56 protein-coding genes, 6 pseudogenes and 1 riboswitch (1 of these 63 running past the window's edge) are annotated in these 57,509 nt (G+C 55.3%); of the genes and pseudogenes, 56 read left to right on the forward strand and 6 right to left on the reverse strand.

Going from position 1 to position 57,509, the window contains the following annotated elements:
- Both D3H35_RS03605 and D3H35_RS03610 read right to left on the reverse strand, forming a co-directional pair.
- Positions 1 to 1,090: pseudogene (locus D3H35_RS03605) on the reverse strand (aminotransferase class I/II-fold pyridoxal phosphate-dependent enzyme); the annotation flags it as partial.
- A gap of 137 nt (positions 1,091 to 1,227) precedes the next feature.
- Positions 1,228 to 1,854: a pyridoxamine 5'-phosphate oxidase family protein gene (locus tag D3H35_RS03610; protein WP_119148086.1), complete on the reverse strand. Its 627-nt coding sequence runs from the start codon at positions 1,852 to 1,854 to the stop codon at positions 1,228 to 1,230.
- 120 nt (positions 1,855 to 1,974) lie between these two features.
- Between D3H35_RS03610 and D3H35_RS03615 the strand changes: the two genes are divergently transcribed.
- From D3H35_RS03615 to D3H35_RS03690, 19 genes and pseudogenes are all read left to right on the forward strand, one after another.
- On the forward strand, positions 1,975 to 2,820 hold the full coding sequence (locus D3H35_RS03615) for an aminotransferase class I/II-fold pyridoxal phosphate-dependent enzyme (RefSeq protein ID WP_119147795.1): 846 nt from the start codon (positions 1,975 to 1,977) through the stop codon (positions 2,818 to 2,820).
- 102 nt (positions 2,821 to 2,922) lie between these two features.
- Complete coding sequence (locus D3H35_RS03620; RefSeq protein WP_147355734.1) at positions 2,923 to 3,486, forward strand: aminotransferase-like domain-containing protein; 564 nt, start codon at positions 2,923 to 2,925, stop codon at positions 3,484 to 3,486.
- A 3-nt stretch (positions 3,487 to 3,489) separates the two neighbouring features.
- A pseudogene (locus D3H35_RS03625) lies at positions 3,490 to 4,276 on the forward strand (helix-turn-helix domain-containing protein).
- A gap of 604 nt (positions 4,277 to 4,880) precedes the next feature.
- Positions 4,881 to 5,172: pseudogene (locus D3H35_RS03630) on the forward strand (MarR family winged helix-turn-helix transcriptional regulator); the annotation flags it as partial.
- Between the two features lie 606 nt (positions 5,173 to 5,778).
- Positions 5,779 to 7,113 carry a DEAD/DEAH box helicase gene (locus D3H35_RS32015; RefSeq protein WP_233567747.1) on the forward strand — a complete coding sequence of 445 codons (1,335 nt, stop codon included), beginning with the start codon at positions 5,779 to 5,781 and terminating at the stop codon, positions 7,111 to 7,113.
- Complete coding sequence (locus D3H35_RS32020) at positions 7,110 to 9,182, forward strand: DEAD/DEAH box helicase family protein (protein ID WP_233567748.1); 2,073 nt, start codon at positions 7,110 to 7,112, stop codon at positions 9,180 to 9,182. The genes D3H35_RS32015 and D3H35_RS32020 overlap by 4 nt, the downstream gene beginning before the upstream one ends.
- Complete coding sequence (locus D3H35_RS32025; protein WP_233567749.1) at positions 9,158 to 9,631, forward strand: hypothetical protein; 474 nt, start codon at positions 9,158 to 9,160, stop codon at positions 9,629 to 9,631. Before D3H35_RS32020 ends, D3H35_RS32025 begins: the two co-directional genes overlap by 25 nt.
- Complete coding sequence (locus tag D3H35_RS32030) at positions 9,628 to 10,212, forward strand: Lhr family helicase (RefSeq protein ID WP_233567750.1); 585 nt, start codon at positions 9,628 to 9,630, stop codon at positions 10,210 to 10,212. The genes D3H35_RS32025 and D3H35_RS32030 overlap by 4 nt, the downstream gene beginning before the upstream one ends.
- Before the next feature lie 58 nt (positions 10,213 to 10,270).
- Positions 10,271 to 10,454: riboswitch (FMN riboswitch) on the forward strand.
- 278 nt (positions 10,455 to 10,732) lie between these two features.
- Positions 10,733 to 11,860: a bifunctional diaminohydroxyphosphoribosylaminopyrimidine deaminase/5-amino-6-(5-phosphoribosylamino)uracil reductase RibD gene (gene ribD, locus D3H35_RS03640; RefSeq protein ID WP_119147797.1), complete on the forward strand. Its 1,128-nt coding sequence runs from the start codon at positions 10,733 to 10,735 to the stop codon at positions 11,858 to 11,860.
- Positions 11,861 to 11,886: 26 nt separating this feature from the next.
- Positions 11,887 to 12,558 carry a riboflavin synthase gene (locus tag D3H35_RS03645; RefSeq protein ID WP_119147798.1) on the forward strand — a complete coding sequence of 224 codons (672 nt, stop codon included), beginning with the start codon at positions 11,887 to 11,889 and terminating at the stop codon, positions 12,556 to 12,558.
- 30 nt (positions 12,559 to 12,588) lie between these two features.
- Positions 12,589 to 13,848, forward strand: a complete 1,260-nt coding sequence (locus D3H35_RS03650; RefSeq protein ID WP_119147799.1) for a bifunctional 3,4-dihydroxy-2-butanone-4-phosphate synthase/GTP cyclohydrolase II — start codon at positions 12,589 to 12,591, stop codon at positions 13,846 to 13,848.
- Positions 13,849 to 13,889: 41 nt separating this feature from the next.
- On the forward strand, positions 13,890 to 14,360 hold the full coding sequence (ribH, locus tag D3H35_RS03655; protein ID WP_119147800.1) for a 6,7-dimethyl-8-ribityllumazine synthase: 471 nt from the start codon (positions 13,890 to 13,892) through the stop codon (positions 14,358 to 14,360).
- Between the two features lie 91 nt (positions 14,361 to 14,451).
- A complete protein-coding gene (locus D3H35_RS03660) occupies positions 14,452 to 15,246 on the forward strand; it encodes a segregation and condensation protein A (RefSeq protein WP_119147801.1) in 795 nt (264 codons plus the stop codon).
- Positions 15,215 to 15,832, forward strand: a complete 618-nt coding sequence (scpB, locus tag D3H35_RS03665) for an SMC-Scp complex subunit ScpB (RefSeq protein ID WP_119147802.1) — start codon at positions 15,215 to 15,217, stop codon at positions 15,830 to 15,832. The genes D3H35_RS03660 and scpB overlap by 32 nt, the downstream gene beginning before the upstream one ends.
- Before the next feature lie 68 nt (positions 15,833 to 15,900).
- Positions 15,901 to 16,590 carry a DUF2953 domain-containing protein gene (locus D3H35_RS03670; RefSeq protein ID WP_158593935.1) on the forward strand — a complete coding sequence of 230 codons (690 nt, stop codon included), beginning with the start codon at positions 15,901 to 15,903 and terminating at the stop codon, positions 16,588 to 16,590.
- Between the two features lie 108 nt (positions 16,591 to 16,698).
- Positions 16,699 to 17,199, forward strand: coding sequence for a GerW family sporulation protein (ytfJ, locus tag D3H35_RS03675; RefSeq protein ID WP_119147804.1), 501 nt, complete (start codon positions 16,699 to 16,701; stop codon positions 17,197 to 17,199).
- Positions 17,200 to 17,288: 89 nt separating this feature from the next.
- On the forward strand, positions 17,289 to 18,476 hold the full coding sequence (locus D3H35_RS03680) for a D-alanyl-D-alanine carboxypeptidase family protein (protein ID WP_119147805.1): 1,188 nt from the start codon (positions 17,289 to 17,291) through the stop codon (positions 18,474 to 18,476).
- A gap of 18 nt (positions 18,477 to 18,494) precedes the next feature.
- Complete coding sequence (locus tag D3H35_RS03685; protein WP_119147806.1) at positions 18,495 to 19,190, forward strand: nucleoside recognition domain-containing protein; 696 nt, start codon at positions 18,495 to 18,497, stop codon at positions 19,188 to 19,190.
- Positions 19,191 to 19,196: 6 nt separating this feature from the next.
- Positions 19,197 to 19,730, forward strand: coding sequence for a spore maturation protein (locus D3H35_RS03690; RefSeq protein ID WP_119147807.1), 534 nt, complete (start codon positions 19,197 to 19,199; stop codon positions 19,728 to 19,730).
- Between the two features lie 34 nt (positions 19,731 to 19,764).
- Here the strand turns inward: D3H35_RS03690 and D3H35_RS03695 are convergent, their stop codons facing one another.
- Positions 19,765 to 20,784 (reverse strand): HoxN/HupN/NixA family nickel/cobalt transporter, encoded by a 1,020-nt coding sequence (locus D3H35_RS03695; protein ID WP_119147808.1) that lies wholly within the window; start codon positions 20,782 to 20,784, stop codon positions 19,765 to 19,767.
- Positions 20,785 to 21,058: 274 nt separating this feature from the next.
- On the opposite strand from D3H35_RS03695, the gene D3H35_RS03700 reads away from it, so the two are divergent.
- The 6 genes and pseudogenes from D3H35_RS03700 (at position 21,059) to D3H35_RS03725 (ending at position 27,650) form a co-directional block, all read left to right on the forward strand.
- Positions 21,059 to 21,811 carry a pseudouridine synthase gene (locus D3H35_RS03700; RefSeq protein WP_119147809.1) on the forward strand — a complete coding sequence of 251 codons (753 nt, stop codon included), beginning with the start codon at positions 21,059 to 21,061 and terminating at the stop codon, positions 21,809 to 21,811.
- A gap of 124 nt (positions 21,812 to 21,935) precedes the next feature.
- The gene (locus D3H35_RS03705) at positions 21,936 to 22,466 is read left to right on the forward strand and encodes a redoxin domain-containing protein (RefSeq protein WP_119147810.1); all 531 of its coding nucleotides are present in this window, start codon (positions 21,936 to 21,938) and stop codon (positions 22,464 to 22,466) included.
- A gap of 279 nt (positions 22,467 to 22,745) precedes the next feature.
- A pseudogene (gene resB, locus D3H35_RS03710) lies at positions 22,746 to 24,193 on the forward strand (cytochrome c biogenesis protein ResB).
- Positions 24,190 to 25,454 (forward strand): annotated as a pseudogene (gene ccsA / locus D3H35_RS03715) (cytochrome c biogenesis protein CcsA). Before resB ends, ccsA begins: the two co-directional pseudogenes overlap by 4 nt.
- A gap of 24 nt (positions 25,455 to 25,478) precedes the next feature.
- Entirely contained in the window at positions 25,479 to 26,192 is a 714-nt protein-coding gene (locus tag D3H35_RS03720) for a response regulator transcription factor (protein ID WP_119147811.1), read from the forward strand.
- Between the two features lie 3 nt (positions 26,193 to 26,195).
- Entirely contained in the window at positions 26,196 to 27,650 is a 1,455-nt protein-coding gene (locus D3H35_RS03725) for an ATP-binding protein (RefSeq protein WP_119147812.1), read from the forward strand.
- Positions 27,651 to 28,885: 1,235 nt separating this feature from the next.
- Here D3H35_RS03725 and serA read toward each other — a convergent pair.
- Entirely contained in the window at positions 28,886 to 30,478 is a 1,593-nt protein-coding gene (gene serA / locus D3H35_RS03730; protein WP_119147813.1) for a phosphoglycerate dehydrogenase, read from the reverse strand.
- A gap of 202 nt (positions 30,479 to 30,680) precedes the next feature.
- Positions 30,681 to 31,592 carry a hypothetical protein gene (locus tag D3H35_RS03735; RefSeq protein ID WP_233567751.1) on the reverse strand — a complete coding sequence of 304 codons (912 nt, stop codon included), beginning with the start codon at positions 31,590 to 31,592 and terminating at the stop codon, positions 30,681 to 30,683.
- A 119-nt stretch (positions 31,593 to 31,711) separates the two neighbouring features.
- On the opposite strand from D3H35_RS03735, the gene D3H35_RS03740 reads away from it, so the two are divergent.
- Both D3H35_RS03740 and D3H35_RS03745 read left to right on the forward strand, forming a co-directional pair.
- Positions 31,712 to 32,308, forward strand: coding sequence for a type II CAAX endopeptidase family protein (locus D3H35_RS03740; protein ID WP_119147815.1), 597 nt, complete (start codon positions 31,712 to 31,714; stop codon positions 32,306 to 32,308).
- Positions 32,305 to 32,601: a hypothetical protein gene (locus D3H35_RS03745; RefSeq protein WP_119147816.1), complete on the forward strand. Its 297-nt coding sequence runs from the start codon at positions 32,305 to 32,307 to the stop codon at positions 32,599 to 32,601. Before D3H35_RS03740 ends, D3H35_RS03745 begins: the two co-directional genes overlap by 4 nt.
- Positions 32,602 to 32,784: 183 nt before the next feature.
- Here D3H35_RS03745 and D3H35_RS03750 read toward each other — a convergent pair whose 3' ends face one another.
- Entirely contained in the window at positions 32,785 to 33,669 is an 885-nt protein-coding gene (locus D3H35_RS03750; protein ID WP_119147817.1) for a polysaccharide deacetylase family protein, read from the reverse strand.
- 180 nt (positions 33,670 to 33,849) lie between these two features.
- Here D3H35_RS03750 and D3H35_RS03755 point away from each other — a divergent pair, with 180 nt between their 5' ends.
- The 29 genes and pseudogenes from D3H35_RS03755 to D3H35_RS03890 all read left to right on the forward strand — a co-directional run.
- Positions 33,850 to 34,191, forward strand: coding sequence for a hypothetical protein (locus tag D3H35_RS03755; RefSeq protein ID WP_119147818.1), 342 nt, complete (start codon positions 33,850 to 33,852; stop codon positions 34,189 to 34,191).
- Between the two features lie 202 nt (positions 34,192 to 34,393).
- Positions 34,394 to 34,999, forward strand: a complete 606-nt coding sequence (locus D3H35_RS03760; RefSeq protein WP_119147819.1) for a genetic competence negative regulator — start codon at positions 34,394 to 34,396, stop codon at positions 34,997 to 34,999.
- A gap of 140 nt (positions 35,000 to 35,139) precedes the next feature.
- A complete protein-coding gene (prsW, locus tag D3H35_RS03765; RefSeq protein WP_119147820.1) occupies positions 35,140 to 35,835 on the forward strand; it encodes a glutamic-type intramembrane protease PrsW in 696 nt (231 codons plus the stop codon).
- Between the two features lie 53 nt (positions 35,836 to 35,888).
- Positions 35,889 to 36,047: a hypothetical protein gene (locus D3H35_RS31235; protein WP_199728456.1), complete on the forward strand. Its 159-nt coding sequence runs from the start codon at positions 35,889 to 35,891 to the stop codon at positions 36,045 to 36,047.
- A gap of 96 nt (positions 36,048 to 36,143) precedes the next feature.
- Positions 36,144 to 37,286: a germination protein YpeB gene (gene ypeB, locus D3H35_RS03770; protein WP_325049996.1), complete on the forward strand. Its 1,143-nt coding sequence runs from the start codon at positions 36,144 to 36,146 to the stop codon at positions 37,284 to 37,286.
- Positions 37,283 to 37,498 (forward strand): hypothetical protein, encoded by a 216-nt coding sequence (locus D3H35_RS35345; RefSeq protein ID WP_325049997.1) that lies wholly within the window; start codon positions 37,283 to 37,285, stop codon positions 37,496 to 37,498. Before ypeB ends, D3H35_RS35345 begins: the two co-directional genes overlap by 4 nt.
- Before the next feature lie 87 nt (positions 37,499 to 37,585).
- The gene (locus D3H35_RS03775; protein ID WP_119147821.1) at positions 37,586 to 38,239 is read left to right on the forward strand and encodes a flagellar brake protein; all 654 of its coding nucleotides are present in this window, start codon (positions 37,586 to 37,588) and stop codon (positions 38,237 to 38,239) included.
- Positions 38,240 to 38,245: 6 nt separating this feature from the next.
- Positions 38,246 to 38,497 carry a hypothetical protein gene (locus tag D3H35_RS03780; protein WP_119147822.1) on the forward strand — a complete coding sequence of 84 codons (252 nt, stop codon included), beginning with the start codon at positions 38,246 to 38,248 and terminating at the stop codon, positions 38,495 to 38,497.
- Between the two features lie 146 nt (positions 38,498 to 38,643).
- Positions 38,644 to 39,347: pseudogene (gene cmk, locus D3H35_RS03785) on the forward strand ((d)CMP kinase).
- A gap of 3 nt (positions 39,348 to 39,350) precedes the next feature.
- Positions 39,351 to 39,938, forward strand: coding sequence for a lysophospholipid acyltransferase family protein (locus D3H35_RS03790; RefSeq protein ID WP_119147823.1), 588 nt, complete (start codon positions 39,351 to 39,353; stop codon positions 39,936 to 39,938).
- Positions 39,939 to 40,077: 139 nt separating this feature from the next.
- Positions 40,078 to 41,289, forward strand: a complete 1,212-nt coding sequence (gene rpsA / locus D3H35_RS03795) for a 30S ribosomal protein S1 (RefSeq protein WP_119147824.1) — start codon at positions 40,078 to 40,080, stop codon at positions 41,287 to 41,289.
- A gap of 281 nt (positions 41,290 to 41,570) precedes the next feature.
- Positions 41,571 to 42,929, forward strand: coding sequence for an Nramp family divalent metal transporter (locus tag D3H35_RS03800; RefSeq protein ID WP_119147825.1), 1,359 nt, complete (start codon positions 41,571 to 41,573; stop codon positions 42,927 to 42,929).
- A 118-nt stretch (positions 42,930 to 43,047) separates the two neighbouring features.
- On the forward strand, positions 43,048 to 43,665 hold the full coding sequence (locus D3H35_RS03805; protein ID WP_119147826.1) for a YphA family membrane protein: 618 nt from the start codon (positions 43,048 to 43,050) through the stop codon (positions 43,663 to 43,665).
- A gap of 185 nt (positions 43,666 to 43,850) precedes the next feature.
- Positions 43,851 to 45,173 (forward strand): ribosome biogenesis GTPase Der, encoded by a 1,323-nt coding sequence (der, locus tag D3H35_RS03810; RefSeq protein ID WP_119147827.1) that lies wholly within the window; start codon positions 43,851 to 43,853, stop codon positions 45,171 to 45,173.
- Positions 45,174 to 45,184: 11 nt separating this feature from the next.
- Positions 45,185 to 45,802, forward strand: coding sequence for a glycerol-3-phosphate 1-O-acyltransferase PlsY (gene plsY / locus D3H35_RS03815; protein WP_119147828.1), 618 nt, complete (start codon positions 45,185 to 45,187; stop codon positions 45,800 to 45,802).
- On the forward strand, positions 45,792 to 46,859 hold the full coding sequence (locus D3H35_RS03820) for an NAD(P)H-dependent glycerol-3-phosphate dehydrogenase (RefSeq protein WP_119147829.1): 1,068 nt from the start codon (positions 45,792 to 45,794) through the stop codon (positions 46,857 to 46,859). Before plsY ends, D3H35_RS03820 begins: the two co-directional genes overlap by 11 nt.
- 82 nt (positions 46,860 to 46,941) lie before the next feature.
- Positions 46,942 to 47,217, forward strand: coding sequence for a stage VI sporulation protein F (locus tag D3H35_RS03825; RefSeq protein ID WP_119147830.1), 276 nt, complete (start codon positions 46,942 to 46,944; stop codon positions 47,215 to 47,217).
- 141 nt (positions 47,218 to 47,358) lie between these two features.
- Entirely contained in the window at positions 47,359 to 47,529 is a 171-nt protein-coding gene (locus tag D3H35_RS03830) for a DUF2768 family protein (RefSeq protein WP_325050005.1), read from the forward strand.
- 24 nt (positions 47,530 to 47,553) lie between these two features.
- Entirely contained in the window at positions 47,554 to 47,847 is a 294-nt protein-coding gene (locus D3H35_RS03835; protein WP_119147832.1) for a 2Fe-2S iron-sulfur cluster-binding protein, read from the forward strand.
- Between the two features lie 30 nt (positions 47,848 to 47,877).
- A complete protein-coding gene (locus D3H35_RS03840; protein WP_147355736.1) occupies positions 47,878 to 48,468 on the forward strand; it encodes a nucleotidyltransferase domain-containing protein in 591 nt (196 codons plus the stop codon).
- Positions 48,465 to 48,818: a 2Fe-2S iron-sulfur cluster-binding protein gene (locus D3H35_RS03845; protein ID WP_119147834.1), complete on the forward strand. Its 354-nt coding sequence runs from the start codon at positions 48,465 to 48,467 to the stop codon at positions 48,816 to 48,818. The genes D3H35_RS03840 and D3H35_RS03845 overlap by 4 nt, the downstream gene beginning before the upstream one ends.
- A 1-nt stretch (position 48,819) precedes the next feature.
- Complete coding sequence (locus tag D3H35_RS03850) at positions 48,820 to 49,572, forward strand: hypothetical protein (protein ID WP_119147835.1); 753 nt, start codon at positions 48,820 to 48,822, stop codon at positions 49,570 to 49,572.
- Between the two features lie 163 nt (positions 49,573 to 49,735).
- On the forward strand, positions 49,736 to 50,176 hold the full coding sequence (locus tag D3H35_RS03855; RefSeq protein ID WP_119147836.1) for a MarR family winged helix-turn-helix transcriptional regulator: 441 nt from the start codon (positions 49,736 to 49,738) through the stop codon (positions 50,174 to 50,176).
- A gap of 21 nt (positions 50,177 to 50,197) precedes the next feature.
- Complete coding sequence (locus D3H35_RS32035; RefSeq protein ID WP_233567752.1) at positions 50,198 to 50,959, forward strand: MFS transporter; 762 nt, start codon at positions 50,198 to 50,200, stop codon at positions 50,957 to 50,959.
- Positions 50,902 to 51,387, forward strand: a complete 486-nt coding sequence (locus D3H35_RS32040) for an MFS transporter (RefSeq protein ID WP_325049998.1) — start codon at positions 50,902 to 50,904, stop codon at positions 51,385 to 51,387. The genes D3H35_RS32035 and D3H35_RS32040 overlap by 58 nt, the downstream gene beginning before the upstream one ends.
- Before the next feature lie 391 nt (positions 51,388 to 51,778).
- A complete protein-coding gene (gene spoIVA, locus D3H35_RS03870) occupies positions 51,779 to 53,257 on the forward strand; it encodes a stage IV sporulation protein A (RefSeq protein WP_119147838.1) in 1,479 nt (492 codons plus the stop codon).
- Between the two features lie 757 nt (positions 53,258 to 54,014).
- Positions 54,015 to 55,148 (forward strand): sugar ABC transporter substrate-binding protein, encoded by a 1,134-nt coding sequence (locus D3H35_RS03880; protein ID WP_119147840.1) that lies wholly within the window; start codon positions 54,015 to 54,017, stop codon positions 55,146 to 55,148.
- Between the two features lie 116 nt (positions 55,149 to 55,264).
- The gene (locus D3H35_RS03885; protein ID WP_233567754.1) at positions 55,265 to 56,788 is read left to right on the forward strand and encodes a sugar ABC transporter ATP-binding protein; all 1,524 of its coding nucleotides are present in this window, start codon (positions 55,265 to 55,267) and stop codon (positions 56,786 to 56,788) included.
- Positions 56,785 to 57,509, forward strand: partial view of an ABC transporter permease gene (locus D3H35_RS03890; protein WP_119147841.1) — the 5' portion only. The gene runs 262 nt beyond the window's last position; only the first 725 of its 987 coding nucleotides appear in the window; its start codon is at positions 56,785 to 56,787; its stop codon lies beyond the right edge, outside the window. Before D3H35_RS03885 ends, D3H35_RS03890 begins: the two co-directional genes overlap by 4 nt.

Here is a 57,509-nt window from a genome sequence, read left to right on the forward strand (position 1 = left end):
AACGGATAGTATGTCCATTCGTTGCCGTATTTGCCGCTGTCCAGAAGCTGCTTCACTTTGTTGGCGCGATTTTTCATAACGTGAACTTCTCTTCCTTCTGCTTCGCGAACTCCGGCGATTTCAACGCGGCGGAGGACGATACGTCTGCGAAGGATGAGGTCCGCTGGAGATGGTGGCGCGAATAATTCCGAGCGTTTTTTGCTCCAGTGCGGACAGAGACGCTTCGGACAAGCCGCCGTAAGTGATGAAGCCGACGCGGAAGCCCCATACGTATTCTTCCTTGGTCGCTCCGTCGACCTTGATCGGCAGAATGCGCTCGTGCAAGCCGCACAGCTGTCCGAACAGCGACTCCTGCAAAGAATCTTCGAAGAAAAGGCCGAAGTAAGCGTCGTCGGTAACGGCCACGACGTTGATGCCGGCGTCCGCCGCATCTTTGAGAGGCGCGATAGCGCGTCCTTCTTCCGCCCCCGGCGTGTAGCCGGTCGGGTTGTTCGGGAAGTTGAGCACGACGATCGCTTTGCCGCGCTCCTTCTGGGCGAGCAGAGCGTCCCGAAGTCCGGCCGCGTTGAACTTGTTGTCGCCGTCGTAGAGCGGAAATTCCACGATGCGGGCGCCGCGGCGAATGCCGAACGTCAGCTCGTAGTTTTCCGTTTTTGTCGGGAATAATAACGGCGTCGCCCGCTTCCGCGAACAGATCGGCCACGATGCTGAGGCCGTGCGTCAAAGCGTTCGTGACGATGGGCAGGCTGATCGCTTTGTCTGCGATCGTCGGATTTTCCAGCAGCATCTTGTCGCGCCATACGGTGCGAAGCTCCGGCTTGCCCGCCGGAGGAGCGTATTCGTAAATGTCCTTAGGTTCATACGCGGACAAAGTATCTTGAATGACGGACAGATGCATCGGTTGACCGTTCTCCAGAGCGATGCCGATGGTCGCGTTATACGTTTTGGCCTTCTGCTTCGCTTCGGCGGATTGGCTTAGAATCCCCAGTTTTGGCATATAAATCGCTTTTCCGAGCGTGGAAAGCATCTCGGCTGCACGGGGATTTTCCTTGGCGAGCGTCTCGTTCAACTGCTGGGCGAGGGGGTTCATACGTTCCATCCTTCCAAAATCGTTCATTCTCGCGTCCGATTGGGCTCACGAGTCATTAGGTGATATTATACACCAACCGAGAGGCGACCGTCATCGAAAATGGCTCGTTTTGAGAGGAATTTTGCAAATGGGAGCGATCAGGTGCTCCGATCGATTTCCGGCGCATGCTCCCGCACTCTGTTCGCGGTGTCCGCATCTCCCGGACGATCGCGATTCGCCAAGCCGTGCAGCACTTGCTCCCGCCGTTTGGCGCTAAGGTTTTGGCCGAATTTGAATTTGCCGGTCATTTTCGCCGCGTCCAGCCGCAGGACGGATACGCCGCGCAAGGAAGACGTATATTTGGGGTCTGCCGCGTCGATCGGGGCATGTCCGCCTTCCGGCTGCATGTTGGCCATCAGCGCGCCGAGAGCCGCCGCTTTCTCCGCCGCATCCTCGACCTGCTCGACGGTTCCGCGAATGCGAACCGAGCGGAAAAAGACGGTTGCCGGGCAAGCCAGATAAGGATCGGAAAAATGGGAGGGAATGAACGCGTGCGCCTCGTAAGCGACGAATTCCGCGCGGGGATCGGCGGCGAGTCCGTTCATTTTTTCCCCCTGCTTGCTTCCGTGAAAATAGACCGCGTCGTCCAAATAAACGTAATTGAGAGGCACCGCCCTCGGCCATCCGTCTTCTCCTCCGATGAACGTCAGCACCCCGTCATTTTTCTCTCTCAGAAAAGCTTCGCATTCCGCTTTCTCCGATACTTCGAACTCTTGTCTGCGCATGTTCGCGCCCATCCGTATTGGTATTGAAATCGAGTGTAATCCTTTCATTGACAGGCGAAAAGATCCAATTTACATTAAAATGACTGGTCCAATTAGACGGTTACATAAGGGGGAGGCGCTTTGCTTCCGATTGATTACTCGGGACAGCTGGCCCGATTCGGCATTAAGCATGTCGCTTTGTATGAAGCGATCCGCGAAGCTATCGCCGACGGAACGCTCGCTCCCGGCGAACGGCTGCCGTCGACCCGGACGTTCGCTGCCGAATACGGTTTGTCGCGTGGCAGCGTCAGCTTGGCTTACGATATGCTGGCTTCGGGAGGCTACTTGCGCGCGGGAATCGGACAAGGTACGTTCGTGGCGGGCAGCCCGGGCACGAAGCGCCCGGACAATAACCGTTGCGAAGACGGAGATAGAGCGGCGCCGGCCGCTCCGCGCTTGTCGTCGTGGGGGAAACGAATTGCGGCTATGTACGAGGAGGAACGACTGACCGAACGGGGTGCGAACGAGGCTGGGAGTGCCGACATTCGCGTGTCGTTCGTTCCCCAAGGCATCGGCTCGCGGTGGTTCCCTTGGGCGGAATGGCGAGCGGTAACGGCCGCGCGGTGGAAGAAGCTCGGCGCGAGCGGGGAGGACGGTTCCTCCGATCCGGCCGGGAGCATGGGGCTGCGCCGCTCCATCGCGGACCGGTTAAGGCGCGAACGGGGCATAACGTGCGATCCCGGTGATATCGTGCTAACTAGCGGCTCCATGCAGGCGATTGCCCTTGTGAGCCAAATTCTTCTCGAAGAAGGCACGAACGCTGTCGTAGAAAATCCGGGCTATTCGGGCATCCGGCGAGCCGTGAGAATGTCGGGAGCGCGGTGCGTGGAAGGGAACGTCGACGAATGCGGCATTGTTCCTGAGGATTGGGACGCGGACCTGTTGTTCGTCACCCGACGCGGCAGTTTCCGACGGGCGCCGTCCTAACCTACGATCGCAGACTTTCGCTGCTGTCCTGGGCGTCCCGGCGCGGCGCATGGATCGTGGAAGACGACTTTGACAGCGATTTTCGGTGGGGCGGCCGTCCCGTTGAGCCGCTCAAAGCTCTGGACACGGAAGAGAGAGTCGTCTATATCGGAACGTTCTCCCGTTCGATGCGCAGGGAGGTGCGGATCGGTTACGGTCGTGCCGTCGAAGCAGCTGCGGGAACCGATGCTCGCGGCCAAGAAGCTGTACGATCCTTATCCGGTTGGAGTTGCCGAGCAGGAGGCTTTGGCCGACTGGATGGCCGATGGAGGCTACGACCGTTACATGAAGAGGCTGAGGCGTTCGTACGGGCGGCTGGAAAGCATGCTCCGCCAACGGCTGGAAGCCGATCTTCCGGGACTGTTCCGAATCGCGCCTTCCGATGCGGGCCTTCATTTGTACGCGATTTGGCTCAGAGATTCGGAGAGTTACGGCGAGTTCAAGAGGGAATGCCGCTTAAGAGGTGTTGCATGGAAGGACGGAACGGGCTATGATGCCCATAGCGGAAGCTCTTCGACCGCAGGAGCTCCAGCGGCGCTGTTCGGCTTCTCTCATCTGGAAGAGAGAGAGATCGAGGAAGGAATCTCCGTCATGCGAGAAGCGGCGGAAACGATTCGGGAGGGATAACGGATGCTGGAAGCGTCGCCTTCGGCTTTCTTGCTGAAGCCCGCGTTTGCGAAAATCGTCTGCGAACCGGGATGGAAATGGCAAAAACGGGAAAAGCCGTTAGCTAACTACGACTTGTTTTACGTTTGGAGCGGAGAAGGAGAGGTCATTCTGAACGATGTGCCCTATGCAGTGGGCAAGGGCAGCTGCTTTTTGTTTTCGTCCGGGAGACCATACGAGCGCCACTCACAATCCTCAAAAGCCGCTAGTGCTTACTTACATTCATTTCGACATCGCGGAGCCGGTCTCCATGGTGCCGGAGCCATATCGGGCGCTCGGCGATACGTTCGATTTCGAGCAGCTGCTGGCGCGGTATGTCCGGCTGTTTCTCGTGCGCACCTTCGCGGCAGAGGAAGAGGCGAGGCTGATTCTGAAGCAGCTCGTCATTCACCTGCTTCGTCACGACCGAGAAGAGCCGGTGGAAAAAAAGGCGAGCAACCAATTGACCGAGAGCATCCACGAGATCGCCAACTATATTCAGCAGCATCCGGGAGTTCCGCACAGGGTGGACGATTTGGCTGCGCGCGCCGGGCTGTCGTCCAGGTATTTTTCGATCAAGTTCAAGGAGCTGATCGGAATGTCGGTGCAAACCTTCCTGATCCGCAGCCGTATCGACCGCGCACACCACCTGCTCATCCATGCGGGCATGAACGTGACGGAAGTGGCGGACGCGCTCGGCTACAGGGACATCTTTTTCTTCAGCCGCCAGTTCAAGCAATATACGGGAAAGAGTCCTTCGGAAATCCGTTAAGGGGGCGAAGGGATAGCCAGGCCCCCAGTTAAGTTAAGAAGGTTGCCAAGCAGCCGGCAAAAGGGTGATTCCTGTACGTAACAGGAGTCCTCTTTTTTTATTCTCATAAAGCTAGGGCTCTACCTCAAAATCAGTGCTTGGCGTGATTTGTACTATTTTTCACACAAGTTGCCCCCAAATCTGCTCCACTCGATGCATGTTGTACGAAAAATCACACAAAATCGTGGATGGCATCCAAAAAAGCGAAAAGTTGTACGATCTTTCATATAAAACACCTGTCATCGCCTGAAAAAAGACCGTTCCTTGTATGAAAAATCGTACAAAACGGCCTTCCACTCTTACGCGCTCCAGCCAACATCATCATGGGTCAAGCACTGATTCCGGTTTTGGGCCAAGCTAGGATTGCTTTTTTAATTCCGACTTGACATATGTGAATTATGGATTTAATATTAGCTCACAGTATTACAACGCTCATTAAATGAGCGTTAAAATAATTTCATATGCCGATTGGACCGCCAAAGGCCGCAACGCACTCCTGATAGGGGAGGAAGTTGGGGTCTTTTTTGTCGATTAAGGGGTCGGGCGCCAAGAAGGAAAGGAGCGTATGGTGGACAACGAGTGGTCACGACTTGAAGAGATCGACTGGCTTTTTCGCCGAATGGTCAGAAAGTTCGTTAAGGAACGCGACAAAATCGCGATTGAAGGGGTGGCGTTGCCGGCATGCTCGTGCTGAGCAAGATTGTGCGAGACGGAGAACAGAAGCTGGGCGATCTGGCGGAACAGCTTGATCTGACCTCGGGAGCGGATCACCCGCATTGTGCGATAAGCTGGAGGAAAAAGGGTTCGCGACGCGACGCCGAATGGCGGAGGATCGAAGAACGGTGCTGCTCGATATTAGGAAAAGGGCGCAGCTTGTTGGCATCCTGTCTGGGAAACACATGCTTCGCGGAAAAAGGGATCGGAGTAGAAATACGTGGTGATGAGTATGCCTTGCAAGCCTGAAAAGAGAATCGGACGGTAATTCATGTAGCGTCATGACGGCGAGGTTCATGTACACGAGAAAATAAGTGCCGGGAACGGGATCGGTGTCTCCGTTAATGAGCAGAAAGGTGACAACCGAGATAATGGTCGCACGACGTACATGACGTACCCGCTGCCGATTTCCTTGTACGCCATGATTGTCGCGATCGCGCAGGTGACGGCTCCGACGACGGCAACGTCATAATAATGTTGAAGCTTGCTCCGATCATCAGGTCGGACGCGATGCCGAGCGCGAGCATCGCCCACAAAATGCGGGCAAACAATTTGTTACGCTTGACGAGGACGGCGGTTGATTCGTTCATAGTTCGTCATTAGTCCACCTTTCGGCGTTAGGGATATTTTCTTTATCATATATGATTATCGGTAAGTTGACGATAAAAAAAGAGACCGTTTTACTCGGATTGGGGCAAAAGTCAAGTTGTGGTATGCTTTAGGCATCAAAACGAGAGGGAGCCGGTGCTTTGACGACGTTGAAGAGCCTGTCGTTTCATCCCGTTGTAAGCGAATGGTTCTCGGAATCGTTCGGAGAACCGACGGACGTTCAGCTTCAAGCCTGGAGTGCGGCCATGGACGGACGGCATACGCTCATTGCCGCACCGACGGGGTCGGGCAAGACGCTCGCCGCGCTTCTTCCGTGTCTGGACAAGCTTGTACGGGCGAAGCTGGAGAAGTCCGATGAAGCGGGAGCTGCCGCAGGATGGCATCCGGGCGTTCGAATTTTATATATTACGCCTCTTAGAGCTCTAAACAACGACATTCTCCACCATGTTGCCCGCTTTACCGAAGAGCTGGACGGCAGGGCGGCGAGAAGCGGCCGGCCTTGGCCGGGCGTTCGCTGCGCCGTGCGGACGGGCGACACGAGCTCCGCCGCTCGCGCTTCGATGCTGAAGCGGCCGCCGGACGTGCTCGTGACGACCCCCGAGTCGTTGTATATTTTGCTGACGTCGCAAAAAGGGAGCGCCATGCTCGGCACCGTCCGGCATGTAATCGTCGATGAAATTCACGACATGGCTGCGGATAAGCGCGGCTCCCATCTCACGCTGTCGCTCGAGAGGCTCGAATGGGTGTGCAGGCGGCCTGTTCAAAGAATCGGCGTGTCTGCGACGCAAAAGCCCTTGGAACGAGTCGCCCGATTTCTGGGAGGCTGGGAGCCTTCCGGCGAGCGGGGAGGCACGGAACACCCGCTCGGTTATTTTCCGCGTGCGGTAACCGTTGTCGAGAGCGCGATGGAAAAGGCGCTGAGCGTATCCGTAACGATGCCCGACCCGAGCAGAGTCGCATCGTCCCGCGAGCAAGTGTGGCTCCCGCTGCTTGACCGAATCGTGGAGCTTATGGAGGGATGCCGTTCCGTTCTGTTGTTCGTAGGCAGCCGCAGGCTTTGCGAGCGGCTTTGCTTGCGGCTGAACGATCATGTCGGCTACGAGATGTCCCGCACCCATCACGGCAGCATGTCCCGGGAAAGACGGCTGGAGGTCGAACGGCTGCTGAAAGCCGGAGAGCTGCGCTGCATTGTCGCCACCTCGTCGCTGGAGCTCGGCATCGATGTCGGACACGTCGATCTCGTCATTCAGATCGATTCCCCGATTTCGGCCGCTTCCGGCATTCAGCGAATCGGCCGCGCCGGTCACGCGGTCGGGGAAACGAGCCGAGGCGTTATTTTGTCGCGGCAAAAAGGAAACTTGCCGGAAATCGCCGTGCTAAGCCGGCAAATCGCCGCGCGGGATATCGAGGAAATACGCGTCCCTCGCCAGGCGATGGACGTGCTCTCCAGCAAATCGTGGCGATGGCGGCAATGAACGATTGGAGCCTTGCCGAGCTGTATGGTCTGATTGTGCGGAGCGACAGCTATTTCGACTTGCCTCGCGAAAGGCTGGAAGAGCTTCTGCAAGTGCTGTCCGGCTTTTATCCGTTTGCGCGCCCGCTGCTCGAATGGGATCGAGAGGATGGGACGGTCCGCAGGAAAGGCGGCGCTTCCGCGATGGCTGCGATCGTGGGCGCGGGTACGATTCCGCAAAGCGGCGGCTATCCGGTACATCATCTTGACAGCCGAGTCCACCTCGGAGAGCTCGACGAAGAGTTTATTCAGGAGAGCCGGGTTGGCGATGTGTTCCAGCTTGGGACGAGCTCATGGATAATTCGCGACATCCGAAAGGACCGCGTCTACGTCAGCGAAGCGGCGAACCGGTTCAGCGAGGTTCCTTTTTGGCGCAATGAATCGGGATCGCGTTCTTATGAATTGGGCGCAAGGATCGGCGCATTTTTACGGGAAATGACGGATCGGCTGGCGTCCGGCCATTCGGTGACGGAGGATAATACCCGCTCTGTCGAAGAGGAGATCATGAGCTTTCTTGCGGAACGGTACGGGATGGACGCCGACTCCGCGGATCTGCTCATCGGGACGATCCGTTCGCAGAGTCAAGCCAGCGAGCTGCCGACGGACCGTCGCATCGTAATCGAGACGTACAAGGACTTGACGAACCAGACGCACGTTATCGTGCTGAATCATTTTGGCCGCCGGGTCAATCGGGCTTGGCAGCTTGCGATCGAGCGCCAGTTCGAGCAGCTGCTGCCGTACCGGATGTATGGGAACGCCAAGGACGACGGCATCGAATTCGTGCTGCCGGAATGGGATGCGTCGTGGCTGCGGACGATCAGCCAGGTGACGCCTTCGAACGTGGAGAGTCTGCTGACGGAGGCGATCGCAGGTTCCCCGTTTCTCGCGGTCGCGTTCCGACGAATCGCCGAGACGGCGCTGCTCCTTTCTCGCAGCTTTACTCGAACTCCTCTCTGGCAGCAGCGCCTTCGAAGCGAAGAGCTGCTGCGCGACGCGATGCCGTACGCGGAACGGTTCCCCTATTTGCGGGAAGCGATGAAGGTATGTCTGTACGAATATTTGGACTGCGATCGTCTCAAGCGAGTGCTGGAAAACATTCGCGACGGCGAGATAGAGGTCGTCGTGCGGGAAACCGGACATCCTTCTCCGTTCGCATCCAAATTTTTGGCGGATTACGTGAATATGCGGATTTACGAGGGAGACGGCATCGACGAAACGCTCAAGCTTCAATTGATGAGCGTCAGCAAGGAGCTGGCACAGCAGCTTTTCGGGGCCGACTCCGCCCGGAGCGCCGTGCCGTCGACGATCGTCGACGAGGAAAGCCGCCGGCTCGCCGAGCCGGATAGGGCGCTTGAGCGCGCGGAAGATTTGGTGCCGCTGCTGAAAGGTCGTGGCGACATGACCGCAGCCGAAATAAGCAAGCTGGCGGGAGCCGGCGCTCTGGAATGGCTGGAGCTTATGCATGAACGAGGCCGCCTCACTCCTCTCGATATTGCGGGAGATGGCGAGCTTCGCTGGATTTGCGCCGATGAAAGAGAGCTTTACGAGCATTTTCCGAGTTCGGCGGACTCCGTATCGTTCATCGTCGGCCGCTACGCGGACAATCGTCTCTCTTTTACCGAACCTGAGCTGTGCGAACGTTATCCGGTCTTAACCTTGGCCGAGGCCACTCGGATAGCCAACGAGCTGATTTCGCAGGATCGGCTGCAAAGATCGCCTCACGCCGCCGACGATCAAGAGCGCATCTGGACGAGCTCGAAGGTAGCATCGCGGTTGATTCGGCTCTCCGTCGGACAAGCCCGGCGGCAGACCGAGCCGGTCGATCCGGTACGATGGTGCGGCCATATCGCTCTGTTGCAGCACGCGCTGCAAGGCAGCCAGCAGCAAGGCTATGACGGACTGCGCACGGTTATCGCTGCGCTGCAGGGGTTGTTCGCACCATTGTCCCAGTGGGAGACGATTCTGTTTCCTTCCGTTTATCCGCCTATCGCAAAGAGGATCTGGACTTGCTGTGCGGTTCCGGAGAAGTGATCTGGATCGGTCGCAAGGAAGATGGCGACAAGGAAGGGAAAGTCGCCTTTTTCCTGGCGGAGTCCAAGGAACTGCTCGCTCCGTTCATTCAAGCGATTCATAAGGCGGATACTCCGACCAAGCATCCGGGCTTGCTGCGCAAGCTGAAGGAAGAGGGAGCGAGCTTCCTCACCAAGCTTAGCAGGGAAGAAGGCAAGCCTCCTTCCGAGGTTCTGGCCGATTTGCTCGATCTCGTATGGGAAGGAAGAGCGTCCAACGATCAATTCGCGCCTCTTCGTCTCTCGTTGCATGCCAAAGGCGGCAAGAGCTCCTCGAAATTCGGGTCGGGCTTCGGAAGATGGTACTGGATCGGCGAGCTTGACGAGCCGTCGTTCCATCCGGATCCGGTGGAGGAAAGCAAGAGGACGTACTTGGCCGGTCGGCCGTTCAATGGGCGGGCCATCTTATGAAAAGCTTCGGCATGATCAATAAAGAGCTCGTCAAGCTGACTCCGTTCTCATGGGATGCGATATACCCCGTTCTCATCAGGCTGGAGGAGTGGGGGACATTAACCCGAGGCGCCTATTTGCGCGGAGAAGCGTCCCTTCAATTCTCGACGAAGGAATCGGCGGATTCGATGCGGCAGCCGCTGCCGGAACTTGGGCAGGTGGCGCTTACCGTCTTGAGCTCGGTCGATCCTGCGAATCCCTATGGATTGGCAGCCGACTGGCCTCATTCCGCACACAAGGAAAAGTATTCGAGAAAACCAGGCAACTATTTGGTTTTGTACGGCGGACGATGGCTTTACTGGATCGAAAATAACGGAAAAAGGATTTTTCGGGCAGCCGCCGACGATGCGGAGAATGCCGAAGACTCGGGAGCGGCATTATTGAAAAATGTGCTCTACGTCATGCTTCGCAGGCAAAAAAAGGCCAAAATCGTCATCGACGAATGGAACGGTTCTCCCGTGCTTGAGACCGATACAGGGAATCGGCTGCTAGAGCTTGGCGCCGAACGCGACATGAAATCGCTCGTTTTCTGGGCCCATTGATTCGACGGTCGGAATTGCAATTTTCCTCGTCGGGTGGTAAACTAACTTTCAATTAGCAGCTTACCTTCGGGGCGGGGTGTAATTCCCCACCGGCGGTGATCGGCGCGGCGCGGACGACAATCGTTCGCGTGCCGCCGTCAGTCCGTGACCCGTCTGTCTCCTTCGATCGAATCGCGGAGACGGCGGTGGACCCGGTGCAATTCCGGGACCGACAGTGACAGTCTGGATGGGAGAAGGAAGCGCAGCGCGGCCTTGCCGCGTCACGTACGCATCTTGGCGCATACCCTAGACGAGAAGTAGAACGCTTTGATTTGTTCTTTTTTTCACAACGTCGGATTGCGCCCAGGACTCGGCTGTTCGGTCGATTTACGACTAGACTCCGGTTCTGTTAGCGATGCCGTTCGTGCCGCGAATGTAGAGGCTTTTTTATCGCTGTGCCTACATGTCCCGTTAGCGTCTTGCGCTTGCGGGGACTTTTTGTTGTTTTCCGAAGAGTCGATAAGAAGGAAGGAGGCGAAGCATGGAACTGCTAAACGATGAGTATTACATGCGTCTCGCCTTGCAGTTGGCGAATGGGGCTTCCGGTCAAACCGGCGTCAACCCCGTCGTCGGGTGCGTCGTCGTCAAAGACGGCCGCATTCTAGGCATGGGGGCGCATCTGAAAAGAGGTGAGGCGCATGCCGAAGTCCATGCGCTTAATATGGCAGGCAAGGATGCCGAAGGCGCGACAGCCTATGTGACGCTTGAGCCGTGCAGCCATCACGGCAGGACGCCGCCTTGCTGCGACAGGCTTATCGCCGAGAAGGTGGCAAGAGTCGTCGTGGCGACGACGGACCCGAATCGTCTCGTGGCCGGTCAAGGAATCGAGCGTCTTCGGGCGAACGGCATCGAGGTGACCGTAGGGCTGCTGCAAGACGAAGCGCGGCTCCAGAACGAGAAGTTCAACCACCACATCGTGACGGGGCTGCCGTTCGTTACGCTCAAGACGGCGCTGACGCTGGACGGGCGGATTGCAACTCGGACCGGCCACAGCCGATGGATTACCGGTCCCGAGGCGAGAGAAGCGGTTCATACGCTGCGCCATCGCAATCAAGGAATTATGGTCGGGATTGGCACGGTGCTTGCCGACGATCCGGAGCTGACGACGAGACTGACGGTTCCGGGCGTTCATCCCGTTCGGATTGTCGTCGATTCATCGTTGCGCATTCCGCCAGGCGCCCGTGTTCTGAACGATGCGTCGCCGACGATTCTATTGACGACTGAGCGCGCGGATCCCGCGAAGGAACGCGCTTGCATTCAAAACCCGGGCGTCACCGTCATTCGCTGCGGCGACGGACCGTCCGTCGACTTGAAGCTGGCTGTCAGCGAGCTTGGGAAGAGAGAGATCGGCTCCATCCTTCTCGAAGGAGGAGGCGCTTTGAACGGCGCAATGCTTCAAGCCGGGCTCGTAAACAAGCTTATGCTGTTCTATGCCGCCAAAATCGTCGGAGGGGAAGGCTCTCCGTCCGCATTCGCATTCGAGGGTCCCGCCGAGATGTCTTCGGCGCTTGAGCTTGAGCGGATAGCGATTGAAAGATACGGCGACGACTGGTGCGTAACGGGTTATCCCAAGCCGTCTGCGAATAAAGCGACGGATGACGGGATATGAACTCGTTTCAAGGGAGCTGATCATGGATGTTTACCGGATTGATTGAAGAAATAGGGACGCTGCGCTCTGTGCAGAGACGGGGCGAAGCGATGATCGTTACCGTTGCCGCTTCGAAGGTGCTGGAGGGCGTGAAGCTGGGAGACAGCATTTCGGTCAACGGCGTGTGCCTTACCGTTGTCGGCTTTGACGGCTCGACGTTTTCGGCCGATGTGATGCCCGAGACGTTCCGCCATACGAATTTGCAGGAATTGAAGCCGGGCAGCCCTCTTAATTTGGAGCGGGCCATGATGGCTGGAGGAAGATTCGGCGGACATATCGTTCAGGGGCACGTCGACGGAACCGGCACGATCGTCTCGCGGAAGGCGGAGTCGAACGCGGTTTACTTCGAGGTCGAGCCGAACCGGGCCGAGCTGTTCCGCACGATCGTCCCGCAAGGCTCGGTTACGCTGGACGGCATTAGCCTGACCGTCGCTTCCGTCGAGAGCGAGAAGGGCACGTTCACCGTCTCCGTCATTCCGGTCACCCTTAAGGACACCGTCCTCCAGTTCAAGTCGGCGGGTGCTTCCGTCAATATCGAATGCGATATTTTGGGAAAGTACGTCGATCATTGGCTTACCTTAAGAGAATCGCCGCGGGCGGCGGCCCGCGCAGGCGGATTAACGGCGGCGGTATTGCGCGATAACGGCTTTATACTTTAACGGGTCCAGAAAGAACGGGGAGTGATAGAGATGAAAACCATCACATTCGATTCGATCGAAGATGCGATAAAAGATTTAATGTTAGGGAAGGCGGTCGTCGTCGTCGATGACGAAGATCGGGAAAATGAAGGCGATCTGATCGCCCTTGCGGAGAAAGCGACTCCCGAAGTGATCAACTTCATGATTACGGAAGCGAGAGGTCTCGTGTGCGTTCCGATTATGCCGGAACGCGCGGAAGAGCTTGACCTTCCGCCGATGGTCGGTCACAATACGGATTATCATGGCACGGCGTTCACCATCTCGGTCGACCACGTATCGACAACGACGGGGATATCCGCTCCCGAGAGAGCGGCTACCGTCAGAGCGCTGATCGATCCGAGCGTCAAAGCGGTCGATTTTCGCAGGCCGGGACATATTTTCCCGCTAATTGCGAAGAATGGCGGCGTTCTTCGGAGAGCGGGCCATACGGAAGCGGCCGTCGATCTGGCGCGCATGTGCGGCTCGGCTCCCGGAGCGGTCATTTGCGAAGTAATCAAGGAAGACGGAACGATGGCGCGTCTTCCCGATCTGGCGGAATTCAGCCGGAAGCACGATTTGAAGCTGATCACGATCGAAGCTCTCATTCGTTACCGGAACGAAACCGAAAATCTCGTTCATCGCGAAGTAGAAGTGCGGATGCCGACCGATTACGGCACGTTCAGCGCAATCGCTTATACGAACGACGTCGATTCGAAGGAACATATCGCGATGGTGAAAGGGACGATCGACGGCAGCAAGCCTGTTCTCGTGCGCGTCCATTCGGAGTGCATGACGGGAGACGTCTTCCATTCCCATCGCTGCGATTGCGGTCCCCAGCTTGAAGCCGCGCTGCGGCAGATCGACGAAGCCGGGGCGGGAGTTCTTCTCTATATGAGACAAGAAGGCCGAGGCATCGGCTTGATCAATAAGCTGCGGGCCTACCAGCTGCAGGAGCAGGGGTTGGATACGGTCGAGGCGAATAAGAAATTGGGCTTCCCGGCCGATTTGCGCGATTACGGCATCGGAGCCCAAATATTGAAAGATATCGGCGTTCGCGACATTCGTCTTCTGACGAACAACCCGCGTAAAATCAAGGGCTTGGAAGGCTACGGCCTGAACGTCGTGGAGCGGGTGCCGCTGCAAATGGAAGAGAACGAGGACAACACGGGCTACTTGCATACCAAAAAGAAAAAGCTCGGGCATTTGCTCTCTTTCGCGGATGACGGGCTGGACGAGTACGAGCAGGGCGAATATCCGGAATACAATATCTAAAATAGCGCACTAGCGAACGATAAATCGAGAGGATGATTGAAATGGCAGTTATTTACGAAGGACATTTGGTATCCAAAGGGTTAAAATACGGCATCGTCGTCGGGCGGTTCAACGAATTCATCTCTTCCCGCTTGCTGAGCGGAGCGCTTGACGCGCTGAAGCGGCACGGAGCGGAAGAGGATGAGGTTGAAGTCGCTTGGGTACCCGGCGCTTTCGAAATTCCTCTCATCGCCCAGAAGATGGCCGAGAGCGGCAAGTACGACGCCGTTATTACGCTTGGCGCCGTTATTCGCGGCTCGACGCCGCACTTTGACTTCGTCTGCAACGAGACGGCCAAAGGCGTAGCCGCTATCGGATTGAAGACGGGCGTTCCGACGATTTTCGGCGTGCTGACGACCGACAGCATCGAGCAAGCCGTCGAACGCGCCGGCACGAAAGCGGGCAACAAAGGCTGGGAAGCGGCGGCATCGGCCATCGAGATGGCCAACCTGTCCCGCCAGTTGAAAGGCTGATTCCGGATAACGGATTTCGGCAACGGACGCGTTCCGCGCCGCTGACGGCAATCGATCAAGCGCATTAGCCAAGGAAAGGTGAGACGTCGGCGTGAAGGTTCTGTATAAGCTGGAGACGTTCGAGGGTCCCCTCGATTTGTTGCTTCATTTGATCGACAAAGCGGAAATCGACATTCAAGACATCTCGATCAACGAGATTACGGATCAATATATGGCTTACCTCGGCGCCATGCAGGAGCTGGAGCTCGATATTACGAGCGAGTTTCTCGTCATGGCGGCGACGCTGCTCTCGATGAAGAGCCGCCAGCTTCTTCCGAAGCCTCCGGCGACGGACGAGCCTTGGCTGACGATGGACGACGATGACGGTCTCGATCCGCGCGAGGAGCTGATCCGCAAGCTGATCGAATACCGCAAAATCAAATCGGTAGCGACGCAGCTTCGCGATCACGAATGGGAGCGCAGCCAGGTGTTTACGCGAGAGCCTGTCGATTTGTCCCCGTTCGCCGTGCGCAAGCCGACGAACCCGGTCGAGGGGTTGCATGTCGACGATCTCGTGCGCGCTTTCCAGAAGGCGCTGCGGCGGGCCGCCGGACGGAATCGGATATCGACGATTCGCAGAGATGAAATTTCCGTCAAGGACCGGATACGCGACGTCGTCGAGACGTTGAAGCTTCGGGCGAAGGACGGCAAAATGCTGTTTTCTCAGCTATTGGGCGACGAAACGGACCGGCAGGAAATTGTCGTAACGTTTCTCGCCTTGCTGGAGCTCATGAAGCGCCGCTGGGTGACCTGCAATCAGAACACGATTCGCGACGAAATCGTCGTGTCGTGGACGGGGAGAGAGGAGGACGAAAATGGATTACTCGACGCTGAAATCAGTTATTGAAGGCTTGCTGTTCGTATCCGGCGACGAGGGGCTGAGCTCCAAGGGGATCGCCGAAGTCGTGGAGATGAATCCGGAAGTCGTGCGGGATGTCATTATCGATCTCCAGCAAGATTTTGTACGCGACAATCGAGGGGTTCGGGTTTCGGAAGTGGCGGGCGGCTTCCGGTTGACGACAGTAGTCGAGCACGCGCCCTATTTCGAGAAGCTCGCGTATTCGCCCTCCCGTTCGTCCTTGTCGCAGGCGGCGCTTGAGACGCTGTCCATCGTGGCGTATCGGCAGCCGATCACTCGCGTCGAAATCGAAGAAATTCGCGGCGTGAAGTGCGAGAGACCGCTGCACTCGCTCGTCAACAAGGATCTGATCGAAGAGGTCGGCCGCGCGGATGCGCTGGGCCGTCCGATCTTATACGGGACGACGAAATCGTTCCTCGACTATTTCGGACTGGCCGGGCTGAACCAGCTTCCCGATCCGGTCATTCCGGAAGGCGATGACGAGCTTGAGGAGCGAACGAAGCTGCTGTTCGAACGAATCGAAGGGCGTCAGCTTTCCATGGAGGACATGGAGCGCGAATTGGAAACGAATTGAATCGATGGCACGAGCATGAACGTGTTCCAGAAGGTCATACTACTTCCGTGATGAAAGGCGGGAGGAGTATGGCCTTTTGGTTGTGGACGGCAATTGCCGCCGTCTTGCTGGCGTTCTCGCTGGCGGCGATGTCCCGAATACGGGTACGCGTCCGATACTCGCGGAGCGGAGAGCTCGATCAATTGATCGTCATCGTTCGGGCGTTGTACGGACTCGTACATTACCGGTTGAACGTTCCGGCCATACTGCTGTCCGGCTGGAGCGTCGTTTATCCCCAAAGCTCGACAAGCGCGAATCCGGTTCGAAAATCAAATAAAAAAGCTAAGCGAAGAGTCCGGTTCCAGACTCTTCGCCGATATTGGGCGGCGTATCGCATTATTATGCTGTCGACCCGGCAGTTCAGGCGCTGGCTGAGACATACGCTCAAAAAAGTGGAATGCACGAGGTGGCGCTTCGATATTCGGGTCGGAACCGGCGATGCCGCATTAACGGCAGCGACGGCAGGCTTATGCTGGACTGTCCTGGGTTGCGCGACAGCCGTGACCGGCCACTACTTGTCTTTGCGCACCAAGCCGAACGGGAGCGTCGTGCCGAACTTTTCCCGTTCGGAATTTTCGGTCGTGTGGGAAGCGGATTTTCGGATAAAAGCCGGAACGGCGCTGGCTGCAGGCATTTCGCTGCTGTTCAGGACAGCGAAGCTTCGCAAATCGATGAAAGCATGGCAGAGCTGGCTCTCCGGTCCGGAACGGATTTCATGATTCGGCTGCGGCAGACGACTGGACAATGATGGCGGTCGCCAACGTTATAAATGGCCGCATATCGGTGCATTCTAACCAGTGAGTTCAAGTCAGGAGGAGGATCCATCTATGTCCGAGCATCCGATCAAAGGGTTAATGCAAACCGCAATGGAAAACATCAAGGACATGGTCGACGTTAATACGATCGTCGGCGAACCGGTGCAAACGCCGGACGGAAGCGTCATTATGCCGATATCCAAGGTAGGCTTCGGATTCGCGGCGGGCGGCAGCGAGTTTCAGCCGATGGACGAGAACGGCGGAGGCAGCGCTCAGCACCAGAGCAAAAGCGGGGATGGCAACGACTCGCACCACGCGTCCGTGCAGCTTCCTTTTGGAGGAGGCAGCGGGGGCGGCGTCTCGATTACGCCTATTGCGTTCCTCGTCGTCGGCACACAAGGGGTGAAGGTCGTGCCTCTGGACAACCAGACCCACATTCTGGAGAAGCTGATCGATGCGGCTCCGCATTGGGTCGATAAAATGAAGGGGATTTTCCAGCGCGGAGCCGAAGCGGATTCCTCGGAATCGACTCTCCCGGCTGCGACGCATTCCTCGGACAACAACGTGATGTAGCGCTCGATTCCGGCCTTCGAGGCCGGTTTTTTCATACATGGGGACATGCTCACATAAAGTAATAGAAGAAGCCGGGTAGGAGGTCAATCATGAGAACCGTTCGTATTAGCCGGGTCATTGCGGCGGCGCTTTCGGCGTTCGTTCTGACCGGCACGATTTTGTCCACGGCGGCGCATGCCGAACCGGCCAACGCGCCGCAAGCCCCGGAAAATCACGCCAGAGGAGCGGCGCTCGTGGACGTCGAATCCGGCCGGGTGCTCTACAGCAAACGGGGAGACAGCCGAATGCTCATTGCCAGCTTGACGAAAATTATGACGGCCATCGTCGCGATCGAACACGGAAAGCTGGCCGACAAAGTGACGGTCAGCACCCGGGCGGCGGGCAAGGAAGGGTCGTCGATTTATTTGAAGGCCGGCGAAAAGATGACGCTGCAAAATATGCTGTACGGTCTAATGCTTAGATCGGGCAACGATGCCGCCGTAGCCGTCGCAGAGCATGTAGGCGGGTCGTTGGACGGCTTCGTCTATATGATGAATAAAAAAGCGGAGGAGCTCGGATTGTCCAACAGCCATTTTGCCAATCCGTCGGGCCTCGATCAAGAGGGGCATTTTTCGTCTGCCGTCGATTTGGCCAAGCTGACCGCTTATGCGCTTCATAACCCGGTATTCAGGGAAATCGTAAAAACTCGCGTGAAATCGGCTCCGAATCCGCACGAGGATTGGGACTACAAATGGGTCAACAAAAATAAGATGCTAACCATGTACGAAGGAGCGGACGGCGTCAAAACCGGCTATACGAAGCAATCGCTGCGGACGCTTGTCAGCTCGGCAACCCGCAACGGGCAGCAGCTCGTCGCGGTAACTCTGAATGACGGGGACGATTGGGCCGACCACCGAAGATTGCTCGATTACGGATTTCTGTATTATCCGCTTGCGCAGGTCGTTGCCAAAGGCCAGCCGGTCAACGATCATCCTTATGCTGTCGACGGTGATTTTCGTTATCCGTTCGCCAAAGGGGAAAGGGAAAGGCTGCGAATAAAGCTTGTTCCTTTCGATAGAGCTTCGGCCGACTATTTGCTCGGAAAGAAAGGGCGGCTTCGGCTTATGCTGGACGGACGAGAAATCGGCAGCGTCGATTTGACCGGCAGGGCATTGGCCGACGAGGAAACGGGGGAAACGCCGACGGACGCTGTTGTCCATTCGGCTTCGGCAGGTCGGAGAACGTTCTATAGCGCGCTGCAGGAATGTGCCGGGTGGTTGTTTTTTGGCCGTACTTGAACGGTAGGGGGGCTTGGGATGGTCAATTGGATTTGGCTCGGAATGATCGTCGTCAGCGTCGTATTTGCCGCCGTTACCGGGCGAATGAACGAAGTGGCGGAAGCAGCGTTCGGGGGTGCGCAAACCGGGGTGACGGTGTGCCTCGGACTTGTGAGCATTCTCGTATTTTGGATGGGGCTTATGCGCATCGCGGAGGATGCCGGACTCGTCCGCAAGCTTTCCGCATTGCTCGCGCCGATCGTGCGTCGGTTGTTTCCCGACGTTCCGAAGGATCATCCCGCCATGGGCTACATCTTGTCGAATATGAGCGCGAATTTGCTCGGGCTGGGCAACGCGGCTACACCGATGGGCATTCGGGCGATGCAGGAGTTGCAGAAGCTGAATTCGCAGCCGCATATCGCGACTCCGGCTATGTGCACTCTGCTGGCGCTTAACACGGCAAGCATTACCATTGTTCCAACGACTATCATTGCAATCCGGATGAACATGGGCTCTGCGCATCCGGCAGATATCGTCGCGCCTACGCTTCTGGCGACGGCCATATCGACGGCGGCGGCGCTGCTCGCGGACCGCTGGTATCGCAGGAAGAGCGGGGCTCCGCCCATTGCGCGGAACAAAGCCGGCAGCAAGAGGCGGCCGCCGAAAGGTCCGCTGTCCGGCGCATCTCTTTCACCATCCGGCGTTCCGCCCGCCGACAAGGCGATCGGGGGGTGATGCGATATGGTTTCCTTCATTCAAACCTTGTCGGCGTGGACGATTCCGATGCTCATCGCCTTCATTCCTCTATATGCCGCTTTCCGCAAAGTGCCCGTCTACGAGACGTTCATCGACGGAGCCAAAGACGGCTTCCAGACGGCCGTCGGCATTATTCCTCCGCTCGTCGGCATGATGACGGCGATCGGCATGTTCCGCGCTTCGGGCGCTATGGATGCGCTGCTTGGCTGGGTGCGGCCGCTGACGGAGAGCATAGGGATTCCGAGCGACGTCCTGCCGCTTGCGCTGCTTCGTCCGATTTCGGGCGCCGGGTCTTTGGCGTTCGTGACGGACTTGATCAAAGAACAAGGCCCTGACTCGTTCGTGGCGAAAGTCGCCTCGACGATTCAGGGCAGCACGGATACGACCTTATACGTTCTTACCGTTTATTTCGGCGCGGTCGGCATTCGGAACGCCCGGTATGCGCTGAAGGTTGGGTTGTTCTCGGATGTTGTCGGCTTTTTCGCCGCCGTAGCCGTCTGCTGGCTGCTGTTCGGGTAATTGTGGAATGCGGCCCAAGCTCGACGCCGACTCGTTAAGCGCCGTAGCGCTGCTCCACCTTCATCACCTTCCATACCGTCAACGAGACAATCCACGAGAGTAAAAACAGACCCGCAAGCACATAACCCAAATATTCGAAGTCGAGTTGACCGAACCAAACGAAGACGGGAGAGGTAAGCTCGAATTTTTCGGACGCGATCTGGACGAGCTCGACTACGCCGATAACAAGCGCCGCAATAATAGATATGGTTGTGACGGTCGTATTGTAGTAAAGCTTGCGGAGCGGCGTGTTGAACGCCCATCGGTACGCTCCCGTCATGAACATGCCGTCGGCTGTGTCCAGCAAGCTCATACCGGCTGCGAACAGAATCGGCAGCGACAGAATGCCGAAGAAGGATACGGAGCCTTGCGCCGCGACGGCCGAGATGGCCAGGAGGCCGATTTCGGTGGCGGTGTCGAAGCCGAGTCCGAACAGGAAGCCGAGCGGATAGACGTGCCAGCTGCGATTGACAAAGCGAAATAGCGGACGCAGCAAGCGCGCGAACAAGCCTCTCGATTCCAGCAGACGCTCCAGCTCTTCGTTATCGTATTCGCCGTGGCGCATTTTGCGAAACAGCTTAACAAGGCTGATCAGAATAATCAAGTTCAGAATGCCGATCAGCACAAGGAAGGAACCCGACACCGTCATGCCGATGACGCCGCCGATTTCTTGCATTTGAGGCATCCGGTCCTGCAGCCAATGAATCGATAGAGCGATTGCCAGCACCATCAGAAAGACAACGCTGGAATGTCCCAACGAGAAGTAGAAGCCTACGCCATGCGGGCTTCTTTTTTGTTGGACGAGCTTGCGGACCGTGTTGTCGATAGCGGCGATATGATCGGCGTCGAAGGCGTGGCGGAGGCCGAGCGTATAAGCGAGCAGCCCCATGCTCCAAAAGGCGACGTTTTCCCGGGTGACGGAGTATAGACCGATGAAGCCGACAATGTGCAGAAGAATGACGACGATAAAATAGGATTGCCAGGATTTGCGGGACGCGAGCAATGCTTTGAGCATGGAATCAATCCTCCGAACGATGATGATGGGGAGAGGGAGGCGCGATTGCGCCTCCCTCCGTCTCGATGCTTCCCGGACAAGAGACGAATGGTGCGGCATAGGTGAAACCCACCATTTTTGTTAAGTAACCTCTCTCGACCGCTGTTGCTTTTAACCAAAATTGTAGCACATGTCACTCGTATGTAAAGATATATGTCATGTATTTTTCGACCGAACGACTTATCTTGTACAATGGCGGAAGAAAACGGTATGATGGAGGATGAGGTGAGCTTCCGTGGAAAGATTGCAAAAAATATTGGCTAACGCAGGCGTCGCATCCCGGCGCAAATGCGAGGAATTAATTGCGGCGGGCAAAGTGACGGTGAACGACAAAGTTGTGAGCGAGCTCGGCGCCAAAGCCGATCCGGCCTCCGATGTCATCGCCGTGAACGGCAAGCCGATCAAGCAGGAGAAAAAGCTTTACATACTGTTCAACAAGCCGAAGGGCGTCATTACGAGCGCGACCGACCCGAAAGGCCGGACGGTCGTGACCGACTTTATGAGGGAAGTCAAGGAACGCGTCTATCCGGTCGGACGTCTCGACTACGATACAGAAGGGCTTCTTCTATTGACGAACGACGGAGATTTGGCTCACATTCTGACCCATCCGAAGCACCATGTACCGAAGACTTACTTGGCGACGGTGGAAAGGGTTCCTCACGGCAGCAAGCTGGAGAAGCTCCAGAAGGGCGTGAAGCTGGACGACGGAATGACGGCTCCGGCGGAAGCTGAATATCACGATATCGATCCCGAAGGCAAATACGCCACGATCTCGATTACAATCCGCGAAGGACGGAACCGCCAAGTGCGCCGGATGTTCGAGGCGATTGGCCATCCCGTCACCCGTCTGAAGCGGGTATCGTTCGGCGGCATCGCTCTTGGAAGCTTGCAGCGAGGCAAGCACCGCAGCTTGACGGCGGAGGAGATTCAGAAGCTGAGAGATGCGGCCGACGGAGCTTCCCGCGAAGAAACCAACATATCGGAGTGAACGTCGCCGCAGTTTTGGGCGAGTGGACACATAATGTTCAAAACCGGAGGCTGGGGCGCACTGCCCTTGGCCCCGGTATTTTCGTTATAATGAAACTATCGTTTTTATGGTGGTGAAACAATAAATGAAGCGGCATCGCAAAAAGCTGCAGTATTTCATACTCATCGCAGTCATCGTCATTGGCGGATATGCGATTGGCAGCTCGCTTTTTTCGAAAGCGGATATTTTGAAAATCGGGGACAAGCCGCCGGAGTTCAAGCTTCTCGATCTTTCGGGACAAGTCCACTCGCTGGAGGAGTATAAAGGCAAGCCTCTCATCCTGAATTTTTGGGGAACGTTCTGCCCGCCGTGCCGCGACGAAATGCCGGCCCTTCAGGAAGTGTACGACAGCTGGAAAGACAAGGGCGTGCAATTGGTCGGCATCAACTTGAGCGAAAACCGGTTGAATGTCGATTCCTTCATTCAGATGGTCGGGACGAATTTCCCGATTTTGCTCGATAAGGATCGCATGACTGAGAAAGCTTACGGTCTGAAGCAATATCCGACGACATTTTTTATCGATGCCAAAGGAAAGATAAGGGATATTCGTATTGGCGGGCCTTTGGCTGCCGATGATATCGAAGCCGAGATCGCGAAGCTGCTCGAAGCGAAGTAATCGAAACGAAATAAAGAAGGGCAAGGAGGCTCGCGACAGTTGTTTCAGAATACAAAATGCGAATGCGGGCATCAGAATCATGCGGGAACGGTACTGTGCGAATCGTGCGGCAAGCCTCTCATGGAGGATGTCGAATCGGAAGCGCCGCTGGAAATGCGTTATGACGGCGTGGCGCGCAGGTCGCAGAAGGAAAATCCGGGCTTGGTCGACCGTGTATGGAATTTCTTCTCCTCGGTTAAGATCGCCGTCTACTTAATAGTTATAACGTTGATCGGAGCGATGCTCGGAACGGTGTATCCGCAAGCGTCCACCTTTCTCGGAATCCGGGACGATCCTGCGGAAATCGCCCAGTATTACAAGGATACATACGGTACCTCGGGCGTTATCTACCATGCTCTCGGGTTGTCGAGAACGTACGAATCGTGGTGGTTCATCGGTCTTCTCGTCATGATCGGAACATCTCTGATCATATGCAGCCTCGACCGCGTCCTCCCGTTGTACAAGGCGCTTTCCAAGCAGCAGGTTCGCAAGCACCACCAGTTCATCTCTCGCCAGCACGTCGTTTTTGCGGGAGATATGACAGCGGAGCCGCAGCAATGGACGGAAGACTTCGCGAAGCAGTTGAAACGGAAGCGCTATCGGGTATGGCAGGACGGAACCGCCCTGCTGGCGGAAAAAAACAGATTCAGCCGCTGGGGCCGTACATTAACCATATTGGTCTGATCGTGTTCTTGCTCGCGGTGCTGGCGCGCGGAATTCCCGGCTGGCACATGGACCAGTACGTATGGTTGTACGAGGGCGAGACAAAGCCGATCCCCCACTCGAATTACTACATCAAGAGCAACAAGTTCGTGGTGGATTACTACAAGGACGAAGAGCTGGGCCCGGCTATGAAAGGCAAGAAGGTCGTCAAGCTTTACGAGACGAAGGCAGAGCTGTACGAATGCACCGAAGGGTGCGGCGACGCCACGCAAACGCCGGTTCTGAAGAAGGTTCACGAGCACGACATTCGGGTCAACTCCCCGCTTTCCTATAAGGGCTTGAGCCTGTATCAGAACAATTACAGCGAGAACGTAAGGCTTCTTTCCGTCAAACCGCTTCTGACCGATTCGAAGACGGGGGAATCTTTCGGACCTTTCGAGCTGCCGACGTCCAATCCGCCTTCCACTTACGAAGCAGGGCCATACAAGCTTAAGCTGAACGGATATTATCCGGATTTCAAGCTGGACGAGCAAGGGCGTCCGATGACGAATTCCCGCGATCCGAACAATCCGGCGTTTATATTCGCGATCACGGGACCCGGATTGCCCGAGCTGGGGGAAACGTACATTTACTTTCCGATGCCGGCCGCGAACGACAAAGCTTTGCAGGATCAAATCAATCAAAGCTTCGCCAAGCAAGGCCTCAACTCGGGGCGCTTCGGCTTTAAAGTAGGCAAGATGGAGAACGTCTCCTTGTCCCAATATTCGACCTTTCTGAACATTCGGGTCGACCGCGCCATGCCTTACGTATGGACGGGAGCGGGCATTTCGATGATCGGTCTCATTATGGGCTTTTACTGGCAGCATCGCCGGATATGGCTGCGTATCGACGACGGCAGGCTGACGCTCGGAGCTCACACGAACAAGAATACGTACGGTCTTCGTTCGGACATTGCCCAGGCTCTTGGAAAAACGGGCATCGAGGTTTCGGCGAAACAGCTGGATAACAGGAGGAATACACGTTGAATCAATGGTTGGATTTCAGCAGCAACGCTTTTATTTTCGCTTTCGCGCTCTATTGCTTTGCCTTCATCGCATACGCTATCGCAGTTGCAGGCAAACGCTGGAGCAATCGCGATCCCGAGAAGCATAAGGCTCGGTGGGGTAAAATCGGATTCGGATTGACTTTGGCCGGTTGGTTAGGCCATCTGGCTTTTTTCGTAACGAGGTGGATCGGATCTGGTCATATCCCGACCAGCAACATGTACGAGTTTATGACATTCCTCGGCATGGCTATCGTGTTCGCTTTTATTATCGTTTTCCTGATTTACCGCAACCCGTTTCTCGGAGCGTTCACATTGCCGCTCGTTATTATTATTATCGCGTACGCATCGGTGTTTCCGTCCGAGGTTCAACCGCTAATTCCGGCGTTGAACTCGGTTTGGCTCAAAATCCACGTGACGATGGCCGCTACGGCGGAAGCGTTCTTTGCGGTCGGTTTCGCAGCGGCGTTGATCCAGCTCATTCGCGTCGTCGATTTCACTCGCACGGATAAGGTCGGCAAGCGTGCCCGCCGTTGGACGGAATTCGCGCTCGTCGTTATTATTGTTATCGTAGGCTTCCTCGTCGCCGTATTCGGCTTCCGCTCCGCGGGCTACTTGTCCGAATTCAAACAGACGACGGTAAGCGTCGATGATGCCGGCAAGGAGACGACGACGGTTAAGGAAGTCAAGTACGGGCTTCCGCCTATCTTTAAGCCTTACAACAGCGAAGCTGTCAAAGTACAGCCTTTCCTTGGAATGAAAGAGCCTTTGCTCGAGACTCCTTCCTGGATGAACGGAATCAACGCCGGAAGAAAGCTGAACACGGTCGCTTGGTCGATCATTACGGGTGTTCTGCTTTACGGATTGTTGAGGCTGATCGCCCGCAAACAGCTGGCGGCAGTTATCTCGCCCCATCTGGACGATATCGATCCGGAGGATCTCGACGAAATCAGCTATCGCGCCATCGCCATCGGCTTTCCTCTCTTTACGCTGGGGCGCTTATCTTCGCCATGATTTGGGCGCAAATCGCCTGGTCCAGATTTTGGGGCTGGGATCCGAAGGAAGTCTGGGCGCTCATCACTTGGCTTTACTACAGCGCGTACTTGCATCTGCGGCTGTCGCGCGGCTGGCAAGGCACCCGTTCCGCATGGCTGGCCGTTATCGGCTTCCTGGTCGTTATGTTTACGTTGGTAGGCGTTAATCTGGTCATCGCCGGTCTGCATTCCTATGCCGGCGTATCCTAAATACAGACGAAGGGGGATTACGGTATGAGTACGGGTAACCGCATTTTGGTCGTGGACGACGAGGAACGGATTCGCCGTTTGCTTCGGATGTATTTGGAAAAAGAAGGGTATGTCATCGAGGAAGCGGAGGAGGGAGAAACGGCTCTCAACATGGCATTGCAGGGAGATTACGATTTAATCGTGCTTGATCTTATGCTGCCCGGCATGGACGGCATGGAAGTGTGCTCCCGCATACGCCAGCAAAAGACGACTCCCGTGCTCATGCTGACCGCCAAGGGCGAAGAAGTGAACCGCGTTCAAGGCTTTGAGGTAGGAGCGGACGACTATGTCGTCAAGCCGTTCAGCCCAAGGGAAGTCATCTTCCGCATCAAGGCCATTTTGCGCCGTTCGTCGGCGACTGCCTTTTTGTCCAAGGAAACGCATTCGAGCAGCAATATCGTATTTCCTCATCTCATCATCGAGCACGATGCCCATCGAGTTACGGCAGGAGGCTTCGAGGTGAACCTTACTCCGAAGGAGTACGAGCTGCTTCATTATTTAGCCAGTTCTCCCGACAAGGTGTTTTCCCGCGAGGACTTGCTGAAGGATGTATGGAACTATGACTTTTTCGGCGATTTGCGCACGGTAGATACTCATGTCAAAAGGCTTCGGGAGAAGCTGAATCGGGTTTCCTCGGATGCTGCTTCGATGATTACGACGGTGTGGGGAGTCGGATACAAGCTTGAGGTGGCGAAGTAAGCGATGGCGATTTGGAGAACTGTCGTCGGCAAGCTATGGCTGACGATCATACTGCTCGTTGCTGTCGTTATATCGTCGATCGGTCTATTTTCATTGAAGTACATTGACTTGACGTTTTCCGATCCGAACAAAGTTAAGCATCTGTTCATTTATGTCGGAATAATCGGGTTTACGCTAACGACGGTATTCGCTTTCTTCTTGCTTACGAAGATTACGCAGCCGCTGCGCGAAATGAAGGAAGCGGCCGATCGCGTCTCGCACGGCGAATACTCGACTCGCGTAACGATTCGCAGCTCCGACGAAATCGGCGAGCTGGCCAATACGTTCAATCAGATGGCATCGGAACTGGAGACGCTCATTCGTGCGCTGCAGCACGAGCGCAGACATTTGAGCAGCGTACTCAACAGCATGAACGACGCCGTCGTATCTTTCGACGCGGAAGGCGGCATCATGCTGACGAATCCGCAAGGACGACATTTGATGGAAGAGTGGGCCGAGGTGGAGTGGGGAGACGATGAGGAGGATTCCGGCTTCACGGGAAGCGTTCCGGGCCCGTTGCTGGAAACGTTCCGCAGCGTTATCTCCGGCCGCAAGGAGCTGACGGCCAAAATCCACGTGCAGAGCGGAGTATGGTCGATCGTTATGACGCCGCTTGCTTCGACGGACTCTGTCCGGGGCGCTGTGGCCGTTCTTCGAGACGTAACGGAGGAGTTCCGTGTCGAGAAGCTGCGCAAAGATTTCGTCGCCAACGTATCCCACGAAATCCGCACGCCGTTATCGATGGTACAAGGCTACAGCGAGGCGCTGCTCGACGATATCGCGGGCTCTCCCGAGGAACGTCGGGAGCTTGTCCAGGTCATTCACGACGAGTCGCTGCGGATGGGCAGGCTGGTTAAGGATTTGCTCGATTTGGCAAGGATGGAAGCCGGTCATCTCGAGATGACGTTCCAATCGGTCGATGTATCGGCGCTAATCGGACGGGTGTACCGGAAGTTCGCCGTACTTGCGAAAGATAGAGGAATTTCGCTTACGAAGAACGAGTCGGAAATTCCGCTTGTATTGGAAACCGCCGATGCCGATCGTCTGGAGCAGGTGCTGACGAATTTGCTGGACAATGCGCTTCGTCATACTCCGGCGGGTTCGGGTATTCAGATGCAGACGAAGAAGGTGGAGTCGCCGCGCGGCGATTCGATCGTCTTGACCGTCTCGGACGAAGGACAGGGAATTCCCGCCGCCGATCTTCCTTATATTTTCGAACGCTTCTACAAGGCGGATAAGGCACGAAAAAGAGAGAACGGCGGGGGCGGCACCGGACTCGGGCTGGCCATCGTCAAAAACCTCGTCGAAGCGCACGGCGGCAAAATCAAAGCTGCCAGCGATCTGGGCAAAGGCACCGTATTTACGATTACACTGCCCGTTAAGAGAAGAAGCGCCGGCGGCCGCTCTCGAAAGAGCTGAGGCCGCTTTGGCGGAACTGTATTTGCAAAGCCCGGAGGCTCAGCCGCCGGGCTTTTGTGCGGAAAAGCGCCGTTGTGCGGCCCTCATTGAGTGGTTGGCGCCAAGAGAGGTACCCAGTACCATACATTCGGCGAACGGCGGTTATGGAGCGCCAAGTGAGGTACCCAGTACCATACATTCGGCGAACGGCGGTTATGGAGCGCCAAGAGAGGTACCCAGTACCATACATTCGGCGAACGGTGGTTATGGAGCGCCAAGAGAGGTACCCAGTACCATGCATTTGGCGAACGGCGGTTATGGAGCGCCAAGAGAGGTACTCAGTACCATACATTCGGCGAACGGCGGTTATGGAGCGCCAAGTGAGGTGCCCAGTACCATACATTCGGCGAACGGCTGTTATGGAGCGCAAAGAGAGGTACCCAGTACCATACATTCGGCGAACGACGGGCATGATGAGTCAAGAGAGGTACCCAGTACCATGCATTCGGCGAACGGCGGTTATGGAGCGCCAAGAGAGGTACCCAGTACCATACATTCGGCGAACGGCTGTTATGGAGCGCAAAGAGAGGTACCCAGTACCATACATTCGGCGAACGACGGGCATGATGGGTCAAGAGAGGTACCCAGTACCATGCATTTGGCGAACGGCGGTTATGGAGCGCAAAGAGAGGTACCCAGTACCATGCATTCGGCGAACGACGGGCATGATGCGCCATGAGAGGTACCCAGTACCATACATTCGTCAAACGGCGGTTATGGAGCGCAAAGAGAGGTACCCAGTACCATACATTCGTCGAACGACGGGCATGATGCGCCAAGAGAGGTACCCAGTACCATACATTCGTCAAACGACGGTCATGGAGCGCCAAGAGAGGTACCCAGTACCATACATTCGGCGAACAGCGGGCATGATGGGTCAAGAGAGGTACCCAGTACCATGCATTCGGCGAACGGCGGGCATGATGCGTCATGAGAGGTACCCAGTACCATGCATTCGGCGAACGGCGGTTATGGAGCGCAAAGAGAGGTACCCAGTACCATACATTCGTCAAACGACGGTCATGGAGCGCCAAGAGAGGTACCCAGTACCATACATTCGTCGAACGGCGGGCATGATGCGTCATGAGAGGTACCCAGTACCATACATTCGGCGAACGGCGCATATTGAGCGCAAAGAGTGACGCAAAAAGCCTGAAGGTCAGCGACCTTCAGGCTTTTTCTTAAACCTGCATCGATTAATAGAGGTGAATTTCCTTGGCGTTGTTCAGGTCCGGAAGAGCCGCGAGTTGCGTCAATACTTCCTTCGGAACGCCTTTGTCGACTCCAAGCACCATGATAGCCGCTCCGGCAACTTGCTTACGTCCGACTTGCATCGTAGCGATGTTGACGTCGTTGCCGCCAAGAAGCGTGCCGACGCGTCCGATAATGCCCGGTTTGTCGTGATGGGAAATAAGGAGCAAATGACCTTGCGGCTCGACGTCGACCGGGAACTTGTCCACTTGAGTAATGCGAGGACCGAAGCCGTTAAGCAGCGTGCCGGCGACGAAACGCTCTTCTTTGTCCGTACGGAGCGTTACGCTGACTTGGTTGGTGAACCCTTTGGAAGCGGTCGATTTTGTAACGACAATGTTTACGCCGCGCGTTTTGGCCAAGTGCATTGCGTTGACCGCGTTCACTTGATCCGAGCCGAGGTGATGGGCGAGAACGCCTTGCACGACGTAGCGGGTAAGCGGCTGAGTATCGACGTCAGCCAAGTCGCCTGCGTAACCGACGACAATTTCCTTGACCGGTCCTTCAGCGATTTGAGCGGCGAACGAACCGAGCTTCTTGCCGAGCGTGAAGTACGGCTCGAGCTTGGACAGAACATCGGCAGGAACCGGCGGCATGTTGACCGCGTTTTTGAACGGCTCGTTGCGCAAAATGTGAAGCAATTGCTCGGAAACGTCGATCGCCACATTTTCCTGGGCTTCAATCGTTGAAGCGCCAAGATGAGGGGTTACGATAATTTTAGGATGCTTCAGGAACGGGTGATCCGCTGCTGGCGGCTCTTCCTCGAATACGTCGAACGCGGCTCCGGCGACGATGCCCGCATCGATCGCTTCGACAAGAGCGTTCTCGTCGATAATGCCGCCCCGTGCGCAGTTGACGATCCGAACGCCTTTTTTAATGCGGCCGAATTGCTCTTTGCCGATCATGTGGCGAGTTTCCGGAGTGAGCGGGGTATGGACGGTGATGAAATCGGCATCGCGAATGATGTCTTCAACGGAAGCTAATCTTACGCCGAGCTTTTCCGCCCGTTCTTCCGTCAAGAACGGGTCATAGCCGTATACTTCCATGCCGAACGCTTTGGCGCGCGCGGCAACCTCGCTGCCGATACGGCCCATTCCGAGAACGCCGAGCACTTTGTTGCGAAGCTCGACTCCAACGAACGATTTGCGGTCCCAAACTCCGCCGACCGTTTTCAAATACGCTTGAGGAATGTGGCGGGCAACCGCCATCATCATAGCGAACGTGTGCTCGCATGTAGTGATCGTATTGCCGTCCGGAGCGTTGATGACGATGATGCCGCGCTTGGTAGCGGCATCCAGATCGATATTGTCGACACCGACGCCTGCGCGTCCGATGACTTTCAACTGCGTGCCGGCCGTCATGATCCGTTCGGTAACGCGAGTTTGGCTGCGAACGAGAAGAGCGTCGTATTCGCCGATAATGGCGACAAGCTCGTCTTCGCTGAGGCCCGTTTTCTTATCGATCGTAATGTCGTTCGCTTCGACGAGCAGAGAAATGCCCAGATCGCTGATCGGGTCCGATACTAACACTTTAAACATGGTGATCCCCCTTCGGCATATAAAAAACACCCTCAAGCTCCGCTTCCGCTCACGAGCGGGCTAACGGCGCATGGAGGGTGACTTGCGCATCGATCGATCGTTTCGCCTGTTTCGTTAACCTTTACTATTTTATAGCAACGGGTCTGCCAATTGCAATGGTAAAGCGACAAAATGTCCGACGGAAGGCCGAAAGGCGCGAATGTTATTTGTCGGGCGAGAAGAAAGGCAGCAACGGCAGCAACGGCTCGTCATATAGCCGCGACTTCAATCCCAGAAAATCTCCGCTGCGAACGGCATCGGTGCCGTTAAGCAGCTCGGCGATGGAGCCGACAGTCTTAAGCTTCAGCTTCTCGGCTTGCCCGCTGCGAATAACCTGATCGATCCGCGCGGTCAAATCGTGAGGCAAATAAGGCGAATAGACGCGTCCGGCGAACAAATAATCGGCGACAACCTTATTCTTGATAATTAGCGGCAGCTTATTCCACTGGGCGAGCGCAATCGATTTGGGTGCCGTATATTCGGACGGGATGTCCAGATTAACGGTCGCCCCCCATTTGAGCATTGCGCTGTAATAGCGATCCTGGCCCGTGAGCGCCTGGAGCTGAGCTTCCTTATAGAAGGTATTTTTGTCCAGCGAATCCATCAAGTCGGCGACCGTGCCCTCGTTGGAGGTTGAGACAAGGGAGGAGAAGCCGTCTTCGAACAGCTTCAAGCTTTTCAAGTAATTGGTCTGGGCGTCCATCAGCAGAGGCGAAGATGGGGCGACGTACGCTTTGCGGACGGCCTCGTATTTCTTTTTGGCGTTCTTCGCCAATGTCTTAAGCGAACCGGATCGGTCGATCGTCGAATCGTTAAGCCAGAGGGTTCGTTCTTCGAACCAGGCGTTTTGAAATTCACGATACGGCAAAAATACGGTATGATAGAAAGAAACCAAATCCTGCTGCTGGTACGCGTTCGGCAAGGGGGACGCCGTTGCGGACTTCGGCTCGGCCTCCGCCGCGTATTTGGATTCGGTCTTTTCGTTGCCGACTTTCACCCCGTAAAAGAAAGCACCGATAGCAATGATAAGCATGAGCAGGAACGTTAGCGAAAAATAGAGTTCGGATCGTTTCAAACGCTTCTCCATGGCGACTCCTTCGACGGACGAATTTTTGTTTTTTGAGGCTGGGCAGATTTCAGTATAGAAAAAAAATCAAAGCTTGAATATAAGAAAATGACAAACACCGAGGTATCATGAAAAAATTCGACATTCGCAAGATTAAGCTCCGCCAAGTGACGGTAGACGAATTGAATGATAAGATGCTGCTCGTCAATTTGTATATGACCCAAGCCATTACCCTTATTATCGGCTTTGCATGGATGTTTTTTCAGAGCAGAAATCCGTTCGCGCTATTTAAGTGGCCCGGAAGCTGGAACTTCGCACTTTGGGGGGCGGGGTTGGCCGCACTCGTATTAATCGTCGATCTGATCCTGTCCAGATGGATACCGGAGGAAGCTTCCGACGACGGCGGCGTTAACGAAAGAATATTCAAAAATCGTCCTTTTTGGCATATTGTCGTTCTATCGGCTATCGTCAGCATTTGCGAGGAATCGCTTTTTCGCGGCGCTATCCAGCAAGCCATCGGTCCTTATTGGACCAGCATCGTGTTCGCGGCTATCCACGTTCGGTATTTGCGCCACTGGATTCCGACGGGACTTGTTTTTTCGATCAGTTACGGCCTAGGCTGGATTCAAGTGCAGACGGGGACGATTTGGGCGCCGATCGCGGCCCATTTCCTTATTGATTTCATTATGGGATGCATTATTCGTTACCGGAGGGAGCAGGAATGAACGACCGAGAACCCGGTTCCGCCTGGGAGCGTTATCGATATGCGAAAAAAAACGCGCTCGAGCAAGCCGAGGAACCGCAGGGAGAACCGATGACGCTGGACGAGCTAGAGGCCGCAATCGCGCAAACCGCCGCTTCGTCCGGCATCCCGGAGACGGGGATGCCGCCGCGTTCGGTCGTCCATCCTTCCAAACGCGGGCAAGGAACGAAGCTTTTTTACCGGCTATTGCTGTTTTTGTTTATTTTGCTTGTAGGCGGGCTGCTCTGGTGGGGAAACAAGCATTACGGCGCTTAATAAAACAGCGGCTCGAATTGCACTGATAATTACCCGAAAATTGGACAGTTCGAATCGAGCGAATCCGGACTTCTGAAAAAAAGAGCCTCCAATCCCGCCTTTACAGCGGTTTTGGAGGCTTATTTGCGTAAATTCGGGGACGGGTCATTGCGCTCTGTCTACTTGCGGCAGCTCCTTCATCCGTCATTCCATCTTGACATCTATAGCGGCCGGATCAACGAAGGAGTAGCCTTTGGCCTCCAACTCCGTTAACAACCGATCGAGGCCCTTCGCGGTCCACGGCAGCTCATGCATGAGAATGTTGCTTCCGTTGCGCAGCTGTTCCAAGACGTTGTCGACGATAGCCTGGGGCCGTTTGTCTTCCTTGATTTTGGCCATGTCCCAATCGAGCGAGCCGTTCGACCAGGTCATGAACAGCAGGCCGTTCTCCTTAGCGATAGCGTGAACGTCGGAATTGGCCGACGCATGCGGAGGGCGGAAGAAAACCGGCGTCTTCCCCGTTATTTCTCGAACGAGCTTCTGAACGTCTTCGATTTGCTTACGAATCTTGTCCGGTTTTTCTTTCCCGAGCTTGATGTGATCCCAGGAATGATTGCCGATCGTCTGCCCCCGCTCGTCGATTTCCTTCAGCAGCTCGGGCTTCGCCTTCGCCCGGTAGCCGTTGACGAAAAAAATCGCCTTGGCTTGATGCTTGTCTAACGCATCGAGCAGCGGATCGAGAGTTTCCTTATCCTTGGGGCCGTCGTCAAAGGTGAGGAGGACGACCTTGGCATTCGTCTTTGCTTTGTCGATCGGGACGATCGAATAGACTTTGTTCATTTTGTAAACGAGCGCGGGCTGCGCCTCCGAGGGAGACGAGCTCGGCGATTCGGAAGCCGGAGCGGACGGCTCGGCGGAGACGGTTGAGCCGGGGCTCGGACCGGGCTCGGCGCTTGTTGAGGGCGTCGCGGAAGGGCTTGCGGCGCTGCTGGGGCTCGCTGCCGGGGCATTCGCGTTATCGCCCTGGCTACAAGCGGCCAAAGCGAGCGCCAGAGCGGCCGCGGAGACGGCTAAAAGTGTTCGGGTCATGGTGGCGGATCCCTCCGGACATAGTCGTATTTTGCATGACACCGATTGTACCATATCGCAGGATGGCGGGCATGCGACCTCTTCCTTATTTTGAGGGAGCATGAGCGGCGCTCGGAGGGTCACACTAACGGTGTCGGCATCTATCATACAAAGCGGAAAATCCGAACGGGAGGCGGCACCATGAAATTGGGATCGTTCATTATGGGAGGACTTGCGGGAGCTGCGCTTGCGGTAGTGGTGAAGCGGAGTCCGATGCTATCCGCCGCGTGCGCGGGCATTGGCCGAAGCTTATCGGAGCGCATGAGCGGGATGAAGGAAAAAGCGATGAACAAAACGTTCGACATGAGCTTCTCGGGAGGCTTCAAACGGTGGAAGGGAGAAGAGGACGAAGCCAAACGCTCTTCTCATTCCGAAACGTCTTCCTTCGATTTGGAGGAAATTTCCCGGCTGGCCTCCAAGGACTCATCCGTGAAGAGCGAAATCAACGAGATTTTGGACCAAAACGGGCAGCATCATATTTAACGAAAATGCAATCGGGCAGCGTACGACGCCGTTCTTCTCGTGCAGAGAAGAAACGGCGCCGTTTTTTTTGCTTGAAGGGGGATTTCACTAGTGCAATTCGAAAGGAGAAATGATAACATGTTGTCAAAGCAAAATTCGATTCACACATTATATGCGAGTTCATACGCTGTTAACACCCATCGTGCAGAAGGAGGGTCCTGTCATGAGGATGGAGCGTCTGAGTACAGACAAAATTCGAATTTTCCTCACGTTCGACGATTTGACGGAACGCGGGATCCAAAAAGAGGATATGTGGCGCGAAATTCCGAAGGTACACGAGCTGTTCAGCGAGATGATGGATCAAGCGTACAACGAGCTAGGGTTCGACGCTTCCGGTCCGCTGGCTGTTGAAGTGTTCGCCATGCCGGCTCAAGGGATGGTCGTCATCGTCACGAGAGGCAAGCTGGAACGCGATGCGGAACGGGCGACGGAAGACGAAGAGCAGGAAGAAGAAGTATATGAAATGGAAGTCACGCTGGAGCAAAGCGAAGCCATCATATATCGTTTCCGGGATATTGAAGACGCCATCGGAGCCGCGAAGACGCTCATTGGACAGCTTACTGGGGAAGGACGCATGTACCGGTACCAGGATCAGTGGATATTGTGCTTCGATCCCGCCGGTCTGGAAGCCGCAGGCTATCATGCGCTGATCGCCGTTCTTGCCGAATACGGCGAAGCGACGTCGGTGACGCCGGCCGTTCTGGAGGAGTACGGACAAATTATTATCGCATCCGATGCGGTAAAGGTGCTCGCCGAGCATTTCTCCTGATAGACGCTTCGAACGGCGAACGCAACCAAGGAACATTTTGCGAGAAGAAGCTATTCTTTTCGTGAAATGTTCTTTTTTGTTGCGTGTCGTTAAGGTGCCGTCCATGTATAATGGAAGGATGAAAGGAGGGAAACGCAATCGTGCTGATTTTGTCAGTACTGGCCGCGGCCATCGCCCCGGGTATTGCGCTGCTCGCCTATTTTTACTGGAAAGACCGCTATGATTCCGAACCGCTGCCGATGGTCGCCAAGCTTTTTTTGATGGGCGCCCTCATCGTGCTTCCGGTCATGATCCTTCAGCGCAGTCTGACGCTGGGACTAGGAGAATCGCCGTTCGTCTTCTCCTTCGTCATATCGGCGGGAGTCGAAGAGTTTTTCAAGTGGTTCGTTCTCTATCACATTATTTATAACCATACCGAATTCGACGAGCCTTACGACGGAATCGTCTACGCGACGGCGGTCTCTCTAGGGTTCGCCACTCTCGAAAACGTACTCTACGTATTTGTGCAGCCGGCAACGTTCGGCACGCTTCTCATACGAGCCTTGCTCCCCGTATCGGGCCATGCCTTGTTCGGAGTGTTCATGGGCTATTCGCTTGGCAAAGCGAAGTTCTCCACCGGCAGAGCCGTTACTCTGCATCTGTGGCTCGCTTTCTTGCTACCGCTCGTCTGGCACGGTTTGTACGATTGGCTCATGCTTATCGTGCCCTCTACCTGGGGATGGATTTTCGTGCCGTTCATGTTTTTGCTATGGCTGCGCGGCATTCGTTACGTCAACCGGGCTAACGCGGTATCCCCCTTCCGTTGGCTGAAGAGGGACGAAGAGATTAAATCATAGTTTTTCTGACTATACTGGCTGCTAGGAAAGCCGGTATGGAAGGGGAAGAGCGAATGTCGACCTATCGGGTGAAGGTGACGATTCGCTGCAACCGGTGCGGCGAGAAATTCGTGCTGAGAGGGCGGAAGGAAAGAGGCCAAATCGACACCGGATTCAAGCAGTGCCTATGCAGCAATACCGACGATTTCGAATTTGAAGAGCAAGCGCTGTGACGAAAGGGGAATTCCTTTCCTGCCACGCATAAAGCCGATACCTTCTTCCCACACTAACGCCGAACGCATGTCTGGGAAAGAAAGGGGTCGGTTTTTATGTATTACCGGTTAAGCGCGGTGCTCTTCCCGATCGCCGCCATCCTGTTCGTCGGATCGATTATTTGGGGGTATCAGGAGCATCAGGAGAAGAACGCCATATTGATCAAGGCGGAGAACCAGTATCAAAGAGCTTTTCACGATTTGGCTCACCATATGAATTCTTTGCGCGACGAGCTCGGACAGACGATGGCGGTATCGGCCGCTTCGCAAGGGATGCAGCGCAAAGGGCTCGTTAAAGTGTGGAGACTGACCAGCCAGGCGCAGAACGAAATCAACCAGCTGCCGCTGGCTCTTCTTCCGTTCAACAAAGCCGAGCAATTTCTGTCCCGCATTTCCAGCTTCGCTTATCGGACGAGCGTAAGGGATTTGACGAAGCAGCCGCTCACGCAGGACGAGATGAAGATGCTCAAATCGTTGTACGCCAAATCCGGAGAAGTAACGACGGATCTGGGCAAAATCCAGGATGCCGTCCTCTCGGACCGGCTACGTTGGATGGACGTCGAAGTTGCGATGGCGAGCGAGAACGGCCCTAACGACAACACGATTATCGACGGCTTCAAGGCGGTAGACAAAAAAATCGGCGAATACCCGGAAAACGATTGGGGACCTTCCGCCATGTCGACGCAGCGAATCCGTTCCTCGAAAGAGCTGACCGGACAAGATATGTCCCCGGAACAAATCAAGCTGAAGGCGCGGCAATTCATCGGCATGCAGGCCGCTTCCGCCTCCGACGTCAAAGTGACGGAAGCCGGAGCCAAAACAGAGCTTCCCGCCTATTCGGTAGCCGTAAAAGGAGCGGGCGGCGAGAACGTACAGATGGATTTCACACGAAAGGGCGGACATCTGCTCTGGTATATGAACCCCCGTACAGTCAAAGTCCGCAGGCTTAATTTCGATACGGCGCGCAACAAGGCGTCGCAGTTTCTCGTGAGGCACGATTTCAAGGAAATGGTGCCCGTCACTTACGACGAATACGATCATGTGGCTGTTTTTACGTTCGTCGGCTCGAAGGAAGGCGTCCGAATCTACCCTGACAAAGTAACGGTTCGGGTCGCGCTGGACAACGGGGAAGTCGTAGGCCTTCAAGCTTCCGATCACGTATTCGCTAAAAAATTGCTTACACCGGAAAAGCGAAGGTGACGAAAGAGCAGGCGCAGCAGGGGCTGAATCCGGATTTCCGCGTGCAAGATTATTCTCTCGCGGTTATCGAGGACGACTTGCAGCAAAGCGTTCTCTGCCACGAGTTCATCGGCAAAATCAACGGCAGCCGCTATCGGATTTACATGAACGCGGAAACGGGGATCGAGGAGTCGATCGAGCAAATTCCGGAAAACGCGAAAGCCGTCGGTTAATCCATCTATTTGTCGAACCAGAGTCATGGTATAATGAGCGGACAAGAGGAAAATTGTTCCCCATTTACCGGCTGGAGGGTTCCATAGATGCTCCCGAAGATTAACCAAATGTTGTTTTTACAAGCGTTGCCGGACAGCGAGGGCATCGAATCGGTCACGTTTCGTTCCCGTGTGGCCGACCAGGACGAAAGAACCATTTTCATCGAGATTCCCCTGGACGAGAAAAGCCGTCGGTACCATCGTTGCCATGTCGGCGAGCCGTTCCGCGTTTACTTTTTCACGCAAGAAGGGGTCAAACATATTTTTGAAACCGAAGTAACCGGCGTCCGGAAGGATACCGTTAGCATGGTCGCCATTCGCAAGCCGGCCTTGGAGGACATTTCGCGCGACCAACGACGCAGCTTTCTGCGCGTCGAGGCGGCGCTGGAGCTTGCCGTCCGGTTCGACGACAAGCTCCGGTTCGTCGCGATCACCGACGACGTGGGCGGCGGCGGGCTGTCGTTCCGCTGCGATCGGAAATGGCCGATTGTGAACGGCGCCGTATTGTCCTGCTGGCTGCTCGTTCCTTACAAGGGCGGCACGATCGCCCATGCCAAGTTCGAGGGAGAGATCGTCCGGGTGTTGCCGGTCGAGCCGGACAAGCATTTGGTCATGATGAGATTCTCGGATATCCAAGACTCGGATCAGCAAAAAATTATTCGATACTGCTTCGAACGGCAGCTGGACAATCGCAAGGAATAGCGCCGTTTGCCGGGAGAAGCTTATCGCCCGGAGGAATCTGTCCTGACTCGGCGAAAAGCTGGCTATCAGCAAACGACGCGCGACTTCGCCGAATGGTCGGATCGTGCGGAAAAAAGGATCGTTAAGGTCGTCGTCGTCCTGCTCGTCGCGCTCGTCGTTTCCCAGACGGCGATCCGAATTCCCGCAGTCCGCTCATGGCTTACATTGACGGACAAGTGGGAAGGCATCCCTTTTCAAAAGGAAACCCCTTCGACTTAGAAGGGGTTGTTTTTGCATACTCGTGTTCTTGTGTGGTATAATTTGCTCGTTCGCAGAAGGCCGATTCCGCTTGATTACACGTATAAGCCAGCCGATGTGCGACACGACAACTTCGTTACTGCTCGTAGGAGGCCTATCATTTTCTCATGAATGCGAACACCGCGCAACGGATCAACATCGCGATCGACGGACCTGCGGGAGCGGGCAAGAGTACGGTTGCCCGAATGGTCGCCCGCGACCTGCACTACATATATGTGGATACAGGCGCCATGTACCGAGCGGCGACTTTGAAGGCCATCGAGGAAGGATTGTCGGCCGAGCAGCAGGAGCTCGTTTCGCAGCTGGCCGAATCGATGGATATCCGGCTTATCCGGGGACGGAAGGCCAGAAGGTGATTGTGGATGGGGAAGACGTAACCGACCGTCTTCGTTCGTTGGAAGTGAACCGATTGGTTTCGCATATCGCGAAAATCGAGCGCGTCAGAACGCGCATGGCATCGCTGCAACGGCGGATGGCGCTGGAGAAAGGCGTCGTCATGGACGGCCGCGATATCGGTACCCACGTTCTGCCGGACGCGGAGCTGAAAGTGTTTCTTACGGCTTCGCCGAGGGAACGGGCGCTTCGCCGTTTCCGTGAAATGGGCGATAATCCCGGCGTTACGCTTGATCAGCTCGAGCTCGAAATCGGAGAGCGGGATCGGATCGACAGGGAACGGGAAATTGCACCGCTTCTTCAAGCCGAGGACGCTCGTCTTGTCGACTCAACCGGCAAATCGGCCGAACAAGTCGCCGACGAAATCGTGCATTGGGGACTTGCCTCTTTAAGAACCATTTCGGCGGAGGAGAAGTAAACTATGCTGTATCGGTTTTCCAGGGCTATCGTACGTATCGTCTACACGCTTTTCTTCCGGTTGGAAGCCAGAGGCGTCGAGAATATTCCGAAGAACGGTCCCGTAATTCTATGTTGCAATCATAAGAGTCTTCAGGACCCATTTACGCTAGGCGCCTGGGTTCCCCGCAAGGTTCATTACATGGCAAAGGAAGAATTGTTCCGCGTACCGGTCGTAGGCACGGTTATTCGGGCATGGGGCGCTTTTCCGGTTAAGCGCGGAGGAGTCAGCAAGGAAGCCATTCGCACGGCTATCGATTTGCTCAAGGAAGGCCATGTGATGGGAATTTTCCCGGAAGGGACCCGCAACAAGACGTTGGGAGCCGGCAAGAAAGGCGCCGTAACGATGGCGATCCGTTCGGGCGCCGCGGTCGTTCCGGTCGCGCTGGTCGGAGAATACAAGCTCTTTCGCAGAGTGATCGCCGTTTACGGAGCACCAATCGATATGAAGCCGTTCGCGGACGCGGGCACTTCCGAAAGCGCGGAGCAAGCGACGGCGACGATTATGGAGCGAATTGGTGAAATGCTGCAGACGCAACGTCCTTCGGCTTAATACCAGCGGGCCATGCATGATTACCGCCGATTCATTTCATACTATAGGCATAATTTGGCGCAATCGGATTTCTTAAGCAGATTTAAATGCCGCACAGCGGGTTTAAATAAAGTTGGGGTAGAATTGAGGAGGTATTTTCATGTCTGAAGAAATCAATGTTCAGGAAGCGGCGGCCGAGTCGGTCAGCCAAGAAGCGCTCGACAATCTCGTGACCTTGAAAAAAGGGGACACCGTGAAAGGTACGGTCGTCAAAATCGAGGAAAACCAGGCATTCGTCAGCCTTGGATATAAATACGATGGAGTCATTCCTCTCCGTGAGCTGTCGTCCGTTAACCTGGAGAATGCTTCCGATGCCGTTCAAATCGGCCAAGAAGTCGAACTCAAAGTCGTCAGCATCGACGACGAAAAAGAAAAGCTGGTGCTTTCCAAACGTCAAATCGACAGCACCCGCGCTTGGGATCAGCTTCAAGAGAAATTCGACAACGGTGAAGCGTTCGAAGTTACGATCGCCGACGTGGTCAAGGGCGGCTTGGTCGCTGACGTAGGCGTACGCGGCTTCATTCCGGCTTCGATGGTCGAGCGTCACTTCGTCGAAGATTTCTCCGGCTACAAAGGCCGTGCGCTTAAAGTAAAAGTGAAAGAAATCGACCGCGAGAACAACAAGGTCATCTTGTCGGCCAAAGACGTTCTCGAAGCCGAATACGAATCGAAAAAACAAGACATTATGGCCGCTCTTCAGCCTGGCCAAGTGATCGAAGGCACCGTGCAGCGCCTGACTCCATTCGGAGCGTTCGTTGATATCGGCGGCATCGACGGTCTTGTGCACGTATCCGAAATCGCTTGGCAGCACGTCGCGCATCCGCAAGACGTCGTGTCCGAAGGCCAAAGCGTAACGGTTAAAGTATTGAAGGTCGATCCTTCCATCGGCAAAATTTCGCTCAGCATTAAAGCGGCTCAGCCGGGTCCTTGGGAATCGGCTTCCGGCCAATTCCAAATCGGAGAAATCGTAACGGGCGTCGTCAAACGTCTCGTGAGCTTCGGCGCATTCGTCGAAATCGCTCCTGGAGTTGAAGGACTCGTTCACATTTCCCAAATCGCTCATCGCCACATCGCAACTCCGCATGAGGTGCTGAAAGAAGGACAGGAAGTGAAAGCGAAGGTTCTCGACTTCAATCCGGCCGAGAAGCGCGTTTCCTTGTCGATCAAAGAAACCGAAGACGCTCCTGCCGGCCAAGAACGCGCTCCTCGCGCTCCACGGGCTCCGAAGGAAGAGTCGAATCTCCCGGCTCCTGAGAGCATGAGCTTCACGCTCGGAGAGAAATTCGGCGACAAGCTGAGCAAGTTCAAGTAAGATAACGTTCGGGCAACCGAATCCGATTAGAGTCTGGCTGCATCTCCGCTTCCACGGAGACTGCGGCCGGACTCTTTTTCATTGCCGGTAAAAGAGGGTGTGCGCAAAAGTTGCAGTTGACAAACTTTTTTGCTCGTATACAATAATGATAGAGTCACATTTTTCTAGACACTTGCATAGAAATAATAGTGAACGAATTTTTTTTTCGTTTTAAAGTTGGCTCCATGCAAAATTATTTGATAACTCCAATGCTAAGACACATATGGAAAGAGGTGTACCCGATGTCCGATAATGCAACTCCTTTAAATACGAATACGGATCGGGGATGGCGCAATACGAGGACGCAATCGTCGATGCCGGAAGTGTACCGCAGCATGAAAATACCGAAAAGCGGCTCGACTTTCCGTAAGTTTCTCGCTTTTGCGGGTCCCGGATATCTCGTTGCGGTCGGCTATATGGATCCCGGCAACTGGGCGACCGACTTGGCCGGCGGCTCCAAATTCGGTTATACGCTGCTATCTGTCATTCTGCTATCGAACCTTATGGCCATCGTTCTTCAAGCGCTGGCAGGGAAGCTGGGTATCGTAACGGGTCGAGACTTGGCACAGGCATGCCGCGACCATTACAGCAAACCGGTATCGATGGCTTTATGGTTTCTATGCGAGCTTGCTATTGCGGCTTGCGATTTGGCGGAAGTGATCGGAACCGCTATCGCGCTTAATCTCTTATTCGGCATACCGCTCTTATACGGCGTCATACTAACCGCATTAGACGTTCTCGTTATACTGCTGCTGCAAAACAAAGGGTTCCGCTTCATCGAAGCAATGGTCATTACATTGATCGGAACGGTCGGCGTCTGTTTCCTGATCGAAATCATCATGTCAAACCCGGTCTTCGGTGACGTGATGAAGGGCTTCGTCCCGAGCGGCGAGATCGTCAGCAATCCGGAGATGCTGTACATTGCAATCGGTATTCTCGGAGCGACGGTTATGCCCCATAATTTATATTTGCACTCTTCCATCGTTCAGACTCGTGAGTTCGATCAGACGGAGATCGGCAAACGCCAAGCGATCCGTTTTGCGACAGCCGATTCGACGATTGCCTTGTTCTTCGCGCTATTTATTAACGCTGCAATTCTCATTGTCGCCGCCTCCGCCTTTCATACGTCGGGCTATACCGAAATCGCGGAAATCGGCGAGGCCTATCACCTGCTTGCGCCGATGCTCGGTTCTACGATGGCGAGTATTTTGTTCGGGGTAGCTCTTCTGGCTGCCGGCCAAAACTCGACGCTTACCGGAACGATGGCAGGCCAGATCGTCATGGAAGGCTTCTTGAACATTCGGCTTGCTCCGTGGCTGCGCCGGCTTATTACGCGGATGATCGCCATTATTCCCGCCGTTATCGTCACGGCGATTGCCGGCGAAAAAGGAACGACCGATTTGCTCATTCTAAGCCAAGTCATCCTGTCGCTGCAGCTGTCTTTTGCCGTCATTCCTCTCGTTAAATTCACAAGCGACAAGAAGAAGATGGGTGTATTCGCCAATCCTCCATGGCTTCGAGCGCTTTCGTGGGCAGTGGCCGTCATCATCGCGGGGCTTAACATTTATTTGCTCTACCAGACATTCAACGGATGGCTCTAATAGCTCTGTTCGGTCTATATAACAGCTTCGTAAGGACACCTTTCCATCCCATTGAGGATCGAAAGGTGTTTTCTTGTTGAACCGGCACATACTATCGGAAGGAGGGGGAGGTGGAAGGATGCCGCCGTTGTATGGGGCCGGATTTTTGTGGATTGCCGCCTCCGTGTTGTGGTGGAGCGGCTGGAGGGAGGAGTCCGAGGACAGACTGCCTGATCGGGCAGCTGCCGTCTTCTTGGCGGGATGGCCGCTGACGGCATGGTGGAGCCGTCAAGTTGAGCCGGGAGTAACGATAAACGGAGCCTTCGCATGGGCCGGCATCGCGATGCTCGTTTTACTGTGGCGTCTTTCGTCCGGCCGCAGGTGGACGGCTGTTGCCGCCGGGATGATGATCGGCTGCCTATTCGTCCTGTTGGAGAAGTGGCCGGCATTTGAACGAAACGGCTTCGATCCTTCCGAGCCGTGGCCGCTGGCTTTGTTGGGCGGGGTATTGCTCGGCTTTTTGCTGCGAACGGCTTCCGAGCAGATCGTCGCTTTAACCGCCGCGCTGATCTTGGCTGAGGGATTCGCCGCGCTTCCGCTTCGCGAATCGGGGTATGCGATTATCGGCAACGCGGAATGGATGGAACGCTGGTGGATTGCCTTGCTCTCGGCAAGGCTATGGTCGTGGCTGGCGGCAGCATTCGTTCGTTGGTTTTGGAATCCTTCATGGAATAAGGATGGAGGGCGAACGTCGTAAGAAAGGGAGCGGTCAAGACGGATAAAAGGCGTTGTCGCAAGCTTATTGGCAGGGAGAGCGCATGAATTCGCTGTTCTTTCGACGGAAACTCCGGCTTATCGACGGTATTAACCGTTAGCCAAGCCGTACAATTTTTGTTATGATGGAGCTTGCGAGTGTTTGGAAGATGATGAAGGAGTGAAAATATGGCACGACCCGTAATTGCCATCGTGGGGCGCCCGAACGTCGGAAAATCGACGATATTCAATCGGATTATCGGCGATCGATTGGCTATCGTAGAAGACAAACCCGGCGTAACCCGTGATCGGATCTACGGCACAGGCGAATGGAATGGACGCTCTTTTAGCGTTATCGATACCGGCGGAATCGAGATCGATGGAGAAGACGAACTGCTGAGGTTAGTCCGCATTCAGGCGGAGCTGGCCATCGAAGAAGCGGACGTAATCGTATTCATGGTCGACGCCAAAGCGGGAATCACAAATGCGGACGAAGAAGTAACCCGAATGTTGTTCCGTTCCGGCAAGCCTGTCGTAGTAGCCGTTAACAAAGTAGACAATCTCCAACGTATGGACGACATTTACGAATTTTACGGACTTGGCTTCGGAGATCCCGTTGCGATATCCGGCGCTCACGGCACAGGGATCGGCGATTTGCTCGATGCCGCCGTGTTCAAGCTTCCGGAGAAGGAAGACCAAACGTACGACGAGGACGTTATCAAGGTAGCGGTAATCGGCCGGCCGAACGTCGGCAAGTCTTCCCTCGTCAATGCCATTCTAGGCGAAGAGCGCGTCATCGTCAGCAATGTCGCAGGCACGACGCGGGATGCGATTGATACCCCCTTCGAGAAGGACGGCCAGCGTTATGTGTTGATCGACACGGCCGGCATGCGCAAGCGCGGCAAAGTGTACGAGACGACCGAAAAATATAGCGTCATGCGCTCGATGAAGGCGATTGAGAGAGCGGATGTCGTTCTCGTCGTTATTAACGGCGAAGAGGGCATTATCGATCAGGATAAGCACATTGCCGGATACGCGCACGAGAACGGCAAAGCTTCCGTCTTTGTCGTTAACAAATGGGATGCCGTCGAGAAAGACGATAAGACGATGCAGCATTTCTCGAACTCGATTCGAGATCATTTTATGTTCATGCACTATGCTCCGATCGTTTTCCTTTCGGCCATGACGAAGAGCCGGTTAAGCAAGCTGCTGCCGGTTGTTAATCATGTCGCCGAGCAACACGCGCTTCGGGTGCCGACTCATCTGCTCAACGATATAATCGCGGATGCAGTCGCCGTTACGCCGCCGCCGACGGACAAAGGCCGTAGGCTGCGCGTCAATTACGCCACGCAAGTATCGGTCAAGCCGCCGACGATTCTCATTTTCGTCAACGATCCGGAGCTTATGCACTTTTCATACGAACGCTACCTTGAAAACAAAATTCGCGCTTCCTTCGATTTCGAAGGGACGCCGCTTAGGCTGTTTACTAGACGGAAGTCGGATCAAGAATAGGAGAGACCGGTTTGTTCAACACCATTATTGCGATCGCAATCGGCTATTTGTTAGGCTCCGTATCGTTCAGCATATTGATTGCCCGATATTTGCGCAAAATAGATATACGCCAGCATGGAAGCGGCAACGCCGGAGCAACCAATACGTTGAGAGTGCTTGGCAAAGGTCCGGCGATTGGAGTTTTCCTGCTTGATATCGCCAAAGGCGTAGGTGCCGTACTCATCGGCTTTGCGCTTGGCGACAATTCCGCATGGGTGGCCGTAGCTGGCGGCTTGGCTTCTATCGCGGGTCACAATTGGCCGGTCTTTTTCCGGTTCAAGGGCGGCAAAGGCATTGCGACGACGGTAGGCGTCATGCTTATGCTGTCGTTCTTGCCGACGCTGCTGGCGGGCATCGCTGCGATCGTTATTATCGTTTTGACACGCTACGTTTCGCTTGGCTCGATGGTGTTCGCAGTGCTGCTGCCGATTCTCTACGCGGCGTTCGGCGAGTCTTCGGCGTACATATGGGCAGGAGTGGCCGTTGCGCTGCTAGCCGTACTGCGCCATCGCAAAAATATCGTCAAGCTGATGAACGGAACGGAAAACAAACTTGGCGGGAACAAAAAAGGTGAACAGCATGGAGTATGAAGGCAAGCATGTAGCCGTATTGGTGGCGGGAAGCTGGGGTACGGCGCTGGCACGCGTTCTCATCGACAACGGCCATTCGGTTAAGCTGTGGACGCGTAATGCCGCTCAGGCCGAAGAAATCAATCGCGACAAACGCAATAGCAAGTTTCTGCCCGACGCGCAGCTTCCCGAAGGAATGACGGCCACCACGGATATGGCCGAAGCATTGGACGGAGCGACTATGGTATTGTTCGTAGCTCCTTCAAGCGCCATGAGAGAGGTCGCCCGGCAAGCTGTGAACCATATTGGGGCAGAGACGCTTATCGTTCACGCGACCAAAGGCTTCGAGAGCGAATCGCTCAAAAGAATGACCACGGTGCTGGCCGAGGAGCTTGGGCGCGCGGAAGACACGATCGTCGTATTGTCCGGCCCGAGCCATGCGGAAGAAGTCGTCAATAGGCAGCCGACGACTGTCGTCGTTGCCGCTCGCGATATCCGTTCCGCCGAAGCGGCGCAAGATTATTTCATGAACGAAGGCTATTTCCGCGTCTATACGAATCCGGACGTTATCGGAGTGGAGACGGCGGGCGCCATCAAGAACATTATCGCTCTCGGAGCGGGCTTGTCCGACGGACTGGGCTTCGGCGATAATGCCAAAGCGGCGCTTATTACGCGCGGCTTGGCGGAAATTTCACGGCTCGGCGGAGCAATGGGCGCCAATGCGCTGACCTATGCGGGCCTTGCCGGAGTCGGAGATCTTATCGTGACATGCACGAGCCGTCACAGCCGCAATTGGCGAGCCGGTTCCATGCTTGCGCAAGGACTGCCTTTGGACGAAGTGCTGCTGCGGATGGGCATGGTAGTGGAAGGCGTAAGGACAACGAAAGCGGCGCACGATCTGGCCGCAAGGCATGACGTTGTAATGCCGATTACGGAGCAGTTGTTCGCGGTTCTGTTCGAAGGAAAATCGCCGGCCCGCGCAGTCGAGGAATTAATGGGCCGCGTTCGCACGCACGAAATCGAAGAAACGGCCGTCTCCTCCGTCGAATCGGGGCGCGACTCCAAATCGTCGAACTGAAGGGCGGGAGCCTACAGCCTGCCCGCACGCTTCCTGTTTCCTCCTCATACGATACAGTGTGGAAATTCGGAGGAGGGGAAGCATGGACAAAAAACTTTCGAAGGACGTTCTCGGCGCCGTGAACAAAAAAACGGGCAAAACGATTTCCGAAAGCTCCATCAAAAAAATTGCCGGATCCGTCACGCCGAATACTTTGCAGAGCGAAACGCAAATCCGTCAGCTCGTCAAGCAAGTGTCGCAAATGGCGGGCGTTCCGGTATCCGAAGATACGGTGAAGGAAATCGTCAGCGCGGTAAAAAAAAGCGGAATGAATATGAACAACTTGGAAGGTATCATGAAAATGATGTTGAAAAAGTAGCGTTCCGCGCACTCGCGACCGGCTCCTTTCGAGGGGCCGGTTTTCTTTTTATAGAAGGTTTTTGTCAATCGGTGTCTGCAAATGGTATAATATTGACCGCTTTGAGCTTAGTGTGGACGGAGGAATCGAGTCGTGGATCCGATGGAAAAAATGTGGGTTTCATTTCTGGGAATCGGGCTGATGGTCATTGCGGCCGTTATCATTTCGTTCGCGAGACTGAAGACGAGAGGCTGGGTTAAGCTCGTCTTGTCTTCGATCGCATTCGTCATGCTGCTGTTCGGATTTGTGTATGGCATGTTCGCCATCATCTAGGATAGGAGAGGGGGCCGCTGCCTCTTGATTACGCTTACGGGTCGAACTCGCACTAAATCGTTGGAGCCGATGATAGGGCAAAGCTTGCTCGCTCATGCTTTGAAGGCCGAGGTCGATTTCGGCTTCAATTGCTCGCGAGGCACGTGCGCCCGTTGCCGGTGCCGGGTGGAAGAAGGAATGGAGCTGCTCGCGGAACCGAACGATGCCGAATGGGACAGACTGGGACCGGAGGAGCTGGAAGAGGGCTACCGGCTTGGCTGTCAGGCGATTGTCGCAAAGGAAGGCATATTGAAAGCGGTAAACCGGACTTATTTTTAACGAAGAAGCAATGGATGGGAAGTGACGCTCATGAAGGGCGGTTACTCTGGCGCGGCGCTTGCGGCGCTTGCGGATCGGCTTGAGAGCTGCGGGGCGCATTGGGTTGTCGGAGGAAGCACGGGACTTTCGATTCGGGGAGCGGAATTGGACCGGGCCCCTCGGGATCTCGATATTTATACGGATGAAAATCAAATCCCTATTATGCATGCGAAGCTTATGGAGCTTGCGATGGATATGCCGACTTTGAGCGAGACGGAGCTGTATCGGTCCGTCCTTGCGCACTACAACGCCGAAGGCACGGTTGTGGAGCTGGTTGGCGGCTTTCGGGTAACCGCGCTGTCGTCTTCTTATCGTACCGACGTGTCGGCGATCCTCTATCCCCAAGGCGACTCTGTCCAGATCGACGGCCGCGAAGTAAGACTCGTACCGCTGGGACACGAGCTCTTGTTCAATCTGCTCAGGGAACGGGAAGACCGGGCGGAAGCCGCGGGCAGCTTGATGCGCCTGGAACCGGAAAAGCATTTTCCTGTACTTGAGAAGCTGCTCGCGGCGAATTCGATTTCGCCCGAAGTGGCTGCGAAAGCTCGTCGATACGCCGGCGGTCGGGAGGACGGCCGGTGAGCGCGCTCGTGACGGTCACATTTTTGCCTGACGGCCGTTCGATTCAGGTGCGGCCGGGTACGACTCTGCTGGACGCTTCGAGACGAGCTCGCGTTTCGATTCGAACGAGATGCGGCGGTGTTGCCGGCTGTCTGATGTGCAAAGTGACGGTTGCCGCCGAATACGAGTCGTCGTTGAACGCGCCCCCGGCTCCGGAAGCTCGGAAGCTCGATACGCTGCTGGACGAAGGCGTTCGGTTGTCCTGTCAAGCGCGTGTGAAGGCGAATGTCGTCGTAACCGTGCCGGAAGACCCTCTTAAAGCCGCTATTCGTAAAAAATTGGCGGAGCAGCAAGCGGAGGAGGAATGGTAGATTGATCGCAATTACGGGAGGAAAGACGATGTCGATTTTTACTCGATTCGGCAGCGCGGCGCTGATAGCTTTTCTGATGCTGATCTTATCGGGCTGCTTGTACCCGGATGAGCAGCGCGCAGGAGCGAACGCTTCCGCCCGCGAAGCGGTATTGACCGTGCAAGACGCTGTCGACCGTTACAAGGCGAGCACCGAAGTGCTTCCGATTGTGAACGCAGACGCCGATGTTCCGATTTACGAGAAATTCAAGCTTGATTTTGGCAAATTGCAACGAACGGGTTATCTCGCGAGCATTCCCGGCATCGCTTTTGAGAACGGCGGTACGGTTGTATTTATCGTCATTGACGAAGAGACGAAGCCGCAGGTCAAGCTCATGGACGTCGTCGTCTTCCAGGCGGTCGACGGCGTGCAAAGCCGCGTGAACGAATATCGGAAAAAGCACCAAGGCGATAATCCGGCCGGAGAGGAAGCCTATCCCGGGTTCCGTACGATCGACTTCGGAAAGCTTGGCGGCAGCGAGCCCAAAATTCGCAGCATGTATTCGGGACAAACCCTTAGCCTGCTCGTGAACGACAAAGGAATCGTGTACGTCGATTACGGAATCGACATCTCGGCGGCATTGAAAAAGACGGACGCCGCTCCGGGGGCGGAGGAGGACTTGCGCCGCCGGCTAGTCGACGCATCGTACTACGTGCCGGTCAAGTCGCCTGTGTACCGATGGGTAGGGGAAGCCCCGCAGGCGGTCGAATCCTGAGCGAAATAATCCATTCGATGAGATTCAAGGAGATTGTCCCTTAGGGGACGGTCTCCTTTTTTATTGTGTGAATACGCAAAGAAGGGCAAGCCGTAGTTGACAAAACAAGTTGTCAGGAATATAGTTGTTATGACAATCAAATGAAAAGGGGCGTAATAGAGCGATGAATCGATCCGGTTTGGACGACTCGATCGGATTTCGGCTAGGAATTACGTATCGGAAGCTCTCGCATCTGTTCAATCAGCGTCTCAAGTCATATGAACTGACTCCGGAGCAATGGGCGGTGCTGGTACGCGCTGCGGAAACGGACGGCTCGATGCAGAAGGATATCGCCGAACGGGCAGGCAAAGACCGGCCGACGACGACACGAATTATTGACGCTTTAGAAGCGAAGGGCTTTATCGTCAAGCGTGCGGGCGATCATGACAGGCGATCTTTTCTGGTCTTCGCGACCGAGAAGGGGAAACGAACGGTCAAGGAGGTCGAGCCGCTCGAGAGCAGGACGATGGACGAAGCGATGGAAGGAATTTCTCCATCGGACCGGACGCTGCTCTTCGAGCTGCTCGAACAGATTAACGTCAATGCGGACAAGCTTTCGCAATAAGGCTGGAGGACTGACTACATCATGATTGAACAGAAGAATCAAGCGCTTTGGACCCGGTCGTTTGTCATACTGACGCTGGGTAACTTTTTGTTGTTTTTGGGATTGCAATTGCTCATCGCACCGTTTCCTACTTACGTGAAGGAGCATTTCGGTTCGGGCGAGATGGTCGTCAGTCTGGTGACCAGCTTGTTCGCCGCTTCGGCTATCGTCGCCCGGTTCGTTACGGCGGCGTTGATGCGACGCTTTTCGAGGAACGCAATCCTGATTGCGGGAATCGCAATTGCGGCCGTATCGACAGGTCTATACTCGTTCGCGGAATCGATACCTAGGCTCCTGCTGCTAAGGGCCGGGTTCGGCTTCGGCTTTGGGATGTCGAGCACTGTGCTGCCGACGATGGTGACGCAGATCATACCGGGAAAAAGAATCGGAGAAGGAATCGGCTACTTTGGCTTATCGACCAGCCTTGCGATGTCGCTAGGTCCGATGATCGGGATTCAAGTGCTCGAGGTTAACGGATTCGCCTCTCTCACTGCGCTGGGCGCGGGCGCCATCGCGTTCATTTTGCCGCTTATGTTCGGAAGCCGCAGCATTCCCGTCCAGCCTATCGCTGCAAGCAAAGAACGTTCTTCCGCTACGAAAGGGCCGTTCCTAAGCAAAGTGTGGCTGCCCGCTCTTCTGAATACGCTATTGGCCGTTACTTATGGGGGTTGCTCGGATTTCTTGCTTTGTACGGGGAGGAAATTCACGTTGATCACGTTGGGTTATTTTTCTTGTTCAACGTAGCTTCGGTACTGATCGTACGGCCCCTCTCGGGACGATTGTTCGACCGGAAGGGACCTGCGGCGGTGCTGCTGCCCGCAGCCTTGTTTTCCGTGGCGGGCTTGCTCATTCTCTCCTACGCTCACTCGCTCGGCATGCTCATTTTGTCGGCGCTTCTGTACGGCGCGGGCTTCGGGGCGATCCAGCCGACGACGCAAGCATGGATGATCAGAGCCGCCGGACCGGAAAAACATAGCGCATCGAACAGCTTATATTACAATACGACGGATATCGGCGTTGCCTTCGGATCGATGCTGCTCGCCGAGGTGGCGTCAGCCGTCGATTATGCGTTCATGTATCGGTTCGCCTCCGGGATCATGGTGCTATTCGTTGTCCTTCAATTCGTCGATTTGGCGAAGGGGCGGAGTAAGCGAAACGCCGCGGCGGCTTAACGGCGGTCTTGTTTTAGACAGGCTAGCTAAGGATGAACAACGGCTTTGTCGTCTTTCGGAGACGGCGAAGCCGTTTTTACTTGGAATATCAGATAAGTATAAGTTTTCGATCTTCTTATATTTATCTGATACCGACGCAAAGCTACTTCGACGTTCAAGGAACGCCGAAGCCGTTTTTGCTTGTTCAATCATGTTTTGCGCAGCGGCTTCATATGATCATGGAGGATATAGGCAGGAAGCCGATTTTGTTCGCCTTCAGGTTAAACATTTTGGCTGCGGCGTCATAAACCGGACAAACGCACATACAATGTTACCAGTCCAAGTTCGTGTACGAGTTCCGTCGCGCTGGCGGGTCACGAAGGTTTCGCGATTACGATGGGAGGGAATCTCAGTGGAAAAAGTAGACATTTTCAAAGATATTGCCGAGCGCACGGGAGGCGATATCTACCTTGGGGTCGTCGGCGCCGTCCGCACGGGCAAATCGACCTTTATCAAGCGGTTCATGGAAACGGTCGTGCTGCCCAATATCGCGCACGAAGCTGATCGGATCCGGGCGATCGACGAGCTGCCGCAAAGCGCAGCCGGTCGTACGATCATGACGACGGAACCGAAATTCGTACCGAATAACGCGGTTCAGCTAAAAGTGGCCGAAGGCCTCGAAGTCAATGTGAGGCTCGTCGACTGCGTCGGATATACGGTTGAAGGGGCCAAAGGGTTCGAAGACGAAGGCGGCCCGCGCATGATTACGACGCCTTGGTTCGAAGAACCGATTCCGTTCCAGGAAGCTGCCGAGATCGGCACGCGCAAAGTTATTCAGGAGCATTCGACGCTCGGCGTTGTCGTGACAACAGACGGTTCTATCGCGGAAATCCCGCGCAGCGCATACATCGAAGCGGAAGAAAGAGTCATTAACGAGCTGAAGGAAGTAGGCAAGCCGTTCGTCCTCATCGTCAACTCGGCGCGTCCGAAGAGCGAGGAAGCCCAGACACTTCGCAGCGAGTTGGCGGCCAAATACGATATTCCCGTCCTCACGCTTTCCGCTGCGACGATGGGCGAGGAAGAAGTGACGGGCGTTCTGCGAGAGGTGCTCTACGAGTTCCCCGTACACGAAGTAAACGTCAATCTTCCGAGCTGGGTTATGGTATTGAACGAAAATCACTGGCTGCGCTCCGCTTACGAAAATTCCGTTCGCGAGACGGTCAAGGATATTCGCCGTCTCCGCGACGTCGATCGGATCGTAGCCCAATTCACGGAATACGACTTCGTAGCCCGTGCGGGGCTAAGCGGAATGAATATGGGGCAAGGCGTCGCAGAGATCGATCTGTTCGCGCCGGATGAGCTGTACGACAAAATATTGACCGAGGTCGTAGGCACCGAAATTCGCGGCAAAGACCATTTGTTACAGCTGATGCAGGATTTTGCCCATGCGAAGAGGGAGTATGACCGGTTCGCGGAAGCGCTCGAGATGGTCAAAACGACGGGCTACGGAATCGCGGCTCCGACGCTCGCCGAGATGGTGCTCGACGAGCCGGAGCTTATCCGCCAAGGCTCCCGCTTCGGCGTTCGCCTGAAAGCGACCGCTCCATCGATTCATATGATCCGCGTCGATGTCGAATCCGAATTCGCTCCGATCATCGGAACGGAGAAGCAGAGCGAAGAGCTCGTCCGTTATCTGATGCAGGATTTCGAGAAAAATCCGATCAAAATTTGGGATTCCGACATTTTCGGCCGTTCGCTCCATTCGATCGTCCGGGAAGGAATCCAGGGCAAAATCGCGATGATGCCGGACAATGCGCGCTATAAGCTGCAAGAAACGCTCGGCCGCATTATTAACGAAGGCTCTGGCGGCTTGATAGCTATTATTCTTTAGACTAATTGGAAAAGAACCGATGCGGCCGCCGGGACGGTAACCGCATCGGTTTTTTTGTCATTTTCGATCACCATAACTCCGCCGGCTGTCCGATCCGAGCGGCGTTCCTTGTCCGGGTGCCAACGCTTGTGCGATTTTGTGAGAGCGGGCCGAAATAAGGCGCTCACAGTTACTATGGCGGGGGAATGGAGGGGATCGAGCCGAAATAAGGCACTCACAGTTACTATGGCGGGGGAATGTGTGGGAGCGGGCCGAAATAAGGTACTCACAGTTACTATGGCGGGGGAATGTGTGGGAGCGGGCCGAAATAAGACACTCACAGTTACTATGGCGGGGGAATGGAGGGGATCGGGCCGAAATAAGGCACTCACAGTTGCTATGGCGGGGGAATGTGTGGGAGCGGGCCGAAATAAGACACTCACAGTTACTATGGTGGGGAATGGAGGGGGACGAGCCGAAATAAGGCACTCACAGTTACTATGGCGGGGGGAATGGAGGGGAGCGAGCTGGAATAAGGCACTCACAGTTACATGCGCAATTTTGGTCGAATAAGGGGGATACTGGATAACGTGAGTAGAAATTGTGACGATCGCAGCGATAACCTTGTGTTTTGGGCCGTATTCTCCTACAATTCATATCGTTCGACATTCATTCGACAAATTTCGCGCAGTATTCTTTTAAACCGATTGACATAGTCGGAATTAGAGATTATCATATGCATATCTTACTAGAGATAAGTAATGGGAGGCAGAGAAAGATGAAGACGTGGAGAAGATCAAGCCTGGGCTTGGCACTGGTCATTGCGATCGTACTGGTGCTCTCGGCTTGCGGCAAAAAAGAAAACAACGACGGAGCTTCGAGCTCCCCTTCGGCTTCGCCAACGGCATCGCAAGCCGCTTCGCCGGAAGCGAGCGCAGATTCGAAAATCGAAGCGCTCAAAGGCAAAAAAATCGCAGTCGTCATGCAGTTCAACCAAGGCACGTTGTCCGCTCAATATTTGGAGGGCGTCAAGTCGCAAGTCGAAAAATTCGGCGGCAAATTGACTGTACTCGCATCGGAGAACGACCTGAACAAAATGGTAACCAACCTCGATAACGCCATTAACCAAAAATTCGACGGTATTTTGCTCGACCACGGCAACGCAGATGCGTTGACGGCAGGCGTCAACAAAGCGTTGGCGGCAGGCATCCCGGTCGTCGCGTTCGATTCCGGACTGTCTATCGAAGGCGTAACGAGCATCGCCCAGAACGATCAGCTGCTTGCCGACAAATCCCTTGAAGCGCTTGCGAAAGACGCGGGCGGCAAAGGCAACATTGTCAAAGTATGGGTAGCCGGATTCCCTCCGATGGAAAGCCGTCAAATCACCTACAAAGCGTTCCAAGCTAAATATCCGGAAATTAAAGAAATTGCCCAGTTCGGCGACGCTAGCAAAGCTCAGCTCGATGCGCAAACGCAAATGGAAGCCGTGTTGAAAAAGTACCCGGAAAAAGGCAGCATCACCGCCGTCTGGGCAGCATGGGACGAATTCGCCAAAGGCGTAACGAACGCTATCAAGCAAGCGGGACGTACGGAAATCAAAGTGTACGGCATCGATTTGAACGACGAGGATCTGGCGCTCATTCAAGATCCTGAGAGCCCTTGGGTCGCATCGGCCGGCGCTGACTTTACGTCGATCGGACAAGTCCAAGTCCGTTACCTGTACCAAAAGCTGTACGGCGACAAAGCGGAAGCTTCGGTTCAAATCGAGCCTGCCTTCGTTAGCCGCGAATTGCTTCCAACCGATAAGAAAGTGACCGTCGCCGATCTCGGCGAGTACGTTCCCGGATGGGGCAAAAGCGAGCAAGGCGTAACCGATTATTTGACTCAGCTTGAGCAATCTGTAGGCAAGTAATAACAGCAAGAAAGGTACGGCGCGGTAGTTAACCGCGCCGTTTCCTGCTGTTCGCGATTCGGAAGAAATGCAATCGAATCGCGGCGGGACCGTTCACAAAGGAAGGAGGCGGGGCAATGTCATCGGAAGTTCGCGTTCACGAGCTTCGAATGAGCGGCATTAACAAGTCGTTCGCAGGGGTGCCCGCGCTTAAGGACGTCGATTTTGCCGTTCGCGGCGGCGAAATTCATGCGCTGCTCGGAGCTAACGGCGCAGGGAAAAGCACATTGATGAAAATATTGTCCGGCGCTTACGAGTGCGACAGCGGAGATATCGAGTTGAACGGAAGGCGGCTGGACATTCGATCGCCCGCCGACGCGAAGAAAGCGGGCATCCACTGCGTCTATCAGGAGGTGGATACGTCGCTCGTATCCCATCTTAGCGTAGCTGAAAATATTATGCTTGACCGGCTGGCTTCCTCGGACGGATCGGGCTGGATAAGGTGGCGCGCTCTGTACAAGGATGCGGAGCAGGTGCTCGCCAGGCTGGGGCTGCAGCTTCCGGTTCGCAAAAAAGCGGCCGACCTGACGTTGGCGGAGAAGCAGTTGATCCTCATCGCACGGCTGTTCGTGCAGGATGCGAAAATCGTTATTTTGGACGAGCCGACCGCTCCGCTCAGCCTGGAAGAGGCAAACCGGCTGTTCAAGCTTATGCAAGGCTTGAAGGAAGCCGGTATCGGCATTATTTTCATCTCGCACCGGCTGCCCGAGGTATTCCGGATTTGCGAGCGGGTGACGGTCATGCGCGATGGACAAAGGGTCATGACGGAAAATGCCGAATCGACGAATGTCGGCGAGGTTGTGCGCACGATGCTGGGCAAAAGCTTCGAGGATGAATATCCGAAGCTGGAAGCCGAAATCGGAGATACGCTGGCGGAAATTCAAGGGCTGGCTGCCGGTCACCGGGTTCGGGGCGTCGACCTGCGGGTTCGCAGCGGCGAAATCGTCGCCGTGGTCGGTCTTGTTGGAGCGGGGAAAACCGAGCTTTCCCGGCTTCTGTTCGGCGCCGACGCGCCGGAGGAGGGAAGCGTCAGGCTGAACGGCGAGCTTGTGAAGCCGCGAAGCCCGGCGGACGCCGTCGAATCCGGGATCGTCCTCGTTCCCGAGGAGCGCAGGAAGGAAGGCATTCTCGTGCAGCATTCGGTGCTTCACAATCTGAGCTTGCCGATCCTTCAAACTCTCAGCCGTTTCGGCTTTTTGTCGGGCGTCAAAGAGAAGCGGAATGCGCAGCAAATCATCGAAGAGCTGGGGATTAAAGCGTCTTCTCCTCAGCTCGAAACCGCCTTCTTAAGCGGTGGCAACCAACAGAAGGTAGCCATCGGCAAATGGACGAAGACGGACGCGAAGCTGTTCGTGTTCGACGAGCCGACCAAAGGCGTGGACATCGGCGCCAAACGCGATATTTTCCGCATTATCGGACAGCTCGCGCAGCAAGGCAAGGGGATTTTGTATTTAACGTGCGAATTCGCGGAAGCGCTCGGACTCGCCGACCGGATTCTTGTTATGTGCGACGGGCGGATCGTGAAGGAATTCGCGCGCGGCGAGGCGACGCAAGAGGATTTGCTTTATTACGCTAGCGCGGGGCGGGAGGAACCGGCATGAACAACCGGCTGATGCAGTTTTCATTCAAATACGGGGCTCTCATTTTTATTGGCCTCGTTCTGTTGTTTTTTTCGCTATACAACGAATATTTTTTCACCTACAACAATTTAACCGATATTTTGCGCTCCATCTCGATCGTAACCTTTGTCGCAATCGGCGTCACGATTTCGCTGACAGTCGACGGCTTCGATCTGTCGGTCGGCTCGACGGTTTCGCTCGCGGCCGTCGTGTCGGCTACGATGATGGTCTGGTTCGAGATGCCCTTGGTCGTCGTCATTGTCGTGCCCATTCTGTTCGGCGCCCTCGTAGGCTTGCTGAACGCCTTCCTGATCGTCAAGGTGCGGATTCCCGATCTGCTGGCGACGCTTGCCGTCATGTACATCGTCAGCGGCGTGCACAAAACGTACACAAAGGGCTACTCCATCTACAGCAACATGAACATGCAGGATGGTACGAAAGCGCCCGGCATCATGACGCCGGAGTTTTTATGGATCGGGCAGGGGAAGCTGCTGGGCGTTCCGTTCCCCGTCATTCTGATGCTCGTAGCGGTAATTGGCGCGCATCTTTTCTTCAAGTACACTCGCTGGGGCCGGCAGATGATTATGACAGGCGGCAACGAAGAGGCGGCGCGGCTGTCGGGCCTGCGCGTCAAGCGCGTTCGCACGCTCGCTTACGTCGCTTCCGGCGTATTCGCATCGATCGGCGGCATTCTGTTCGCGGC

It is taken from the genome of Cohnella faecalis (genome assembly GCF_003570905.1).
Lineage (GTDB): Bacteria > Bacillota > Bacilli > Paenibacillales > Paenibacillaceae > Cohnella > Cohnella faecalis.

Bases quoted from the DNA above. Each gene is read 5' to 3' on its own strand.
- D3H35_RS03610 (WP_119148086.1), bottom strand. From the start codon at position 1,854: ATGCGCAGACAAGAGTTCGAAGTATCGGAGAAAGCGGAATGCGAAGCT.
- D3H35_RS32020 (WP_233567748.1), top strand. From the start codon at position 7,110: ATGAACGATTGGAGCCTTGCCGAGCTGTATGGTCTGATTGTGCGGAGC.
- D3H35_RS32030 (WP_233567750.1), top strand. From the start codon at position 9,628: ATGAAAAGCTTCGGCATGATCAATAAAGAGCTCGTCAAGCTGACTCCG.
- ribD (WP_119147797.1), top strand. From the start codon at position 10,733: ATGGAACTGCTAAACGATGAGTATTACATGCGTCTCGCCTTGCAGTTG.
- D3H35_RS03645 (WP_119147798.1), top strand. From the start codon at position 11,887: ATGTTTACCGGATTGATTGAAGAAATAGGGACGCTGCGCTCTGTGCAG.
- D3H35_RS03650 (WP_119147799.1), top strand. From the start codon at position 12,589: ATGAAAACCATCACATTCGATTCGATCGAAGATGCGATAAAAGATTTA.
- ribH (WP_119147800.1), top strand. From the start codon at position 13,890: ATGGCAGTTATTTACGAAGGACATTTGGTATCCAAAGGGTTAAAATAC.
- scpB (WP_119147802.1), top strand. From the start codon at position 15,215: ATGGATTACTCGACGCTGAAATCAGTTATTGAAGGCTTGCTGTTCGTA.
- D3H35_RS03670 (WP_158593935.1), top strand. From the start codon at position 15,901: ATGGCCTTTTGGTTGTGGACGGCAATTGCCGCCGTCTTGCTGGCGTTC.
- ytfJ (WP_119147804.1), top strand. From the start codon at position 16,699: ATGTCCGAGCATCCGATCAAAGGGTTAATGCAAACCGCAATGGAAAAC.
- D3H35_RS03680 (WP_119147805.1), top strand. From the start codon at position 17,289: ATGAGAACCGTTCGTATTAGCCGGGTCATTGCGGCGGCGCTTTCGGCG.
- D3H35_RS03685 (WP_119147806.1), top strand. From the start codon at position 18,495: ATGGTCAATTGGATTTGGCTCGGAATGATCGTCGTCAGCGTCGTATTT.
- D3H35_RS03690 (WP_119147807.1), top strand. From the start codon at position 19,197: ATGGTTTCCTTCATTCAAACCTTGTCGGCGTGGACGATTCCGATGCTC.
- D3H35_RS03695 (WP_119147808.1), bottom strand. From the start codon at position 20,784: ATGCTCAAAGCATTGCTCGCGTCCCGCAAATCCTGGCAATCCTATTTT.
- D3H35_RS03705 (WP_119147810.1), top strand. From the start codon at position 21,936: ATGAAGCGGCATCGCAAAAAGCTGCAGTATTTCATACTCATCGCAGTC.
- D3H35_RS03720 (WP_119147811.1), top strand. From the start codon at position 25,479: ATGAGTACGGGTAACCGCATTTTGGTCGTGGACGACGAGGAACGGATT.
- D3H35_RS03725 (WP_119147812.1), top strand. From the start codon at position 26,196: ATGGCGATTTGGAGAACTGTCGTCGGCAAGCTATGGCTGACGATCATA.
- serA (WP_119147813.1), bottom strand. From the start codon at position 30,478: ATGTTTAAAGTGTTAGTATCGGACCCGATCAGCGATCTGGGCATTTCT.
- D3H35_RS03740 (WP_119147815.1), top strand. From the start codon at position 31,712: ATGAAAAAATTCGACATTCGCAAGATTAAGCTCCGCCAAGTGACGGTA.
- D3H35_RS03745 (WP_119147816.1), top strand. From the start codon at position 32,305: ATGAACGACCGAGAACCCGGTTCCGCCTGGGAGCGTTATCGATATGCG.
- D3H35_RS03750 (WP_119147817.1), bottom strand. From the start codon at position 33,669: ATGACCCGAACACTTTTAGCCGTCTCCGCGGCCGCTCTGGCGCTCGCT.
- D3H35_RS03755 (WP_119147818.1), top strand. From the start codon at position 33,850: ATGAAATTGGGATCGTTCATTATGGGAGGACTTGCGGGAGCTGCGCTT.
- D3H35_RS03760 (WP_119147819.1), top strand. From the start codon at position 34,394: ATGAGGATGGAGCGTCTGAGTACAGACAAAATTCGAATTTTCCTCACG.
- D3H35_RS31235 (WP_199728456.1), top strand. From the start codon at position 35,889: ATGTCGACCTATCGGGTGAAGGTGACGATTCGCTGCAACCGGTGCGGC.
- ypeB (WP_325049996.1), top strand. From the start codon at position 36,144: ATGTATTACCGGTTAAGCGCGGTGCTCTTCCCGATCGCCGCCATCCTG.
- D3H35_RS03775 (WP_119147821.1), top strand. From the start codon at position 37,586: ATGCTCCCGAAGATTAACCAAATGTTGTTTTTACAAGCGTTGCCGGAC.
- D3H35_RS03790 (WP_119147823.1), top strand. From the start codon at position 39,351: ATGCTGTATCGGTTTTCCAGGGCTATCGTACGTATCGTCTACACGCTT.
- rpsA (WP_119147824.1), top strand. From the start codon at position 40,078: ATGTCTGAAGAAATCAATGTTCAGGAAGCGGCGGCCGAGTCGGTCAGC.
- D3H35_RS03800 (WP_119147825.1), top strand. From the start codon at position 41,571: ATGTCCGATAATGCAACTCCTTTAAATACGAATACGGATCGGGGATGG.
- D3H35_RS03805 (WP_119147826.1), top strand. From the start codon at position 43,048: ATGCCGCCGTTGTATGGGGCCGGATTTTTGTGGATTGCCGCCTCCGTG.
- der (WP_119147827.1), top strand. From the start codon at position 43,851: ATGGCACGACCCGTAATTGCCATCGTGGGGCGCCCGAACGTCGGAAAA.
- D3H35_RS03820 (WP_119147829.1), top strand. From the start codon at position 45,792: ATGGAGTATGAAGGCAAGCATGTAGCCGTATTGGTGGCGGGAAGCTGG.
- D3H35_RS03825 (WP_119147830.1), top strand. From the start codon at position 46,942: ATGGACAAAAAACTTTCGAAGGACGTTCTCGGCGCCGTGAACAAAAAA.
- D3H35_RS03830 (WP_325050005.1), top strand. From the start codon at position 47,359: ATGGAAAAAATGTGGGTTTCATTTCTGGGAATCGGGCTGATGGTCATT.
- D3H35_RS03840 (WP_147355736.1), top strand. From the start codon at position 47,878: ATGAAGGGCGGTTACTCTGGCGCGGCGCTTGCGGCGCTTGCGGATCGG.
- D3H35_RS03855 (WP_119147836.1), top strand. From the start codon at position 49,736: ATGAATCGATCCGGTTTGGACGACTCGATCGGATTTCGGCTAGGAATT.
- D3H35_RS32035 (WP_233567752.1), top strand. From the start codon at position 50,198: ATGATTGAACAGAAGAATCAAGCGCTTTGGACCCGGTCGTTTGTCATA.
- D3H35_RS03880 (WP_119147840.1), top strand. From the start codon at position 54,015: ATGAAGACGTGGAGAAGATCAAGCCTGGGCTTGGCACTGGTCATTGCG.
- D3H35_RS03885 (WP_233567754.1), top strand. From the start codon at position 55,265: ATGTCATCGGAAGTTCGCGTTCACGAGCTTCGAATGAGCGGCATTAAC.